This window comes from Paraflavitalea sp. CAU 1676 (assembly GCF_029223285.1).
Taxonomy (GTDB): domain Bacteria; phylum Bacteroidota; class Bacteroidia; order Chitinophagales; family Chitinophagaceae; genus Paraflavitalea.
Genome location: NZ_JARHUJ010000001.1, coordinates 634388 through 692058, shown reverse-complemented (window position 1 = coordinate 692058; position 57671 = coordinate 634388). Strand labels below are relative to the sequence as shown.

Below are 57671 nucleotides of genomic sequence, written 5' to 3'. Positions count from 1 at the left end.
GCATCGGGCGTATAGCTTTCCAGACGCGTGAAGTTAAAGATCACCCATTAATTATTGCAACTATTTATTAAATATGAGACTGTTGGCCTTGTCGATCTCATCCTGGGTTATGGTGTGGCCCATATTTGCGTAAACGTTTTCGGTAACGTCTGCCTTCATGTCTTTCAGGATATTAGTTGTTGCGTATACCCTTTCTACCGGCACGTGCATATCGGGATCGCTGGTGCCAATGAACACAGGCGTATTCTTAAAATCGCCCTGGTAATGCTGGGGATAGATCTTATCACCGATCAATCCGCCGGTAAAGGCTACTACTCCGCCGTAATGGGTGGCATTGCGGGTAACATATTCGAGGGTAAGACAGGCGCCTTGTGAGAAGCCCAGGAAGTAAAGCTGTTTCTCCGTAAATCCCTGGGCAATCAAGTCGTTGACCACTTCTCCAACTACCTGCAGGGCTGATGAGAGCCAGGGTTCATTTTGTTGCAGGGGGGCCATGAAAGAATAGGGATACCATGTATTGCTGGTGGCCTGTGGTGCGATGAGGGCAAATTCATCTACTTCAAGGTGCTGGGCCAGCGAAAGGATGTTTTCGGCTGTTCCTCCGCGACCGTGCATCATGATCAATACCTTTTTTGCTTCGGTCAATTTCCTGCCTGCTGTTACTAAGTCTTTCGTATGCATAACAATATGTTTTGCTGGTCTTTCCTTATTTGTAGTTCTCCCAATTGAGGGATACGGGGGTGAGCGTTTGCTCCAGGTGTGTACGATTCTTTTCGAACTGCGGTGGCAGCTTGAGCGCTTCACCCAGGTGATCGGCACTTTCATCGACCGTAAATCCGGGGCCTGCTGTAGCGACTTCGAACAATACGCCTCCGGGTTCCCTGAAATAGATGGAGGTGAAGTAATTGCGGTCCAGTACGGGCGTAGGATTCAGCGTACGCTGCACTATTTTGGACCTCAGTTCCAACTGCTCTGCCTGTCCTGGTGTACTGAAAGCAATATGGTGCACAGTTCCACTGCCGCCGAGGCCACACAGGCTATCGGGTGAGCAGATGATGTCCACGTAGTTACCAGGGGTATCCTGTGCCGCAAAACGAAATCGGTTACCTTTTTCCGCGATCAATACATGATCGAGTTGCTCGGTCAGGAGTCCTGCTGTTCGTTCGTATCCCTCTTCCCATATCTCCACGTTATAAAATCCCTTAATCGCCTTTTCGGCAGGGATAATGCCGTTGCTGTAGCCAGGCCGCTTGTCTTTATCGTTGAACACAAGTTCGAGGCCCAAGCCATCGGCATCTTCGAAATAGACCACTACTTCGCCCGCAAAACGCTCTTCTGGTTCTTTATAGGCGATCCCGAATTTCCTGAGCCGTGCGAGCCAATAATCGAGTGATTCGAGCGGTACTGAGAAAGTAGTGGTATTCAACATGCCCTTACCTTGTCGGCCTCTCACCAAACCATTGTAAGGAAAGAAGGTCATGATGCTGCCGGGACTTCCCAACTGATCGCCATAGTAAAAATGGTACACTTCGGGCGCATCGAAATTGACAGTCTTCTTAACCATCCTGGTGCCGAGTATCCCGGCATAGAATTCAAGGTTCTTTTGTGCGTCGCCTGCAATGGCAGTGACATGGTGAATACCTGTGATTAACTTTCCCATAAACCTTTGTTCTTTTAATGCAGTACCGGTAATTGTTTTTCGATCTGTTTTCTCATCGACTCGTATTGCGCAGGCAGCCTGAGGTTAGTACCCAACTCGGCCACCGATTCGTCGGTTGCGAATCCGGGATTATCAGTAGCGATCTCGAACAATACGCCGCCGGGTTCCCGGAAATACAAGGAGTAGAAATAGTTGCGGTCAATCTTAGGCGTGATGTTGAAGCCACGCTTTTCGATCTTCTCCCTGAATTCCATCAGTACTTTGTCGTCCTGCACACGGAAGGCGACGTGGTGGTTGGTTCCACCGGCTACCTGTCCGATCTTTCCTTCGGGATCTTCGATGATATCGACGATCGCGGCGTTTTCCACAGCATCGGTTACAAAGCGGTAACGGTTCCCTTCCTGTTCAAGTAATTTATATCCAAAGATATCAGTTAGTACGGCTACTGTGCCTTTGATGCTTTTCAGGGTAAGGGTGATGCTATGAAAACCTTTGGTAGCAGACTCTTCCTTTACATCGTTGGTTGTCCAGGCTTTTCGGGTATCGGGTGTTTTAGATTCGGTGAGGGCCAGCTTGAGGCCATCGGGATCCTGGAAAGGTAAGTACAGTTCACCAAACCTTTCGGCTGTCGGGCCTTGTGTTACCTTGTATTGATCGAACCGGTCTTTCCAAAAGCCAAGGCTACCGCCGGGTACACTATATCCAATCTCCGATGCCGTGCCTGTGCCAGCATACCCGCTCTGGATACCTTCCCAAGGGAAGAAGGTGAGGATGGTACCGGGGGCACCCACCTCATTACCGTAGTAGAAGTGGTAGGTTCCCGGATCATCGAAGTTTACTGTTTTCTTTACCAATCTTACACCAAGCACCCTGGTATAGAAGTCGAAATTACGTTGGGCGTTTCCTGCGATGGCAGTGATGTGGTGCAGACCCAATATTCTGTTGCTCATACAATCTCCTTTTCAGCTCTCTTAAGCTTGTTTGATTAACTGGAACTCGCCGGCAAATTTCACTTCATCACTTACTACTACGTTACCGGCTTCTGTTACGGCACCCCAGCCGAGTCCGAATTCCTTACGATTTAATTTTCCTGTTACGGTAAAACCTGCTTTGGTCTGTCCGTAGGGGTCTACTGTGATACCACCAAACTCTACGTTGGCTACTACATTACCTGTTACACCTCTTAAGGTAAGTGCTCCCTGGAGTTTGCCTTCTTCTTTGGTACCGGTGTATTTAATGCCGCTGAACTTTATTTCTTTGAATTCTGATGCGTTGAAGAAGTCGGCTGAACGCAGGTGATTATCCCTTTGTTCGTTGTTGGTATCGACGGAGTCAACGTCGGCAGTAAATTCTATCTTAGAAGCATTTGTAAAGTCATCACCGGCTGTTTCCACTTCGAGGTTGAACTTTTTGAAATAACCTGTTACGGTGGTGATCATCAGGTGCTTTACTTTAAACTGAATTTCGCTGTGTGCTGGATCGAGAACCCATTTAGTCTTTGACATGTTGTGTTAATTTATTGATTATCAATTTGTTTATTTGTCATATTGACTATACAAAGTTGCAACATTAATCTGGTCTGAAGAATAGCTATACGACGGAAAGAGTTGTACATTTTATGGGTTGTTGCTTTGCTTGTTTTGGACAGGAGAATGCAGGTAATTGTTTGTCGGTTGCAGGGAAAGGGAGCGGGATTATTGGACTACGGGCGATAACTTATGGCTATCGGGTTGGGCGGCGTTTCGATGAACATTGGCCAGGAATGGGGCAAGGGACTTATTGCAAATGACGGTCCAGCGAAATTGGCTTCCAGGCCGGGGCAGATTGCTAAAGAATCAGGGCAGTTTCAGCAATTGTACGTCGCAATGCAGTACTACCTCATCGGACAAGAGCAGACCGTGCTTATCGATCAATTGGTTCCAGGTGATATTGAAATCTTTCCGGTTCAAGGTGGCATCTACGGCAAAACCAGCCTTGGTGTTGCCCATGGGGTCGGGTGTGGAACCCAGGTGTTGCGCCTGCAGGGTAATGGGTTGCTCTATTCCTTTGATGGTGATGCTCCCGGTTACCTCGATCTTGCCATTTTGAACCGTTACCTGATCGGACTTCCAGGTGATAACGGGGAATTTGGCGGTGTCGAAGAAATCGGCTGAGCGAAGGTGTGTATCCCTTTCTTCGTTTCCAGTGTATACGGAATTGGTATAGATAGTAAGTTGCGCGCGGGCTCCGTTGAAGTTGTCTTCGGTATTTATTACCGAACCTTCGAACTGGGTAAACCAGCCGCTGACCGGTGTAAGCAGTAAATACTTTGTATCGAACCGTATCCTGGTATGCACCGGATCGATCACCCAAACCGCTTCTTTCTTTGTTTCTTCCATACCTGGAGCCTTTTGTTGTGCAGGTGGAGGCTGATCCTGCTTATTGATCCGTGAATATAATGTGGTAATCTACTGTCGCCAAAAAAATATAGTATCCCGTCACCGGCTACCGGCCATAGCGAGCAGTCAGTGACGGGTACTTCTTCTTATTGCAACTGTCCGATTGTCCTTATCTTAAATGCGCGCGTAACATCCATGCCATTTTCTCGTGTGTTTCCAACAGACCCGTTATGAAGTCGCTGGTACCCACATCGTGCAGATCGTTCGCAAACCTGTTCACATTTTCGCGGAGGAAAACGATGATGCTTTCGTGATCAGCCAGCAGTTCTTTGGTATATCCGGGGCTGTCGTTCAATTCGCGCGATTGCTCGGTGAGGTGGGTGAGTTGCAGGAATTGTTTGAGGGTTGCCGGGGCGTAGTGTCCCAACACGCGGATGCGTTCTGCTACATCATCCATGATCTCGTCGAGCTGTTCGTACTGAGCTTCAAAGAATTTGTGCTTGGTGTAGAAATCGGGACCTTCTACATTCCAATGTGCATTTCGGGTTTTGGTGTACAGGAGGAATTCGTCGGCCAGGAGTTTCGTGAGTGTGTGGGCCACTTCTGCCAAATTCGATTGTTCAATGCCTATTGCAGGTGTCATAGCTATATAATTATTAGTTGATTGATTACTTTACAAATGTACGTTGTGCCTTGCCGGGAAGTCAATTGACATTTGGAGGATAGAGATGTACATTTTATCGCTGATGCTAATAATCCAGCTCGCCAAAGCGGCCTTGTTTAAAATCTTCCATCGCTTGTTCGATCTCTTCGGGGGTGTTCATGACAAAATTGTCTTTGGCGGCGACAGGTTCGTCGATGGGTTCAGCAGACAGGAATAGCACCTGGGCATCTTCCATGGCTTTCACTGCAAATTCTTCGCCTTCTTTACTAAAAACAATAAGGTTGTGCTGGCCAACCGATTCGCTGTTATTAACAAGAACAGTTCCTTTTATGACGTATAACAAGGTCCAATAGCCGGGTGTGGCAGGAAACAGGACCTGCCGGCCGGCAGTTATTTCACCTACCGCGGAAATAATGGGTGTGAAGTTCTGGATAGGTCCGGTTTGGTTATCGTATTCGCCGCTGGCGAGGCGCAAGTTTACGCCTTCCTGTTGCAATACCGGCGGTAACTGGTCGCGGGTTGCAGCCTGGTAAAAAGGTTTATCCCACTTATTGGCCTGGGGTGCATTGATCCATAATTGTATCAACTCCTGCACGCCGCCGGCTTTCAGCATTTCTGCCGTAGGCCCCTCACTGTGCAGGATTCCTCTCCCGGAAAACATCCATTGTACACCTCCTGCCTTGATGACCTCATCGTTGCCAGCATTGTCGCGGTGGAAGCCTTCGCCTTGTAACATGAATGTATAGGGTGAAAAGCCGCGGTGGGGATGCGGATGTATCCTTACCTGCTGCCCCGGTACGATTTGGGTAGGACCAGCATGGTGTACCACTATAAATGGATTGGCAAACCGGAATTCTTTGGTGGGCAGAGATTGCCTCACGGTTTCTTCTTCGGTGATCTTCTTTTCCCGTCCGTATAATATGTGCTCAATCTTTTTCATAACCTGATTTGCGGTGAAGGCTTGATAGAGCAAAGGTAGGGTTTGCAGTGCTGGACTACGTTGCCAAACAGCGGGAATAGTTGTATTTCTTATCGATTGATTCGGTATTCAATAGCCAACGGTAAACTGTTGTTGCGTATGCCGGCCTGCTTCTATTTCATCGAACACGGCCACGGCGAAATCCTGTACAGAAATGATGCTTCTTCCCTGTTCGTTGTAAACGGGGCTATGGTCGCTTGTACGATAGTGCGCGGTACGATATCCGGGAACCAATTCGAATGGCGGGGTGATATAGGTCCAGTTGAGGGAGGTTTCGTTTTGAAGGGTGTGCAGGTAGTCGCGATGAGCGGCAGGTACCGGGCGCCAATTTGCGGCAGTTTCGGGTGCATCGACCCATTGCATGGCGGGCGCTATGTACAGCGTGCCGGCATTGCCGATCATTATAAACCTGGCTGCGCCGGCAGTAGTGGCAGCCTGTTGGATGGAAGCAGCCCCAGTGAGAAACAGTTGGTATTGGCGGGTGATATCGGCGCCGGGATGCCAGGCATTGATAGTAACGTCGGTATTGTGCAAGGCGCCGGTAAGTGTTGCGGTATCATAAATGTCGGCTGTTAAGGCTTGTACCCATGGATACCGGGACAATTTTTCTGGCGTACGGGTGATGGCTGTAATGGAATGACCCCGCAGGCGTGCTTCCTGCAGGAGTGCCGTTCCGACAAATCCTGATGCCCCAATGAGGGCAATTTTGTATGACATTTAGGTGCTATGCTTGTGCGAACTGGTAAGCGGTCTGCTTTTTAAAATCGGTAAAACTTTGTCCTGACACATTCTTAAAGAATTTGCTGAAATGAGCTATATCGTCAAAGCCGAGGTGGTAAGCTATTTCTTTCATACTCGAGTCGGAATAAGTAGCGTGCCTTTTGGCTTCCAGCACTATACGCTGTTGTATATGATGGCTGGCCGGAAATCCAGACACTTTCTTCACGATCTCATTGAGGTAGTTGGGTGTTACAGAAAGGTGTTCGGCGTATTCTGTTACCTTCTTAAGGGTTATGAATTTGTTCTCCACGACATTAAAGAATTTCTTTACCAGGTCGGTATTCCTGGTGGGGGGCATAACGTGGGCATTGGTATCAGAATGGCGGGCGAGGTAGATGAGCAATATCTTAAAATAGCCCATGAGTATTTCGGAGCGGAGCAGAAAGAAGTTATTAAATTCTTTTTCCATTTTCAGTATGAGCTGATCCACTTCTGCTGCCGTGTCGCTGTCGAGCGAAGCCACGCGAATGTTGGGAAACGGCGAGGAGTTCTGTTCGTTCAGCCAACCAGCAGTTTTGTCCTGTGCCAGAAACAGGAAGTCGTTGTTAAATGATATAACGTAGCCATTTGCCTGGTCGCCCCCTTTGAACTGGTGCACCTGACCTGGCGCCGCGCAACATATTGTTTTTTCTTCGATGGCATGTTTTTCAAGATCCACCAGGTAGGTGGCCTTTCCCTGCCTGACCCAACTTATCTCATAGTAACTGTGCCGGTGAGGCGCCTGATTCTGCTGCCGGTTCCTTTCCATCCACTCCATGGTGCGGATCTCAAACGGCAGGTTGTTTGACTGGAAGGGAATGCTTCCACTAAGATCGGCTGCGACTTTTACCTGTTGTTTTTCTCGTAACATACGGTTGATTTTGGACTGCTGCCTGGCAAGCACGGGCAGCTATTCACTGATTGTTGCTAATGCCAGTAGTAGGTCAATTTGCAAGCCATTCTCTGCCAATAAGCGCCATTTCCCATTCAATTTCCCGGAAACGAGGTGTGGGCTTGACTTTTCGGAGATGTATACTTTTTGCGCAGCTAAGGGGGACAAGAGTTCGACTCCAACATTTTCGGAGGTTGATTAACAAGCTCCGAAAGTTTTGGAGGGTAATTGGTTACTCAGTAATAGCGACTCAGAGGTTCTCTTTCCTGATGCCCAGTTTAAGCATCCTCGACTCGAGGGTGGTCGGTTTTAGGTTGAGCAGTTGGGCTGCGCCGCCTTCACCCCTGATACGGCCGTTGGCTTTGCGCAACATACTGATAATATATTCCCGCTCGGTCTCGTCCTGGATCTTTTTGATATCCGTAAGAGACTGGGCTTGCGTGAATGGAGCTGCATTGAGGCCCTGACCAGCCCCTGGCAGTATGCCTGTATTCAGTGGGCGCTTCAATGCCAATGGCCTCCCTTCTGCATTGAGGATCACAGTTTGCTCCATGACATTTTCAAGCTCGCGAATATTACCGGGCCAATGCCAGGCCTCCAGTTCGGTCATCATAGCTGGCGTTATTCCCTGAAAATGGCGGTTGTTGCGGCGGCTGGCCAGCAATGCAAAATGGTGGGCCAGGTACTTAATGTCTTCGCGCCGTTCGCGCAGGGCCGGCAGTATCACCGGGAATACATTGAGGCGATAATAGAGATCGAGACGAAAGCGGCCTTCTGCTACTTCCTGTTCGAGGTTGCGGTTGGTTGCCGCGACGATGCGTACGTTGATCTTAAAAGGCGCTTGTCCGCCGATGCGTTCTATTTCTTTCTCCTGTAGTACCCGCAGCAATTTGACCTGAAGCTCCAGGGGCATTTCGCCGATCTCATCGAGGAAGATGGTGCCTCCATTGGCTTGTTCAAATTTTCCGATGCGCCTGTCAAGGGCTCCGGTGAATGCCCCTTTTTCATGTCCAAACAATTCTGATTCGATCAATGTGGGCGGCAGTGCGGCGCAGTTGATCTTAACGAAAGGCATGGCACTCCTTGAAGACTGAAGGTGAATGCAATGCGCTATGCGCTCCTTGCCGGTACCGCTTTCGCCAAGGATGAGTACGGAGGTATCGAGCGGTGCTACCTGCGATACCTGGTCAAGTACGCGCAACAACTGATGGCTGTTGCCAACGATGCCCTCGAACCCGGCTTTGTTTTTGGCAACTGCTGGTGTTACCGGATTTGTTTTGGGTATGCCATTAGCGGCATATCTATTGGGGGAGGCCTTGCCATCGTCAATGATAGTCGCCAGTTCGGCCTTCATTCTCTGCAACAAAGCCAGGTGACCGGCATGCCAGGCATCGGGCTTGCGGCTATACATTGTAATTATGCTGCTGTGTATTTCATCTACCTCCAACGGGAATTGCAACAACGAGTGTTGACCGAAGGTTTCGGCCAGCAGGTTGGTGACGGGGTCCTCACAGCAGACTGTATTAAATGCTTCCTCATTGCGCCAGGCGGGAACAAAATGCTTATTGGCGTTGGGCTGTATACCTGCCCATTCGCTTTGTGACAGCCCGGTGATGGTGATCAACTCGTCGGAACCTAACCACTGGTATTCATCAAATCCAATGCGGAGATAACCCGACAGCTGTACTCTATCATCCTGTACATCCGTTTTACTTACAAGCATAAGATCGGCGGGCAGGTAGGGCTGCAGTATCCTGATGGCTTGTAACAGCTTTTCCATAACACCACCCGACTGTGTCGCGATGGTCTGCAGCTTTTCGTGCAGTATCGCTTCCTGCCTTAAGCCTGCTTCGAGACTATGCTTATGGCGGTAGCGTGCAATATCGAGCGATATCAGTACGTCGCGGGCACGGAATGGCTTTACCAGGAAGCCGTATGGTTCCGTTGCCCTTGCAGCTTCGAGTACCTGCTGATTGGAATTGGCTGAGATGTAGATGAAGGCTATGTGTTGCTCCCGCAACTCATACGCCAGCTGGATTCCCGTTGTTTTGCCTTTTAAATGGATATCGAGTAATACGAACCCTGGTTTGTGCTGCTGTATCAGCTCGCGGGCTTCCACTACTGAAGCGGCAATTCCACAAACCTTATATCCTGCTTTTTCCAGGATCAACTTCAGATCGTTGGCCACTATAAACTCATCCTCTACTATCAGAATTTGCTCTGTCATACAATTCTCTATTCTTGTGTGGGCCTCCATTAATCAAACGGCCACTGCTGCTATTTTTTCTTCGTATAGTGCAGCGACGTCCTCCAATGGGAAACTCACCGCTACAAGTGTTCCCTGCTGCCCCTTCATGGTAAAAGTGCCGTTCAGCTGACGGGCCAACCCCTGCATGAGATTGATACCAAGTGTTCGGCTTGCACTCATGTCGAACCCAACAGGAAGCCCTGCGCCGTTGTCGGAGATCAGCAGCAGGACATGATCGTTTTCGATTTCACGGACGGTGACGGTGATGGATCCCGACTGGTTGCCCGGGAATGCATATTTGATCGCATTGGTGATCGCTTCATTAAGTATAAGGCCCACCGGAACAGCCTGCGACACGTTCAACTCGAGAACAGGCAACTCCAGCAGGAAACGAATACGGTGGTTCACATTGAAATTATCATCGAGGTAGCTGATCAATTCCCTGATGTAATTCTGTATGTCGACAGTAGCCAGTTTATCGCTGTGATAAAGCCGCTGGTGAATGAGGGACATCGCTCTCATACGTTGTTGACTATCGCGAATGGCTATCGCTGCAGACTCATCATCAAGATAGGCAAGTTGGGTATTGAGGAGGCTGATGACGATCTGCAAATTATTGTTGACCCGGTGGTGTATTTCCTTCAGCAGCCATTCCTTTTCCTGCAAGAGTCCGTCTTTTTCCTTTACCAGTTTCTCGAGTGAGCCATTTTTTCGCTGAATCTCGTGCTGCTGGGTTTCGAGACGGCGGCTATTCCGCTGCCGGCTACGGTACCGGCCGTACAGCAAGGCAATGATCACCAATAACAGCGCGATGATCGAAATGGTCACGTTTCTACCGGTTGCCGCTTGCTGTAACTGCGTCTGCTGGTATCTTGTTTCATGCAGCAGAAATTGTATATCGCGTTCCTTTTTATCCGTCTCGTATTTGGCCTGCATCTCTTCGATCTGGCGGCTCCTGGCAGCATTGAACATGGTATCGCTGATGTCCTTATATGCCTGAAAATGTTGTAAGGCCGATCGATAATTACCGGCAGCCGAATCGGCCCGGAACAACAACCACTGTACGTTGCGTTGTGTGGCATGACTACCGAATCCCGGTGTAGCGGAAGCCTGCAGCAAGTAAGGCCTTGCTTTTTCGTACTGGCCGCGATCGCAATAGAAGGCGCCTATATTGTAGTAAGTATTGAAACGCAATACAAATCCATGCGGACTGTACTCTTCCCAATGAACTGCTTCGAGAAAATACTGTTCCGCCTGTTTGTAATCCTTCTGCGACTGGAAGGTTTCGCCCCGCATGGTCGCTGCCAGTTGTTTTACATCTGGTTGAACGGGGGGATAACCGGCGACGGTTTCTTCGATGAGCCGGGATGCTTCTGCTGCGCGATCTACCCTGATCAATGCACTTACGACGCTTGAGGTTACCGTGTACAATTGAAAGGTATCTTTTTGAGGATGCTGTTGCACGCGGGCCAGGGATCGCTGGTGATACTGTAGTGACTTATCAAATTGACCGAGGTCTTTATACACTCCTCCAAGGCGGCCATAATAGCGATTGAGTCTTGCCGAATCGTCAAGGGTCTCTGCGAGGCGCACCGATTCAAGTGCATAGTATAGCGCCTGGCTCAGATCGCCTTTTGCGCGGTAAACGGTGACCAGGTTATCGTATGTTTTCTGCTGCTCTTTTATTCCCTGCTTTACCTGGATGTCGAGAATCTGCTTAAGGAGCGGTTCGCTCTTTTCCACCTGGCCGGGCCGGATGTAATAAATGGCGAGTTTATCGAGTGCAGCTATCTGACCGGCGCTGTCTTTAGCCACTTCCACTTTATGCAATGCCTTCATGAGTGTATCCAGCTGCTGCGCGAAAGCCCCGTTGACTAGTGATCTGGCTGCTGCGGTATTATTATTACGGGACGGCGGGATGGGGCGCTGACGTGCCGTCGCCGAGTTGTGCAACAGTACTGCTATGCAAAATATGATCTGCCATGTGCGCATATAGGGAGCTATCAATCGGGCCGTTGCCGGTGTACTTTCATCAGGAAATGGATTGAGCAGTAACTATCACGGATCAAGGTGGCTGCAAAAATACCACTAATTGATGAGCAACCGGGACAGCTTACTGCTCAAATGAATAATATATGCAGGGCCAGCTTCTATCTATTATCAGAACCGCATGCCCACTACTATGAATGGCAGCCAGCCTTCATTGGACCAACCTGCCAATGCGCGCACTACGATCATTTGGGCTGGCGCAAAGAACAATCCACCCCCTGCTCCGCTATGCCATTTGCGGGATTGCTCATCCTTCTGCCATACACGGCCTACATCGTAGAAGCCAATAAGCCCCATGATGCCCGGCAATACATATCCACCTACTTCTGCGAGTTTTACACGCAACTCAAAGTTATTATAGAGACTATGGTCTCCGGCGAAACGGTATTGCCTGTAACCGAGCAGGTTTTCGTGGCCACCCAGGAAGACGGATTGATAGAAGGTGGTTTTCCCCAGGGTTAACGCACCGCCAATGCGGTTGGCCAGCACGACCGACCCTTTTGCATTAAGCGGTGTATAGAAAGAGAATTCCGGTATCAGCTGGGCAAATGATTTGGAATAGGTATTCAGTCCGGCAAATCCTTGCAGGCGTACGTTGAGGTAGGTACCCCACATGGTGAGTATGGGATTGTTCCTTTTGTCGACTATATAATTAACGATGACACCTGCGTGGGCTTTATCGTCGGCAATGGTGGCGCTGTCGTAGGAACCGATCTCAGATGTATTCTCAATGAAGCGTCCTTTGTTGCCTTCATCGTCGAAACGATACACCTGCGCAGCCGGGCCTACACTGATACTGCTTCCTTTGGTGGTGCCCCAACGCAGCGCAGCCCATGCCTGGTATGTATTGAACCGGGTGCGGTAATATGTTTTAAAGTTGTTGAACTTGATGAACTCCGACTCATTGCCACGGCCAAAGAAGTTGATCGTATTGTTGGGCGCCTTGATGATCGCCTGGGTAATGATATCGGCTTTACCCAGGGCTTGTATAAACTCACCCTTATAATCAATCTTATAGGCTTTGGTAGAAAAGGAATGCGATACCAGCAACTGCTGGAGTCCTGAATATTGCGAGACCTTCGTATAGGGCTTTTTGCGGAATCCCTGCCTGCGCACATGCCTGAAGCCTACGCCAAGGAGGAATCCATCGTCAACGTTGAGGCCAATAGAGGCAAGCGGCTGGGTTACATTGTACAGATCGACGGGATTGAAGGATGTATGGGCACTGTCGTTGGACATGCGTTTGCGCAACCTGCCTTCGCTTCCGGCGAACACGGCGTTGTCTTTTCTTTCGTACAACTTAATGCCACCCCGGCCCTCGGCCACTTCGTATGTTTTACTGCCTTCTCCACCAATGATACGCAGCTTTACTCCGTTATTGGCATTGTTAATCAGGACACTATCATTGCCTTTTGACAGGTAGAGCCTCACTTCCCTGGTAGCGGATGGATCGAAGGTTTTTGTAAATAACTGGTCTTCGGCCTTTCTGCTTTTTGACAGCTTGTTGATCTGTATAGTAATCCCGTTATTGGGCGCATCAGTGATCTTCACCAACTCATGCTTATCGGACACTTTTATATCGACGATCTTATTGAGGAAAGTGTAATAGCGCTTCATGGCTTTGGGCAGATTGTCTCTCCTGTCTTTCAATATCTTCAGGAACTCGTCGTGCCGCATCCGGTAAGCTGCTGCCGGCAACCGCTTCAGGCCCTCTTCCAATACGGAGTCGGTCACCGCGGCTACAAATTCGTTGGTGATGCGCATCCAGTCGTCGTAACCAAACTGCACCAGGAAGCGACCATTGAGGGCGCGGCTTTCCCACAGGATGCCTTCGATGTTGTGGTAATCGCTTTTGAAGCCCTGGAGGAATGGCAACAACCATCTCCATTTGGCCATGCCCGGCACCACGCCATCATTGATGTAAAACACCTGATCACGATCTCTCGGTACGGCCAGGTATTTCTTCCCTTTACCATCTTTTTCGGGATACCAGCGCCATTGGTCTTCGTGCCGGTCCCAATCGCCTACCAGCAGATCAAGCATGCGTGCGCGTAGGTAGAGCGTGCTATCGAAGCTATTGTCGTTGTCTTCATCAACCTTGCGCCGCATTTTGGGCGTGTTGTCGGACTCACCGAGCGGTTCACGTTCTTCGAGCAGGCAAAGCGTGTTGGCGAATGTATTGGTATATATGCCGAGGGCAGTATCAGGTGCTACATAACCGATAATGGGATTGGAATGTGGTATACCCAGCAGGTTGGCGATGGGGGGCACTACCAGCGCTCCGTAGGGATAGTTGGATGACATGTTATCGGAGAGCAGGTCTTTCACAAAGGTTTCGCGCAGCTCTTCGGGCAACAGTACATCGGGATATTTCTCTACGCTGCGCAGCGCCCATTCTTTTCCATCTTTATCCAGCAGGCGCAGTGATTTGGATTGGTGGCCGCCGCCGAGGCGGCTAGGTGTTAATCCGCCTTTTATCTGCGAGATGCGGATAACGGGGAAGGTCGTTTCCGTTGCATAATCCTTGCGGTAGTTTTCGCCAAAGAGCCAGCGATGGGTTTTACCAACACTATCGAACCGGGCGAGGGGCACCATGCTGACGCTATCTTCGGGGATGGCTTTGATGGCCAGTCTTTCAATTTCCTTTACCGGCACATATTCCTGGGTATAGGTGAATGCCGGCTTTATGCCTTCTTCTGTTGAGGTATAATACGTAAACCGCAGATCGTTGTTTGTGAGCAGATCTGCCGTTACAAAGCCAGCCTGGCTGGAGGCAAACAAGGCATTCTTTCCTTTTTTTGCGTAGTTCTTTTTAGCACCAGCCCCACTGACGACCTGTTTTTGTGAGCTTTTAATGAACTGTAATCCGTGCTCATGCCCGGCTACATAAACGAGGTTGGCTACCCGGTCGGAGATCGCGCTGATGTTCTTGATCATCCCCTTGTACAATGGATGTCCCATATCTTCCGGGTTGACGATCGCTTTGCGCAGGATGGGGTACAGCGATCCAATGATGGGTAATGGTATGTAAAGATTCTTATTAACGGCCGTAAAAGGAAAGAGGTGATCGATGATCGAGTAATATCCTCCATGATGTCCATATGACTGAAAGGGGTGGTGTGATGCCAGCAATATTTGCTTGTGCCTGTTCCTGTAGAGGAGCTCTATGATTTTGGCGACCACTTCTTCCTTGCTATTGCAACTGCAGTTTGCTTTGTTGTCTTTGTTATAAGGGAATAGCCACCATTCGCTGTCGAACGCAATGATAGTGAGGTTTTCGCTTACGTTGATCTCCTGCGGATCGGGGCATCCATCGGCCGGCGCCATTTTAAGCAGTGTGTCATTCTGCTGCGCGAGGAATGTTGACTGAGCCTGGATCTTTGCCAATCCATTTTTTCCCATTCTATCCCAATCGTGATTGCCGGGTACAAAATAGACCGATGCCCCGTTGCTTCGCATGGGTGTGAACTGTGAGCGCAGGATATCCTGTGTGCTCTTTTCGTTCTTTGATCCGGGAAGGCCCATGCCTTTAGGATATATATTATCACCAAGGTAAACGACGGATGTTTTTCCATTCTTCACCATTCCGGCTGCCTGTGGTATAAGATGCTTCTGTTCTTTGCTGATCTCCCCTGCATCGCCAATGAGGATGACGCGGTACACGATGCTGTCCTGCGCCTTTGCGAGGAATGCACAGCCAAGAAGAAGGAGGAGGAGGGTATATAATTGTTTTTTCATGTCGGTTGGTTTTTGCCTGGCTATTCCGGAACTCCGGCTACTTTATTATTCAAATACTGATATATGGCTTCCTGCGAACGCAGTGCCGGCGCGGTGACGGCCAATGGACTATTCTGCAAATGGGCGTCGAGCTGCACTGCCTGTACTGTATCTTTTAGCTGTAGTGCGATGATATCTTTTATCTCCTGTTGTATATCCTTATCATATATGGGAAAGCAAACCTCTATACGACGGTAGATATTCCGGTCCATCCAATCGGCAGACCCAAGGTATATTTCCTCACGACCGCCGTTCTGGAATATGAATACCCGCCCATGCTCGAGGTAACGATCGACAATCCTTTTTATCGTGATGTTTTCGCTGAAACCCGGCACTCCTGGCACCAGGCAACATATGCTGCGTACGAGCAGTTGAATGGTTACGCCTGCCTGTGAGGCCTCGTACAGTTTGGTGATCAGCTTTTTTTCTTCGAGGTTATTGAGTTTGATGGTGATGCTGGCGGGCTTTCCCTGTTTTGCCCAGGCAATCTCGCGGTCGATCTTATCGAAGAAGGACCGTTGCAGGTTGAACTGTGCTACCAGCAGGTGCCTGAACTTAATGTTAGCGTTGCCCGATTTCTTCCGTTGGCTGAGGTGTATGAATAGTTGCTCCATTTCGCTGAGCATGGCATAATCGGCCGTCAGCAATATATGGTCGGTATAAAAGCGGGCAGTACTCTCGTTGAGGTTGCCGGTTGCGAGGAGTCCGGCATAATAGGTGCCGAGCTTATCCTTGCGTTTTACCAGGGCGATCTTGGCGTGGACTTTCAGGATGGTTTCGGAATAGATGATCTTCACTCCGGCCGCTTTCATCTTCCGGGCCCAACGTATGTTGTTTGCTTCATCGAACCGGGCCTTGAGCTCTACCAATACGGTTACCTGTTTACCGTTGCGGGCGGCGCTCATGAGGGCCTGTACGATCTTTGAATCGTCGGCCACGCGGTAGAGGGTTACATATATCTCCGATACAGCCGGATCGATGGCTGCTTCATTGAAGTAGCGCAATACGGTGTGGTACGACTGATAAGGCGTGTGAATGATGATATCACGTGCGGTGATGGCATCAAAGATCGAGGTACGCTTGCCATTGAGGGCCGGCATGATAGCTGGCCAGGGCTGGTACTGCGGTACATGACTATTGAGGGGCAGCGATGCCAGGTCTTTCAGGTTGTGGTAGGTACCGCCTGTCACGATGCTGGCATTGGCCAGACCGAACTGCGTGTTGAGCGCCTCGAGGCAATCGGAGGGTATGCCGGGCTGATACAAAAACCGGGTAGCGAATCCAAAGTCGCGCTTCATGATCTGCTTCTCGATCTTTTCGGCCATATCTTCTTCGAAGTCGTCTTCGAGGTTCAGTTCGGCATCGCGGGTGATCTTGAAGTTCCAGGCACCGGTAAGGGTAGCCTGCCTGAATATGTCGGGCAGGTGTTGCTTTATGATGTCTTCGAGGAACACGATATAAGTTGTACCATTTACGGTACATGCCTTGAACCGGGGGAGGTTGTCGGAAGGGGTATTGATGATCGCATACCCAGGTTCCCTGCCCGGGTATTGCAATGCTGCAACGATGTACAGTTTATTGTTGGCCGGGAAAAAGTCGGGACCAATATCGGCCAGCCGTACCGGTTGCAGGAACCCCAGCACCTGCGTATAGAAGTACTCGGTAAGTTGAGGCAATATCGCTTCGGGGATAGGCTGGTTGTAAACGAGTTTGATGCCGTGATGCTCCAGCAGGGGAAGCACGGTGCTGATGGTTTGGCCAAATAACTCCAACTGCCGGTCTATGAGCGACCTGGCTTCTTCCAACGCGGTTGTGTAAGTAAGTTCTTTTCCCGGCTTGGTCTTGTTTATCTTTTGGAGGGCCATGAGCGCCGGCATGCGCACCCGGTAAAACTCATCGAGATTGGAAGAGTAAATAGAAAGGAATTTTATTCGCTCGCCCAATGGTACAGTAGACTTTCCGGCCTCCATCAATACGCGGTGATTGAAGGATAGCCAGCTAAGGTCCCTGCTGAAAAAATCGGTTGTCTGCATAGAAATTAGTACCTGACGGTTTTCAATCAGGCCGGTGGTGCGGGGAACAGCCCTGCTTTATTTGAAGGTACGCTGACGAAACTGCTTTCAAAATTATCTCACGGGTCCTGCAGCAGCAATAGATAAACAAGGGCTACAATTGTATAAATCACCGTTTGCGAGGAAGATATTATACCATGGTTGCCCGATTCTCAAAAGTATAAAGAATCATTAATATGATAAACAAGAAAAGGGCCACTTCCAATGAAGTCAGCCCTTTTTACCCTAACCTAAACAACCAACTACTGTGCTCTGTGACCAGAAATTCTTCTTAACTCATGTGCCCGTCTGTTAAAACAAAGATAACCTGAGCAGGGGCCTCAAGTCAATTCAAAAATTATGGTAATTGTTGTCAATTTTATTGATTGGAGCAATTGCAGCCTGAAAGATGGTGGGAAACGACCACTAACGGACAGCTATTTCCTTCCGGAAATCGGAGAAGCTGGTGCCTGATACGTTCTTGAAGAATTTACTGAAGTGGGCTACATCGTCGAATCCCAGGTGCCAGGCAATCTCTTTCATGCTGACTTCGGAGTAAGCGGCCTGCCGCTTTGCTTCGAGGATGATGCGCTGTTGTATGTGGTGGCTGGCAGGGAATCCCGATACTTTTTTAACCACCTCGTTGAGGTAATTGGGGGTTACGGCCAGTTGATCGGCATAGTCGGCCACCATCTTTTTGGTGGTGTATTGTTGCTCGAGCAGTGAGAGGAATTTCTTGGCCAGCTCTACGTTGCGGGGTTGCTGTGCCTGTGTATCCACGCCTTCGAACTGGCGGGTAAGATAGATGAGGAAAATCTTCAAATACCCCCTCAATATTTCGGAACGCAACAGGAAGAAGTTACTGTATTCCTTCAGCATTTTATCGACCGCTCCTTTCATATCTTCTTCCATTTCGGGTGAGACATGAATGACGGGGGAGTGGGAAAATGTATAAAATAGGCCTGTATTGAAGAGGAGATTGATATTGTCCTCATTGACCGTAATGAAGTCGGCCGTGAACGAAATGACATAGCCATCTACGGGTCCGTTCACTTTCAACTGGTGGATCTGGCCGGGTGTGAGGCAGTAGACGGTATTATTTTCCAGCTCATACTTGTCTACATCGATAAAATGTACTCCGGAGCCACTTTTGACCCAGATGATCACAAAATAACTGTGGCGGTGGGGCAGCTCGTTCTGGTGAAACCTGTTTTGCGCGATCCAATCCATGGTATGGATCTCGAAAGGTGTGTTAGCCGCTGTTTTCCCTATATCCAGTACTGGTGTTACCGCCATTGCTGCCGCTGATTTGGGGATGAAATTAGGAAAATTAAGCGTGATGGTGTTCGTTTGTACAAGTTGAAAATTGGGTTTAATTTGGCAGCAGTTTATGCCGGTGCATTCGGATGTGGTGTATTGGCTTAATCATGTAGTTATGGACAACAGACCTCAATTAAGAACGGTAAATGTGATCCGGTACGTGACGCCCCTGCGCGAAGGGGGGTCTCTGCCTGCTATCGCGGAAGCGGATGATGGCTTTTTATACGTGCTGAAGTTCAGGGGCGCAGGCCAGGGGCCAAAGGCTTTGATCTCTGAACTGATCGGGGGTGAAGTAGCGCGGCTGCTGGGATTTAAGATCCCTGAGATCGTTTTTGCCAACCTCGACACTGCTTTTGGACGCACGGAACCGGATGAAGAGATTCAGGACCTTTTAAAAGCCAGTGTAGGCTTGAACCTGGGCCTGCATTATTTATCGGGATCTATCACCTATGACCCGGCAGTTTTGAAACTGCCTTCACTGCTGGCTTCACACATCGTGTGGCTCGATTGCCTGCTAATGAATGTAGACCGCACGGCCCGCAATACCAATATGCTGGTATGGAATAAAGAGTTGTGGTTGATAGACCATGGCGCCGCGCTGTACTTTCATCACTCCTGGACCAATTGGGAGGAGCATTCCAAAAAGCCTTTTACACAGGTAAAAGACCATGTATTGTTGCCACAGGCAGGAGAGCTGGAAACAGTAGATGCTGCTTTTGCGCCTTTGTTGACGGAAGAGCGGATCAGAAATATTGTAGACCTTGTGCCCGGGGAATGGCTGACGGGCGGCGATGCCGACATCGATGCTGCCGGGCGCCGGGAAGTTTATGTTCAGTTTTTATTGTCGCGGGTAGCCTCCTCCCCGATCTTTGTAAAAGAAGCAATGTATGCAAGAACAACACTTATTTGAGTATGCGGTGATCCGGGTGGTGCCACGCGTTGAGCGGGAGGAATTCCTCAATGTGGGTGTCGTGTTGTATTGCAAGAAACCGTCTTTCCTGCAAGCCAAATATACACTGGACATCGAGCGGCTTCGTGTTTTTTGTCCAAAGCTGGACGTAGAAGAGGTAAAGGCCTATTTATGCGCATTTGAACATATATGCCTGGGATTGCCTGCGGGTGGCCCCATTGCCCGCCTCGATATGGCCTCGCGTTTCCGGTGGCTTACCGCTACCCGCAGTACCGTGGTGCAGTGTTCGAAAGTACATCCTGGCTTTTGTATTGACCCGATGGCTACTTTGGAGAAGTTACATGCCGACCTGGTATTGTGAGTTTTGGGCTAGCTGCCGCCTTTAAAGCGCAGCACTGCCTCTCCGCCTAACTCTATCTGATCACCATCCTGCAGGTGATGGCCTATTCCGTACATATTAAGCTGCTTGATCTTGTCGTCGGTGGTGTGGACCTTGAGTTTATTGCCACTATCGGGCAGGCCACCTTTATCAGGATACAATAAGTATTTATTGTTTTTAGGATCGTAGATGATATACGCGTGGTTGCGGCTTACATGCAGGTTGGCTTTACCCAAGCCTTCATCAAAACCAGCTTCGCCCGACGCCAGGAACACAATGTCATTCAGTTGTATCTTACCTGTAGCCAATTGGGGAGATTTGCTCCGGCCAATATTAAAGCGCAGCTGCTGGTGCGGATCGAGCAGGTATTCGAACTGATCGGTTTGCCCTACCAATACCTGCAGGATGGCCGTTGTATACTTCTCTACCACATGATCGCCTGCGCGGGTTACTTTAATTCCATAGTTGCCCTGTTGTATACAGTTTTCGGGCAGTTGGTCTTTCACGATCTGGAACTCAAAGTACCAGGATGGTTCGAGTTGTATAAAGTGATTCAACAGCTTCCGTTCGAGGTGTTCCGTACGGAACATGCCCGGCTTATCGGCATACAGGGCGATCTTTGCCGCTTCTTCCTGCTCCTGGCTATTGCACAATACATATAGGCGGATGCCCGCTACCGACATACTCTTTTCATCTACATAAGGCTTCAGCGACTGTATGATGAACCTGATGATGGCATCGCGCTTCACAGGCGTTACGGGCACAAAGGTCGATACCGGTTCTTCGGGTGTAGTGGCGACGGTTTCTTCAACAGCTGGCAATTCGGCGATGCCGAAGCTCTTTTTAAGTTTGTTGAACAGGTTCTTCATTGTAATAAGCTTTGTTACCAGCGATGCGGACCTACCACTACGCCGGCTGATTTAGAATGAACTGATATAGGCTCTTTTCGCCAGGATCTTTGCCACGGTGTTTCCCAACAGCACTGCATTGGCCGAACTTTGACCTTCTTCTATACGGATACAGGTAACTGTATAAGATGTTTGATCGGGTGTGGGCGCAAAGAATACGTACCAGCCGTCGGACTCCTTCTCACCTTTGATAATGCGTTCGGGCGTTCCTGTTTTACCGGCCACCTTCATCTCTTTGATCTTATACCTGCCGGTTGTACTGGACTGATCGATCATGAAGCGGCGCAACACACCTGCATAGGCCGTATCCTTCGCCAGTTTAACGGGTTCCTGCAATGGCAGTTGTTTCCCCTCCTGTTGTGTAACGTAGCGCGATGGCTGCAACACACCTCCATTGGCGATGCCACCTGCCATGCGGGCCATCGATGCAGGGGTTGCCGTCAATACACTTTGTCCCCAGGCAAGTCCGGAGAATACACTGCGGTATCTTTTGGTGGTGCCTTTGTAATTGGGATTGTTATATTGTTTGTGGTCTCCGTTCAATACCTCTTCTCTCCAGGCAGCGAGGTCGCCCGACAGTTTGAGTTGGTCACCGGGCAGGGAATAATTATAACCGCCTCTTTGTTCGATGTTCATTCCAGTTGCTTCGTATAAGGCGGCCATTTCCTCTTCGAGGTATTGCTCATTGGCCAACCTGATGAAGAAGATGTTGCTGGAGTTGATGATCGCCTCGCGCATATCCACGAAGGGCACTTTGGGTATAAATGGCTCCTGTTCCTTTTTATTATCCCGGAAGATCTCCTGCCGGAAGATGTCATTATACTTCACTTCGGTTGCCGGCATACCCATTTTATTGAGGCCTGCCATGGCGGTGAGTATCTTGGCAGTTGAACCGGGTGCGGTAGCATACGTCATTCCCAGATCGCGTTCGGTGACGGGCGCCTCCAGGCGTATGCGTTCCCTATCGGGTAATTCCATGAGCTCGGGCGACTGCAGATTGGGCAATGGATTGAGGGCCGAGGCCAGCACGTCGCCTGTTGTGGCATTGAGCACTACTACCGATATGCGTTTGTGGTTAAACAGGCTATTGCGGAGCGAGTCCTGTATCTCCACCTGCAGGGCTGCATCCACCGACAGATAGAGGCTGCGATCCTTATCCCTGATCTTTTTTATTGGCGCCTGGTTGCTATCGACCCCGCTTTTCAATCCTTCTACCAGGGCTGTGTAGTCGTACCGAACCATGGGCACGGTTTTATGGAATGGCCTGGTAAACCTATCGGGCTGGTACAGGGTGTACACAGAGTCCTGTATTTCGCGGTTGATGCCAAATCCCCGCAGGGCGGTTAGGTGGCGTGCTTCGGCAAAATACCCGTTGGCCTGGCCCCAGAACAACCGGGTATTGTAATCGCCCGTCCAGAAATACAAGTGCTCACCAAAAGGATAAAAGCGCCGCACCCTTTTCTGCATCAGCTCCGTGAGTTTTTCTTTGGGGATGCCTGCCTTTTGCAGTGAATCGATATTGTGTTGTATGGCTCCTGCTTCACTGGTGGCGAGGACCAATCCGTTTCGGTCATATACATTACCAGCTGCCAGCAATTTCATCAGCTTATCGATGCGGGGATTGTAGCTATATACTGGTATTCCATTGCGCATGACCACCCGCGCCTGCTTAACGATGTATTTATCCCGATCGACGACCTGCACCATGAGCAGCTTTGCGGCCAGTATGCCTATACCCAGCAGGAAGAAGATGATGCCGGTTGCCAGTACGGGGTCGTAACTTTTCTGGATGCGCTCGCGCTGCACCTCCTGCCCTTCCCGGGCCGAAATACCCGCCACAATGCCCAGGGCGGCCAGGTTGATGATCAGTGATATTTTGCCATAACTGAGAAAAGGAACCGCTACGCCCGTAAGCGGCAGCAAGCCAATAGACCCGCCCGCTATGATGAGTAATTGTATGCCAATGGTGATCGCTATTCCAGCACTGAGGTAAAAGGTGAACGGTTGTCCGGAACGACGTGCTATGAGAAAGGTGCGGTGAATGAGGATGCCGAATAACAACAACACGGCCACGAGGCCCAGCCAGCCAAGTTCTTCCCCAATGCTCGGCAATATCATATCGGTATGCGATGCGGGCATGGTATTGGGGAAACCCTTACCGATGCCCTGGCCGGTAAAACCTCCCGAGGAAAGCGTCCAATAACTGTGAGCAAGGTGATCGCCCCCAAACACATCATTGTTCCATTGACTTAGCCACATTGATTTACGATCGGCAAGGCGCTGGCCGATGCCGGGCACCCGGTCGCCGAAGGCAAATGCGGCTATGACCATGATGATGATGACCGGTGCATCGGCAATTGCCGCGAAGGCTCCAAACCATTTGGTGCTGCGCAGGTGGCCTTTGATCAATGAGGCGATCAACACCAGCACCAGGGCAGCTGCGGTTGCTATCCACCCCGGCAAAAGAGCGAGCAGGATCGCATAACCCGCGCCGGCGGATACCGTCAGCAGCAGGTTGCCGCGCGCGATACTATAAAAGAACAGGAAGGTGAAACATACCACCAATGCCGGTCCCATATCACCCATGAGCAGGTAAAGCATAAGAATGGTGGCTATGCCTGCAAATACACTCCAATTGATATACAAGCGCCACCGTATATCCGAGAAGTTCCGGATATGCTCTTCATTAGCGGCAAAGAAGGCTGCCAGGAAGAACAACAGCAGGTACTTGGTGATCTCACTTGGTTGAAAAGTAAAGCCTCCCAGTTGCAGGTTCACTTTTACGCCACTCCCTTCGGGGCCGGTGCCGATGAATACGGTAAGCAATGCCAGGAGGATGGCCAGCGCGAGCCAGGTCCAGCCTTTCTGCTGATAAATATTCTTTTGCCGGAAATTGAACAATCCATCAAACCACCAGCGGGTATACCACTTGCCGATGTTGACTGTGGCCAGCACGGTATAGCCTGTCAGCCCTGCTGCTATGCCCTGCAGGGTTTGAAAGGCGTGCAGTGAATCGGTAAGCGGGTTTTGTATACTAAATAACGTCAGGAGCGAAATGCCGCAAAGCAATAGGAGGATGGGTAACAGAAAGGCATCGGGCTGGCGTTTCCTGACCGACAATATGAGCTGAACAAGGAAGAAGGCAAGGAGGAGGCCTCCAGCTATCACCTGGTAAAGCATTTTGAACTCTTCGGGCGTACGCACGATCAGCACTCCATCTTCCTTCAATTGCCCATAGATGATCGAACCGATGAGTCGTACTTTATGAGGTTTTGCAGTAAACGTGTAGTAGGCCTTTCCATTGAGTGATGCGATCCCTTTACGGCTGCCAAACTCAAAGCCTGGTTTTAGTGGTAATACGCTGTATCCTGAATCGCGGTTCAGCCCCGCAAAGTTGAATGCCCCTTTCGCATCGGTACGGGCATAACCAATGATACCCGTAAGGGAGTCTTCGTCGAGGGAGGGTATGTGTTCCCTTAACTGCACGAGCACACCCGGCATCGGTTGCCCCTTGTACAGGACCTGCCCCGTCATTTCCTGGTCGCCGTTTGCAATGGTGACCCGCCCTGTTCCCGATGAGGACGCTCCACTCAACAATTCCCTGCTGACGGGGCCGGTTAACTCCTGTACGTATAAAGCAGAATCGAACCCAAGCCTTTGTCGTGATGCCAGTAAGCGCCCGGCAAAATCTGGCCCGCCAATAGTGGGCTGCCAGTCCAATGGGGCGGTGATGGCAAATCCGCTTTTATTCAGTGCGCCAAGGTTATCAGGCTCGCCGGTGGTGAGCAGGCGTGCCGCGAGCGAATCGACCAGTAAACTAATGTCGCGCGGATCGGTGAAGTAACTGCCATCGGCTATCACTTTTCGCAGGCGATCTTTGCTGATGACGCGTTCCAGCTTTACGGCAGCTCCTTCTTTCAATAGTTTGTCGGTACGATCGAGCTGTGGCAGCAATGCCTGGTAGAGCTGATAGAAAAGTATCAGTAGTACGATCGCTGCTCCGGTGAGCAGCAACCATCCTTCTCTGCGGACTGCTTTATTGGTATTGGCTACCTTTTCGGCCATGGATGTTACCTGGTGTTTTATTGTGATCCTTTTACGATCAATTGATCAAATGATACGGTTTGTGCTCCATCAACGCGGAGGCCAAAGTAATTGCCGAAGCCTCCATTATAGGTCAAAGTTTTTTCGAGCCGGTCATTGATGAGAAAACGCAAGCTGCTACCTTGTTTTTCTACAGTCAGCATGTTCATTCCAGCATCGGGCCTGATGATCGACGATGCTGTCCAGTCTACGATCACATTCCATTCGTCTTTCACGAGTGTACCAATTGAATAATAACCATTGGAGGTGATGTAAAAGACGAACCACGCGTCCTGCTGCTGATCGCCGCAGAAATTGAGGCCAAAGGGATCGCCAGCGCTATCGCCCCAATGGGTGGCATTGACCGACATGGTAAAATCCTTATGGGTATCGAGGTTAAACTTTACTGCCGTAGAATAGCTCAGACTATCGGCATACCCTTTCATTACATACTTGCCATCGGCCAGGTTGAATTCGCTGGTCTCATCGCGGCCAATATCCCACACACTGTCTACCGGCTCGCTGAAGTCATTGTAGTAGATACCGTGGTTCAATGCTATACCCGGCTGGTGGTTGTTGGTGGTTGGCTGTTCCTCCACAGTACCCGATGGCGGCTCTACTGTAGGCGACTGAATGACATTTCCGGGTATTTTCTTTTTTCCGCCCACCGAGGCATACTGTATTTCCTGTACCCTCGTTGGCTTAAGATCGGGCCCTTCTGTTTCTGCCGCATTTGCCTGGGACCGTACAAGGGTTGTCCAGGAAAAGAATACTGCGGCGCTGATGAGCAGGAGCACCACTGCAATAAATGTGATGTCCCTTTTCTTAGATGGTGTTGGTTTCGGTGGCGGCACGAATCTTACCGTACGGGTCTCATCGACAGGCGGCGCCCAGGTTCTGATGCCGCGGAGGTCTTCGATAGCTGCCAACTTTAATAGCTGACGTACCTGGACAGGATCGGCGAGGCGGTAAGATCCCTGTTTGGTCATCAGACCTTCCAGCAACATTTGCAAACTGGGCGGCATGGACGTATCGGGCGGCAGTTGTGGTTTGGGGATCGGCGATGCGATCACGCGGTTGATGTGCATGAGCAGGTCGTCCTGCTCATATTCGAATGGCACCACGCCGGTGAGGCATTCATACAATACTACGCCCAGTGAATAATAATCGGTGGGTGTAGACACATTCTTCGACTGATTGAACTGTTCGGGCGATGCGTAGTCGTAAGTAAGCATGGAGGCGCCAGTAACCGTTAATCCATCCGACTGCTCGCGTAACTTGGCGATCCCAAAATCGGTGAGCAGGAAATGGATCTCACCCGTGGGCAGGCGCCGGTACATGATGTTCTCCGGCTTTACATCGCGGTGTACCACTGCATTGGCATGGATGGCATCCAGCGCTTCGGTAAGGTGATGGGCCAACCTGATGACGGTAGGTATATCGAGTGTATTGTGCTTCCTGAGCAGACTGCGCAGGTCGCCTCCTTCGATGAGTTGCATGACAATGTAGGGCAACTCGGCATCGAGGTGTACTTCCAGTATTTTGACGATGTGTTCGTGCTGTATGGATTTCATGATCTCCGACTCGCGTTGAAAGCGGCGCAGCGTATCGGGATCAGTATTGAATGCAAAGTGCTTGATGGCCACCAGTTCGCCGTTGTGGACACTGCGCGCTTTTAACACACGCGCGTTACCCCTGCCCAGCTCGCCGAGGATCTCGTAGCCTTTAAAATATTCTTTAAAGATCGAAGTAGCCATGATTTATCGCTTGACGTTGTTCATGATCAATTGGGAGGAATGGCTGCTGTCGGCTTTCACAAGATGCAGGAATGGATATTTGATATTTTCAAATGAGAGGTTATCGGTTTTGATGACCACCGGGACCAGAACACGAATAGCCGTTTCAAAACTTTGGAAACGGATGTTCTTTACTACCAGGGTATCGCCCGGCTTTGCGCTGCGGTCGCTGATCTCGATAGCGGCGAAGCGGGTGTTCGTTTTTTTTGCCGGCATCAACACCAGGGCTTTGCCCGTGCTGTCGAGGTGATGTTGAATACTGCTCCAGCTCCGGGTGCCGTTGATCCGGAGCGTATCAATACTTTCTATCACTACAGGACCGGGCACTGCGGTGTGGTTGACCCGTACGGATGTGCCGGTGCGGATACTGTCGATGGGCAGCGTGGCAGGCGGCATTACTTCGATATTGCGCGGTGGCGTGAAGTACCACCCAATGATGGCTATCAATAAAAGACTCAACGCTGTGATATACACTTTGACCCAGGTGCCGGGTCTTTTTTTGTTGAGGATCTCCTGACGTGGCTGCTCCGTAGCCGCGGAAGTCGGCGTATCATTGACCGTTGCAGATGCTTCGACGAGCTCCGCTATCCCCGGTGTTTCCCGCAAGGTTGCCGTGGCTGGTTTGGGAACGGGCGCCGACACCGTCAGTTGCTTTTTGGCGGGAGCCGGCTTCAATTTGAACAATACTACTGTTATGTTATCATTGCCACCCATTTCATTGGCCAGTGCGATGAGACTATTCACTTTATGTCCCAGCGGCTGCCTGGTCGACAAAATGGTGGTTACCTGCCGGCTGGTGATCATATCGGTAAGGCCATCGCTGCAAAGCAACAGGTGATCGCCGGGCAACAGTTCTTCGCGGCCGTAGTCTATGAAGTCTTCATCATCGAGCCGGTGCGTTGCCGAGCCTACTTCGCGGAGTATCTGGTTGCGGTGGGGATGGTTCATAGCTTCCATTTCGGTCATTTCGCCGGCATCTTCCCGGATGCCTACAAATGAATGGTCGCGCGTGAGCTTTTGCAAGTTGCCGGCGCGAAACCGGTACAACCGGGTATCGCCTACGTGCACATAGTATACCGACTGACTGGCTTCGTCCGCTACTACTGCCGTCAGCACGCAGCACATTTCGCTGAGCAGCTGATCATTTTTTCGTTCCTCTACGATCCGGTTGTTGGCGTAGATGACTGCTTCGCGCAACATGGTGAGCGTATCCCCTTTGGGGTGCTGCATGTATTGCTCGATGCTTTCTTTCGCTATCGCTGCTGCCTTTTCGCCCCCCATGTATCCACCCACCCCATCGATCACCACGAGCAGGGCGTTATCGGCCGACCAAAGCTGGCGGGCGATCCAGGCGTCCTGGTTCTCCTTGCGTCGTTTACCCGGATCGGTATTGCCGTTTATGAGGATGTTCTTCATTTTATCGGGGCAGTTTTTTGAAATGCCTGATCAATACAAACACAACGAATGCCAGCAACAGGGATGTAGTGACCAACGCTCCCATATTATTGTTGTTTGAATTCAAGGGTTATGATGCCATTCAACAGTATCTGGCTTTGGGGTTCGAGGTCGAACCAACGGGGCATGCTTACCTCGCTTCTTGCGATCACCACTTCGTTGACCCGGGTTTCGTTGGCACTGAAGGCCGCTATCTGGAACTTGCCGGTTGCCTCGTTGAGCCTGATGCGGGCATGGGGGTTGGACACGTAGGTCGAATCTATCAGGAGATAATTGTTGTAGCCCTGGTTTTCCGGTTCACGGCGGGCGATAACGATCTCTGTATCTTTCATGATATAGACATCCGACTTGTTCTTATCTCCCAGAAAGTATTCGATCCTGGCGAAGCCGTTATCGCTGTTGCGTGCCTGCCGTAACAGGGAGCCACCGCCCAGGGTAAGGTCATTGCTGAACTTGACGGTGAAGTTGCCGCTCTCCGCAAAGTGAATATGCCTCAATACATCGAGGTTGATATCCATCTTATCAAATACATTGGTGGCTTTCGACTTCATAGTTACTTTAGCCGTATGCCTTCGTTCGGCTCCCATGGAACCTGTCCTTATACCAGTTAACATACCCACTACCCTGATATCGTAGGGACTAATGGTTTCGCCGTTGAAATCAGTAGCCGGCCCAAACCTGAATTGCCAGTGAGAGGAGACGGGTGACAGCTCTTCGAAGTTCTTTTTATATGCCTGGAGTTTTTTGTAGAACAGCTTGACTGCTTCTTTTACCACCACCGGAAATGAGGGAAGACGTTGCTCGTAGACATCGGGATGCAGGATGACCAGGAAGTGCATATTGAATACCAGACTGGCGCCCACCGATTCTGTTTTGCATGATCCGTCGAAACAATCCACCAACTCATTCAGCATATCATTGTTGGTGAGCGGCATGGGTATCTCCCGGGTACTTTCCGGGATGAGCCAGTTTTTCATAGCTCCCCAAAAATCGCCTGGACGTTTCTTCATAATTAGTCGGGTTGTAAATGCTTAAAAATGCAGGGTGGTTCATTTCGGAATAAATGTAAATGGATTTGAACCTGAGGAGTGATAAAGAAACCTTAAAACGCCCCACCGGCGCAGCCTTTATGAATTCCTTAAGATAAACAGGAGTTGGTGCAGCGTAATGAAATGACGGGCGCAAAAACGGTGTGCGCCGTAAATTATTGTATTTACGAAAAGTTAAAATGAAGATGATTTCGTTAGTTTAGCGGCGTGACGTCTTCTTCCCTTTCTTTAATTGGCTTTTTCATCATCGGCCTTGTCATTCTGTTCGGCGCCGTGTTGAGTTATCAACGCGGTAAGCTGACGTTGCCTGCGTCGGTCGTGGCGGGGCTGGTTGGTGTGGCCGTTTTTGCCGGAGGTGGCTATGCGGGTTTTGTTATGCTGACAGCTTTCTTTGTGCTGGGTGTGCTGGCGACGAAACATCAAAAAGACCTGAAGGCCTTACTGCCGGGCTCCGCTACGCATACAGAAAGGCGCCAGGCAGGACAGGTATTGGCCAATGGTGGTGTGGCTGCACTACTCGGCATTTTGGCAATCGTCGACCATGAACGAAAGGACCTTTACACGCTGATGATGGCTGCCAGCCTTTCGTCGGCAGCTGCCGACACCAGTTCTTCGGAACTGGGCATGGTGTATGGACGCCGCTTCTTCAACATCCTTACCTTTCGCAGCGATCGCCGTGGCCTTGATGGCGTGATCAGTATCGAGGGCACTTTACTCGGTGTTGCCGGCAGTGCGTTGATCGCCTTTCTCTATTGTTTATTTGAGGGTTGGGGCGCTTCCTTCCTGCTAATAGTCGCGGCTGGTACTTTTGGCAACCTGCTCGACTCCTTATTGGGCGCTACGCTTGAGCGCAGGCATATTCTCCATAACGATGCGGTGAACTTTATCAACACGCTGGCAGCAGCTTTGTTGGTTCTTTTATTTTAAATGGCACTTCCTGTTGCGTTATCCCTTTTCGAGCAGGCTCCTGAAGGTGGTCATGGTGGTGAACAAGTTATTGCGCACGATGGGGTCAGTTACCCAGCGGGGCAGCTTTTTGCTCCGGTTGGTGGATACGATATAGGCAACACTGATAGTACCAGGGCGGATCTCCTCAAACACCCACCGGCCTTTGGTGCCCTGTATGCGGGTTACCGAGGTCTTTACGGGAAACTGTATATGATCGATGCTTTCAAAATAGATAGTTCCCGCTCTCGGGTTGTTGGGATCTTTACTAACGTGATGCGAGAGGCAACAATCCTGATCGCCGAATGGCCAGGGCACGCTGTAGCGGGTATAGGTTATCCACTGGTTCCGGTTGCCCGATGAAAGTACCTTGTATTGCTCTGCCTGGGCATTCCACTCTTTGCCTTTGGCCTGATCGGTTAGTAAGGTGATGGCTGCTTCTATTCCGGTCTTTACTTCAAACAGGGCTTTGACCTCCCTCACCTGTTCTCCTCCCGAGCCGGGTATCCACCGTTCGTACAGGGATACCACCTTATCGGACTTCACCAGTTTGAATTCGCCCTCACTGGTATTGGTTGCGACCGTCGTATACCCTGTTCCTATCAACAGGGTGGCCAACATGGTTAGTGTTCTCATGGTCAACTTTTTTGTTTTTATGGTCTACACTCAGGTTTTCGGTTTCCTGGTACAAATGTGGCTCATGGGCTGGTGAGGGCCTACCAATTTCCTTTGAACTGTTGTATCGCTCCCTTGAATTGTGAATAAGGCGAGGGTTCCTTATATTTAAGATCATTTCAGGGATATGACCAAACGACTGCTTTCCATCATCATATTGCTCACTGCCGGCGTGGCTTTCTTTTCGCAATGCGTAGACAGCGGAGGCAGCACCAAGGATCTGCGGGGAGCCCAGTATGCCGGCTCATCGACCTGCGCCAATTGCCACAGGTCCGTGTATGACTCCTATGTCAGCACGGCTCATTTTCATACTTCGAGCCCGGCTACCAATAAGACAGTCAAGGGCTCTTTTTCCCCTACGGATAATGTATTTAATTATACTGCCCAGGCAAAAGTGGTGATGGAAGACCGGGCGGATGGTTTGTTCCAGACCGGTTACCTAAACGGTGCTATTCAAGGCAGTTATCCTTTTGATATTGCGATCGGGTCGGGCAGGAAGGCGCAAACCTACCTGTATTGGAAGGGCGGCCAGTACTTTCAACTGCCTGTGTCTTATTTCATTCCGGCGCACAGCTGGGCGAACAGTCCGGGGTTTCCGGCTACCCATCCAAAATTTGACCGGGTGATCCCGAGCACCTGTTTCGGTTGTCACAGTTCGATGGTGGGCATTAAAGAAGTTAAGCAACAGGGAGTAACGGCTGTTGAGTCTTTTGAAGACAACCAGGTTATTTATGGCATCGACTGCGAGCGTTGCCACGGCCCGGCGGCTACGCATGTGAACTTTCACCAGGAGCATCCTGCGGAGAAGCAGGCGATGCACATTATGAAGATGGCGACCCTGAATAACCAGGCTAAGCTCGATCAATGTGCGCTATGCCATTCGGGTTTAAAGACGCCGCAAAAGTCGCCCTTTGAATTTAAGCCTGGCGATGTGCTAACCGACTATTATTATCCTGATTTTACGCGAAGCACCAAAGCGGAAGAGATGGATGTGCACGGCAATCAATACCAGCTGTTCACAGCCAGTGCCTGCTTTCGCAAAAGCAAGGACATGAATTGTTCTTCTTGCCATAATCCGCATACGACCGAACGCAATAACCTTGCAGCGCTTTCGGCCAAGTGTATGACCTGTCATGCACCTGCCGGTCAGCAGTTTTGCACTTTGCAGTCTTTACCTGTCAGTACCTTGACTCAGCGTTGCATCGATTGCCATATGCCCGAACAGGCTTCGAACAAGATCACGTTACTGACGAACGGGCAAAGCAGTCCGACCCCGGACCTGATCCGCACCCATCTTATCAGGGTCTATCCGGACGAGACCAGCCGGATCATGGCGACGCTTAAGAAGGATAGTGTGGGGAAGTGAGGCGGGGACATTGCGGGCGGGCGGCGGAGTTCGGTTTGTGGGCTGTGCGGGTCGCAACATGAATTAAGTGGCTGTGGTGGATGGGGCAGGGCATGCTAATCCAGTTGAATAAAAAGCTGTTTCTCCGGGAGCCCCGAAGAATTATTATGCTTTAGTTGCGGGCAACACCTACATTCAATACAACCAGATCCGATATGACTGCTTTGCTACGCTCCTGCGCCATTGGCATTTTTGCTTTCGTTTTATCTACCCAACCACTGTTTGCTCAAAAAGAACAGAATGACAACCGGTTCGGCGGCAACAAGAACACTCCCGCACGGCAGGAATGGCTGCGCGACCTTGGCTTTGGCATGTTCATTCACTTCAATGTGGATGCACAACTGGGTATTACGATCAGTCACTCGCTGGTGGGCGCCTCGGAAGATTATGTTCAGCGATATTATAACGAGTTACCCCAGACCTTCGACCCTGCTAAGTTTGATGCTTTTGCCATTGCCAAACTGGCCAGGCTGGCGGGCATGAAATATGTTGTATTCACAGCCAAACACCATTCGGGCTTTTGCTTCTGGGATACAAAGACGACCAGCTTCAAGATCACCAATACGCCCTACAAAGCCGACCTGCTCAAAAAATATGTGGACGGCGTGAGGAAGGCAGGGTTGGCTGTGGGACTATATTATTCTCCGGAAGATTTCAAATTCCTGCATGACCGTAAGATCGTAGTACAGCGGGGAGATATCAAATTCGACAAAGCTACTCAGGATGCTTACGATGATCTTGTAAAAAAGCAAACTGCGGAACTGTTCTCTCAATTCGGCAAGATCGATGTTTTGTTTATCGACGGAGAACCCAAGGAACCCTGCAAGGAGGTGGCCTGGAAGCTGCAGCCATCTGTGGTGATCACCCGTGGGGCTGTCAATACACCCGAGCAAACGCTACCCGGCGTAGCCCTGGATGAGTTTTGGGAGTCTTGCGTTACGATGGGTACGCAATGGAATTACAAGCCTACCCACGATGATATTAAACCCGGTGGCCGATTGATAGAACTACTGGTAGAAGCAAGAGCCAAGGGCGGCAACTTCTTATTGAACGTTGGCCCTCACCCGGACGGCTATATCCCTTACGAACAGGAAACACAATTAAGAGAAGTAGCGGCCTGGCATTTCATCAATCATGAAGCGATTGAAAGCGTTCGTCCCTGGATCGTTACCAATGAACAGAATATCTGGTTCACGGCCTCTAAAGACAAGCGTACTGTATATGCAGTGTTGACCGGTATTCCTGAATGGCCCAAGGGCGCTCGCAAGGAGTTTGTGATCGGTTCCATTAAAATTACTCCGCAGACAAAGATCAGTGTGCTGGGACAAAATGACCTGGTTACTGAATACAACAATGGCCTCGACGTACGCTCTCGCTTTCAACAACAGGCTGATGGGCTGCACATTTCGGTTGCACGGGCGCAGCGGGTGTATGACAACTATAAATGGCCCAACCCGATCACGGTAAAGCTGGAGAACGTTTTGCCAGCGCTTGATCCGCCGGTGATCGAAACACTTCGCAGTTCGGCTACTGCCGAGGGCTTGAAACTCGACAGCCGCCTGGTCAAGAAGGGTGATGCGGCCCAAATAAAAGTATATTTTGAATACCGGCCCTATGCTGGTTTTGCAGAGAACCTATACAGTACTACCTGGCTGAAATCGGAGGTATTGCCGGTGGATAAAGAAGGGGCTTACTCTATCAATTTGGCAGGACTTGAAAAAGGTCGTGAATATGAATTCCGCGCCGTGGTGGAACATCCTGTGCTGACCGTGCGGGGCGATACCAAGCGGATCAAGACCAAGTAAGGGTGGGTTTGCGGCTAGGCAAATGCGATAAAAAGTACCCAAATAAGCAGCTGCACTGTTATACCCATCAGCAAGGTAGCGATGCTGTAGGTTTTAAGGGTTGCGGCTGTTTCGAGATTGGAGAAACGGCTGATGACCCAGAAGTAGGCATCGTTGGCGTGGCTAACGACCATGCTGCCCGCGCCCATGCTAAGGATGGCCAGGGTGAGGCCGGTGGGTGTATGTATGCCGAGTGTTGCAAAGAGTGGTGTTACGATCGATGCTGCTGTAATGACGGCCACCGTTGATGAGCCTTGTGCCGTTTTCAGGATGGCGGTGATGAGGAATGGGAAAAAGATGCCGAGTGACAGACCGCCTAATAATTGCCCCAGGTTTTTACCCATCCCGGTTGCCTGCAGCATTTCTCCAAACATACCACCGGCTGCGATGATGGCGAGGATCATGCCTGCCTTTTCAACCCCATTGGTGAGCCAGTGACTCCATTCCTTTTTGTCTTCCTTTTTGATGAGTGCAAATGATACCAGTATCCCAATGGCCAGCGCGATCACCGGATCGCCGATGAATACGACGAAATTGGCCAGGAAGCCGCCTGCTGCGTGCTCCTGTACACCTACGACTGCCATGATCGATCTAAATGCGATCAACCCTATTGGTATGACTACAGGTAGAAAGGCCAAGTGTGCTGGCGGCAGTTGCCCTTTGGGCTGCTCCAATACTTCTGGCTCTATGTACTCATGTGCGACCTTTGCGCCGCGCGTTACGCTCCAAACATAACCTACCAGCGCAGCCGGTATCGCCAGCACGATACCCCACAACATGACCATGCCGAGGTTGCCTCCTGCGGTGCCTACTGCTGCGGTAATGCCGGGATGCGGCGGCACCAGACAATGCACAGCATAAAGCGAAGTTGCCAGCACGGCCGCCATTACGGGCATGCGGAAATGTGTTTTCTTAACCAGCGAATGGTTGAGACCACTGAGGATGATAAAGCCGCTATCGCAAAAGATGGGTAAGCCCACGATGAACCCGGTGATGGCGATGGCTGCTGGCGCATTGGTTTCTTTTACCCGTCGCAGTATGGCATTGGCCATGCTGATGGTGGCGCCGGTTTTCTCCAATATCACACCGAGCGTTGTGCCGAAGAGGATGAGTAGTCCGATCTTCTCCATCGTATGTCCAAAGCCTGCTTTGAGGGTTGTCAATATTTTATCGAGGGGCAATCCGCTAAGTATACCCACTGCCAAGGCTGCCAGCAGCAATGCGAAGAAGGCATTTACTTTTTTGTAAGCCGTGATCCAGATGATGAATCCGATGCTAAGGATCAACAAAAAGAGCAGATAGTAGGTATTGGTCATCCTTTCTTATTTTTCAATGATGGCCATCATGATGTCCATCACGTTGGTTTGTGTAGGTCCGGTAATTACCAGGCTGTTCGTTCGTTGAAAAAAATGATAGGCATCGTTGTCAGCAAGGTAAGTCCCGAGGTTAAGCGTTGCTTCAGCGGCGCGATCGAGGGTATGCCGATCGCCGATGGCGCCGGTGGCATCGGTAGGGCCGTCGGTTCCGTCGGTGCCACCACTCAGGATGGTGAGCTTCGAGGTGCGCGACTGATCGACGCTGCCTTGTATTGCTTGAAGTGCAGCCAATACAAAATGCTGATTCCTTCCTCCCAGTCCTTTTCCCTTTACCTGTACGGTGGTTTCGCCACCCTGGAGTAAGCAGACAGGCAAGGGACCTTTGTACGCCAGGGCTTTTTGCACCAGTTGACGGGCAGCTTCTTCGGCGTTGCCGGTCACGAAATGTGGATCAATCTCTGTGTGGTACCCAATCGCCGTTGCGTGGGCCGCGGCTGCTTCGAGGGCCATGCTATTGCTGCCGATGATCGTGTTGGAGGTTTGCTTAAATAAGGGATCACCTGGCTTGGGCGTTTCAGCACGCTGGCCGTTGCGGCCTTCCTCCAGATATTGTTTTATTGCAACGGACAGGTGCGCCCATAGCTGATAACGATGCAGCACTTCACATGCATCAGTAAAGGTTGTGTGATCAGCTACGGTTGGTCCGCTGGCAATCACAGACAAGTCATCGCCCGGCACGTCACTGATGATCAGGGCATGTACCCTGGCTCCATTGCAGCGACGTATCAACTGGCCGCCTTTGATGGCTGAGAGATGCTTGCGCACGGTATTGATCTCTGCGATCGATGCGCCAGAACGAATCAACTGATCAAATAGTCTTTGCACTTCCGGTAGGGTTATGCCCTCAGGCACATCGCACCAAAGCGCAGAAGCTCCACCGCTGATGAGACAGATTACGGTGTCGTTGGTGGTAACTTTTTTTAACAACTGTATTGTTTCCGTTACAGCGCTTACTCCCTGTTGATCGGGCACGGGGTGAGCGGCTTCGATGATGCGGATCTTTTTAGTAGCGAGGGAATGATCATATTTAGTCGTTACCAATCCTTCTTTGATATGATCGCCGAGCAATTGCTCGGTAACCAGCGCCATGGCTGCAGCCGCTTTGCCTGCACCGATCACATAGGTATTTCCGGATGTATTGTACAGGGATTCCTTATCGATGAACTTTTCGCGTATCCCCACTTTCAGGTATTGCGGCAATAGGTTCGCCGGTTGTACGGCGTGTATGGCGGCGGCTAATATGCTGACAGCGTGCTCTCTGGCTGCAAATTCGTTCATTGATCTAATTTAGTGGTTTTTGGTCAGGCGGAAAGCATGGACTTTTCAGCACAGTTTGCGGACTCTACAGACAAACGAAACCTCACAATTAGTCCCAATTTGCATGCATGATACATCCTGTGAATGACCTGTTCTGCAAGAACAGTTTCGATCTCTTAACTATCAAATACCATAAGGATTATGTATTCAACAATCAACAAGAAGAACGGGCGTTCATTTGCCCGCGTGTTGCCGGCTTTAATGGCCATTACTATTTTTAGCGGATGTAACAAGCTGGATGATGTGTGGCAACATCACCCCGGCAAACCAGGTTCGCCTTCCTCTTTTGGATCGGAGGTCATTGAAAAGTGGATGAACCTGCAATTGCGATTAATGAAAAATACAACGGGTGTTCCCAACCAGGCTTTCTCCAGGCATTATGCGTACAGTGGCATTGCGGCATGGGAAAGTGTTGCTCCGGGTGTAGCTGGCAGTCAGCAGTATACTAAAAAATGGAATGGCCTGACTGGTCTTCCGCAGGCTTCAAGCAACATCAAATATTACTGGCCCGCCAGTGTGAATGCGTCGCTGGCTGCGATCAATCGTTCTTTATTCCCCAATGCGAGTGCGGGCGACAAAGCCTCTATCGACTCGCTGGAGCAAACGCTGAACGAAAATTTTCTTAAGACCTCGCCTGCAGACCGGATCAAGGCTGCTGCCGATTTTGGCAAAAGCGTGGCTACTGCTGTGTACAGCTGGAGTGAGACTGATGGCTACAAGAATGCCAGCAGGGCTTATACGCCACCGGTGGGTGATGGGAAATGGAAACCAACGCCACCTACCAATGCTGCGGCTTCCACTCCTTACTGGGGCGAAAACCGCACGGTGGTCATCGGTAGTTTGACGAATGCCGCTGCTCCGGCACCGCTGGCTTATTCTACAGATCCCGGCTCTCCTTTCTACCTGATGGTAAAGAAAGTGCACGATGCTTCTCAAACGCTTACCCAACAGCAAAAGGACATGGCGATCTTCTGGCGCGACGTACCGGGTGTTACATCTCCGGGCCACTGGGTGAGTGTTCTTTTACAAACTTTGCAAAGCAAGAAAACGTCTTTGGCAAAGGCTGCATTGGCCTATGCGCTTTCTGGTGCGGCTGTCAACGATGCTTTGATCGGTTGTTTCCAGGCCAAGTACACTTATAACCTGGTGCGCCCCATTACCTATATCAGGGATGTGATCGGTGATGCCGGCTGGAACTCCTACCTGAACACGCCGCCACATCCTGAGTATCCTTCGGCCCACTCCTCTTTATCGGCGGGCGCTGCGGTGGTGCTTCAGTCCCTATTCCCGGAGGTGCATAGCATTGTGGATCATACGTATGATTATATGGGCTTTGCACCACGGTCGTACAATGATTTTCATAGCATTGCGATTGAGGCGGGCATTTCAAGGTTGTATGCAGGCATCCATTATCAACCTTCGATCGATGCAGGTTTGGTGCAGGGTAAGAAAGCTGCCGAGAACATCCTCAAAGCCAGTCTCCCATCCAATTTCACTATCGAATAGTTAGTAGTAGAGGTCCTAACACAAGGGTCTGCCTTCTTTCGTGAAGGTGACCCTTTTTTTGTATCGACTCACCGCTTTGAGGGATTGGGAACGGTTTTTCGGAGGTGTACATTTATGGTCTAATCATTCGATCGTGTACAACCTCTACTCAAAAATTGCGGAGAATCCCGCCTACTACCGGCAATTCAATTGCAGGGAGGCATTGATCACACAGATCAATTGCCATTATCAAACGAAGTTTGATAATTTCTGGAGCCACAACAACTACCTGGTGTATATCATCGAGGGCAGGCGGGTGTGGCATACTGCTGAGGGTTCGTTTGAATTGAATAAAGGGAATTGTGTGTTTGTGCGTAAGGGCGCCTGCATTGTGGAGCACTTTACAGATTCAACGTTCTGCGTACTGGTTTTTTTTATGCCGGATGATTTTATCCGGGAAGTGATCCGGTCGAGAAGCAGGCCGATCGCCGCTTCCGGTTCGACTTTCGACCGGGTGATGCAAGTAGAGCGCAATGAGGCGGTGCAGGCATTTTTTCAATCCATGTTATTGCACTTCGATGCTGCGCAGGAACCGGATGCTTCCTTATTGGAACTGAAATTTAAGGAGGTGATCTTAACGATGGCCGATAATCCGCAGAATAGAGCGCTTAATGCTTTTTTTGCGTCGCTGCTGCAGGAGCCGCAGGGGGTTTCTATGCGCAGGGTGATGGAAGATAACTTTTGCTATAACCTGCGGCTGGAGGAATTTGCCCGTTTGAGTGCGCGTAGTCTTTCGGCCTTTAAGCGGGATTTTCAGCGTTTATTCCAAACTTCGCCTGGCAAGTGGCTCCTGGAGAAAAGGCTGGATCATGCCATGTATTTGCTGTCGCGCCTCGATAAAACGGTAACGGAAGCTGCTTTCGACAGCGGGTTTGAAAACATTTCTCATTTCAGCCGGGCTTTTCGTCAGCGTTATGGGTGTTCGCCGATGTCGGTGAAGCAGCAGGTGCTGGCGTGATTGTCGTGGAGCCGGTAATTGCGCAGGGACACTCCATGCCTGTTCATTTTTAGTGAAAATGAGGCTGTTTCAAAAGTTGTGCTATTTATACGGGACTGGTACGGGAGCGGTACGGAACGGGTACGGGAGCGCCACGGGCCGGGTGCCTGCGGGCGGCTTGCTCAACACAAATTTACGGAGCCGTACAATCGAATGCTTCGGGGTGTCAGGTAATGTCAGGTTATGTCATGACACAAAAAAGATCCCACAAATGAACACGAAGCATTCCAACACCCCAATGGGTATACCAATGATTTTTCCGAAGTATATATATTAATTATTACCGGATTGCTGCAACTTCTCCAGCGCATCGTCAATGCTGAAACTGCCGGGTTTCTGACTGGGCGGAAATTCTTTAAAGGAGGCAAGAAACCTACCGACGTATTCCTGGGCAGGGACCAGGAGGAATATACGATCTGCTCGCCAATGTCCGTAGTCCATTGCTTCTTTATCCCCTTCCTCAAATGGATCGGATCGGAGATTAAATACTTTTGGCAAACGTAACGGCACGAAAGGTTCCTGCCAAACGTCAAATCCTTCGGCTCTTTGTTCAGCGAAGACAATTTTCCATTGATTGTAACGCAGGCCTACCAGCGAACCATCATCGTTGAAATAGAAAAATTCCTTGCGTGGACTTGGCGTTTTACCGGCCAGGGCATCTGTAATATTGTATCCATCAAGATGCACTTTAAAGGTTTTGGAACCCACCTTCATGCCTTTAAGCAATTGATTTTTCACATCGGATACGCCCACCGCGGCGAGCAATGTAGGCAGCATGTCTTCATGTGCAAATATATCATTGTTGATGGTGCCCGGCTTTATGACGCCCGGCCAGCGAATGGCGCAAGGCACCCGATAGCCGCCTTCCCAGTTTGTATTTTTCTCTCCCCGAAAGGGGGATGTTCCGCCATCAGGCCAGGTAAATTTTTCAGCGCCATTGTCGGTGGAATACATTACGATCGTGTTTTCATCCAGGCCGAGTTCTTTCAGCTTATCGAGCAACTGACCCACCATGGCATCATGTTCTACCATTCCATCCGGGTAGGTACCTAGCCCGGTCTTTCCTTCACTTTCCTTTTTCAGATGCGTAAAGATGTGCATCCGGGTAGAATTCCACCACAAGAAGAAGGGCTTGCCCGACTTGCTGGCGTCGGTCATGAACCTCAGCGCTTCTCTGGTGAACTCCTCATCAACGGTTTCCATGCGTTTGGTACTCAGCGCTCCCGTTAGTTCTATTTTTTGTGTTCCATCGGGATTGGCCCAGGTGTGGAGCACACCACGCGTTCCATACTTCTTACGGAGTTCCGGATCTTTAAAATAGTCGGGGTTTTCCGGCTCCTGTTCGGCATTGAGGTGATAGAGCGATCCATAAAATTCGTCAAACCCATGCGCTGTAGGCAGGGTTGCATCGGCATCGCCCAAGTGATTTTTACCGAACTGACCTGTAACATAGCCTTGTCCCTTCAACAACTCCGCGATGGTTACATCCCGGGCCTGCAGGCCTTCTTTTGCTCCGGGTAGCCCAACTTTCAGCATGCCCGTACGGAATCCTACCTGTCCCGTGATAAAGCAGGCACGACCTGCCGTACAACTTTGTTGTCCATACCAGTCGGTAAATAGTGCGCCTTCTTTAGCTATTCGGTCAATGTTGGGTGTTTTATAGCCCATCATACCCAGGTTATAGGCACTGATGTTCCAATAACCGACATCATCTCCCCATATCACCAGGATATTGGGCTTTTTATTTTGCGCATGCAACATGATCGTTGAGCAAGCTACGATGGCTACGATGAGACCGGCTTTTAGTTTGACCTGCTTCATATGATTTGATAGTTAAAAGTGCGAAACTGCTACCTGGAAGCGCAACAACAATTTGCTGTATCGGAGAGGGCCGGGCACTCCATCATGTTATATTCCTGGGGGGAGAACTACAATACTCAAGACACCTGCGATCTGACGTTTCCGCCAGCTTTGGCGGATGTTGCCGTCGTCGGGTGCATTTTATCTTCCAAGTATTACCTCCGATCGCAGCTCTTCTTTTGGAGAAAGTTCGCGTGAGAAGGACGGATTTGTCCGCTTGAAATGCAGGTTGGCTTAAAAAGCAAAAAACCTGCAAAACAGTGATTTTGCAGGTTTTATTACCTTAAGTTGGTTTTACTTAATTCTTGTGAGCGGAGACGGCGAGATTCGAACTCGCGATACCCTTTCGAGTATACACACTTTCCAGGCGTGCTCCTTCAACCACTCGGACACGTCTCCGGCTATTGAAACTTCCATTCGGGGATTGCTCCTTTAAAAATGGGTTGCAAAAATACAGTTTCGCACCCTATCAACCGAATATTTTTTGGGCATTGGCCGTAGTTATTTTTGCGACCTCCTCTTTTGACACTCCTTTTACCTCCGCCAGCTTCTCAATAATGTATTTCAGGTAGCTGCTTTCGTTCCTTTTTCCGCGAAAGGGCACCGGCGGCAAATAGGGCGCATCCGTTTCCAGCACCATCGCTTCCAGGGGTATCCCAGCCAACGCCTCGGGCAGGGGCGATTTTTTATAGGTAAGCACGCCCCCAATGCCCAGGTACAGCCCCGCATCGATAATGCGCTGTGCCTGGTCGGCCGTGCCCGTAAAACAATGGAATATGCCCCCCAGGGCACCTTTCTGGTGCTCCCGCACAATCGCGATACATTCTTCCATCGACTCGCGCGAATGGATCACAATGGGCAATTTATAGTGTAATGCCAGCTCGATCTGCCGGTGGAAGGCTTCGGCCTGCTGAGCATCCCAGGAACGGTCCCAGTAGTAATCCAGCCCAATCTCCCCTACCGCCGTAAACGGCCTTTTCGCCAGCCATTCTTCCACGATCGCCAGCTCTTTTTGGTAGTCTTCCTGCACCGAACAGGGGTGCAAACCCATCATGGCGATGCACTTGCCGGGGAACCGGGTTTCCAGATCGATCATGGCCTGGTGGGTTTCGCTATCGATGGCCGGCAGGTAAAACTTCTCTACCCCCTCTGTTTCGGCCCGGGCTATTACGGCGTCGATATCGCTCAAAAATGAATTGCCGTACAAATGGCAATGAGTATCAATAATTTGCATTTATTCCACTATTTCTCGCCGCAAAAATAATTGAAGATTTTTTAAACTATCACCTCATTGTTCCGTCTCAGGACGTTAAATACTAATTATCAATCTCGATTTTATGAAAACCAACAACCTCTTGAAAGCCTCCGTGGCGGCTGCCCTCCTGCTGGCCGTTGTATTTACAGGCTGTAAAAAAGACGACAATTCATCTACGAATCAGGCCGAACAGCAGGAAATCGCTACCAACAGCTCTCAGGCCGATGCAGAATCGGAAGCCGTTTTTGACGATGTTCTAAATAACGTGTTGGGTGTCAACAGCGATGTTGCCATTGGCGGCACCGGTGTTTTTGCCAGAACTGCCTCCGCACCCAGCAACGGAAAGGAAAACGGCACCGAGGACACTCCTTGTTTTACAGTTAGCACCGTTAAGCTGAACGGATCCAACGCATTTCCCCTCCAGGTTACCGTTGATTTTGGGGCAGGCTGCACCGGTATTGACGGCCGCGTTCGCAAAGGAAAGATGATCATCGTGTATTCGGGACGCCTCATTTTACCCGGGAACACCGCCACAACCACTTTCGATGGCTTTTACCTGGATAGTTTCAAGGTTGAAGGCACCCATAAAGTGACCAATGCCAGCACCCAGGAAAAACTCAGTTTAACCATTGACATTACTAACGCCAAGCTAGCCAAGCCTAACGGTAACTACAGTACCTGGAGCAGCACGAAGACCATTACCCAAACAGGAGGTCAATTGACCCCACTCGTTCTGGCCGATGATGTGTTCTCGGTAACGGGTCAGGCTACCGGCACCCTGGTAAAGGCGAACAAGACCTTCAACTGGCAAACCGCCATCACCAGCCCCCTGATCAAGAAATTTGCCTGTCCGCGCATCAGTCAGGGAACCATCACCATCAGCCACAATAATTCCCAAATTGGGGTACTGGATTATGGAACCGGACAATGTGACCGGAAAGCCACCCTCACGGTGAATGGGGTGATATTCGAAATATCTTTGGTTTAATCAAAAAATATTATACCTTTAATTCAGTTTTCATAGGGTACGGATTAAAAACGGGCCAGGGTGTCTACCCAGGCCCAAATTATTTTAGGCCGTTTCTCCAAATTTGGGAACTCCCCGACCGACAAATTTTCAGTCTTCCAGTATTGTTTTTATTATTGAATCGACTCGAACCGATACCCTTTTCCAGCAAAATATTTTAATGTATCTGGCAATGCTTTTTGCATTCTCGGAAATGCTTTTTCACTATCGTGAAATACGATTATGCTACCCGGTTTTGTTTTGTTGATGACATTGAGCGAACAATTCTCTGCGCTAAGTTTTGTGTCAAAATCTCCACTAAGCACATCCCACATAATAATCTTAAAGCTTCGGTCGGAACCTTTATACGCTTCAATGCCAGTGAGGAGTTTTACCTGAAAGCGGGTAATGCGACCGTAAGGAGGACGGTATAGGTTGGAATCTATATGCTTTGCAGCTTCCAGGATGTTGTGTATATACTGATCGTTCTTTACTTTCCAGCCGTTGAGGTGATTGTGGGTATGGTTGGCCGTTCGATGCCCTTCGTCGAGTATGCGGCGATAAATAGCGGGGTGCTCCACCACGTTTTTCCCTATACAAAAGAAGGTGGCTTTAGCCCGGTATTCCTTCAGGGTATCCAGTACAAATGGGGTAGCTACAGGATGAGGGCCATCGTCGAAAGTGAGGTATAGGATCTTTTCACGTGTGGATACGTGCCAGGTGCAGTGCGGATATAGCTTCTTGAGCAGCCAGGGTGTTTTTACAAAGTAGAACATCGTTTCCTAAAGGTAGCAGAATTTATTCTCCGTAGCCCGTCAGGTGGTATACCTTCTGCTCGAACCGAAAAATCTTACCATTCTTCTTCAGGTATTGCTCCTGTTCAAATTCGCTGGTAAGTATTTTATCCATGTACTGTTTTATGGCAGCATCGGTGGCAATAGCCGGGCTTCCCTTTTCAATGGCCTGTTCTATGTAACCGCGTAACAGCGGTTCCAACTCTTCCCGGAAAAGATTGTTACCGGCAAAAATATCAGTACCGATCACTTTATCGCCACTTACGCATACGATACCCGTTATGCTGCTGTCGGCCATTATTTTGTCGAAGAAATACCGGAAATATTCCGCTTCCTGTAGCACATATTTTTTGTCCTGCTTACGCGCAGTATAGGCCAGCGTTGGCGATTTAATGGCATTGCCCTCCAATTGTCCGAATATCTCTTTCCACACCAATACCTGGTTCTTCGAGGCATCCACTACTTTGCGCAGGGACGGATTGGCGTATCCATAATAGCCAAACGCTTTTTCCTTGTTGCTCCAGCGGCCCTCTTCCACACACATCACATCGAAATACTGATCGCGGCCATTGGGCACCATGATGGTATCGTGGGTCACCATACGATCCTGCCTCCCGCCGGTAATGACCTCACCAGAGGCGATGAATATAGCGGTATCGGTAAAATTGTTGATCCGCAGGTAATGTACATTTTCGGTAGAAGCCGTACCCCGCTCAGTAATTTTTGCATGCCCTCTTTTGAGTGCCTGGCTAAGTGATAGGAGAGGCCGGCCCGGCTGTTGAAGTGCGCCCCGGGGGCTGCCGGTGCCTCCACCTTTGGGCCTGATGGGGATGATCTTAATGTTTTTGTATGTCCAGGTGCTATCATAATCAACCGTCAGGTTGTTATAGGTGAGCTGCCCGCTTACGGTACCCGCTGCTGCCATCAACACTATGAAGAAAATGATCCTGAACATATGCAATATTAACGCCCGGTCATCTAAAATAGTACTTTCCCGGTTTACCCCAACCCTATCCCTTCTTCGCGCGACTCCTTATCTTTGCTCCCTATGGCGAAAAAAGTACGTGTTCGATTTGCACCCAGTCCAACAGGTGGCCTGCACCTGGGTGGTGTGCGCACTGTTTTATACAATTACCTGTTTGCCCGCCGCAATGGAGGAGATTTCGTGTTGCGTATTGAAGACACGGATCAAACCCGTTTTGTGCCCGGCGCCGAAGAGTATATCATCAACTGCCTTAAATGGTGTGGCCTGGAGCCAGACGAAGGTCCACATGTGGGCGGCGACTATGGCCCTTATCGTCAAAGCGAGCGAAAATCCCTGTATCGCCAATATGCAGACCGCCTGGTAAAGAGCGGCCATGCCTATTATGCCTTTGACCGTCCCGAAGAACTGGAGACCATGCGGGAAAGGTTCAAGACGCCTGAAAATCCTACTCCCCAATACGATCGTAACGTGCGCCTGGAGATGCGCAACTCGTGTTCGTTGACGCTCGAGGAGACGGAAACCCTGCTCGAAGACGGTGTGCCGTACGTTATCCGGATCCGCATGCCCGAAAACGAGACGGTTACCTTCACCGATATGATCCGTGGCGAGGTGAGTTTCAATACTGGTCTCGTGGATGATAAAGTATTACTGAAAGCTGACGGTATGCCGACTTATCACCTGGCCGTGGTGGTAGACGATTACCTGATGAAAATAACGCATGCTTTTCGCGGTGAGGAATGGTTGCCGAGCGCACCCGTGCACGTGCTGCTGTGGAAATACCTGGGATGGGAAAGTGAAATGCCCCAATGGGCGCACCTGCCGCTGATCCTGAAGCCCGATGGCAATGGAAAATTAAGCAAACGCGATGGCGACCGCCTCGGATTCCCCGTATTTGCCATGAATTGGACCGACCCCAAGACCAATGACCTCACCACAGGCTTCCGAGAGCTGGGCTTTTTGCCTGAGGCTTTTGTGAACCTGTTGGCGATGCTGGGCTGGAACGATGGCACTCCACAGGAACTCTTCACGCTCACCGAACTGACTGAGAAGTTCTCTATGGACCGGGTTCACAAAGGTGGCGCCAAGTTCGACTTTGAAAAAGCAAAATGGTTCAACCACGAGTGGATCAAAAAGCTGCCGGTTGAGCATTATCGCCCGATGGTGAGCGCATTTCTGGAAGCCAAGGGTATTGCTGTTGGCGACGAAGCTTACCTCGATAAGGTCATGACCCTGGTAAAGGATCGCTGTACATTGCTGACAGACTTCTATGAGCAGTCGAAGTTCCTGTTTGAAACACCGGCGCAGCTTGATCTCGATGCAGTGAAGCCAAAGTGGAATGCCGACAAGAAAGATTTCTTCGAGGCTGCCGCCAACGAAATACAGGAAGCCACAAGCTGGAAAGCCATTGACCTGGAGACTTCTTTCAAGGCTCTCGCTGCTGCCAAGAATATCAAACCCGGTGAAGTATTGCTGCCCCTGCGTATTATGCTGGTGGGCGGAAAATTTGGACCTGGGGTTTTCGACATCGCCGAACTGATCGGCAAAGCGGAGACCGTAAAAAGGATCAACAACGCTTTGCAACAACTTTAATATGGTGCGCCTGCCCCATGGGCAGGCGTCTTATTTTTCCGATAACGATTTGCTGAATTTATTGCCTGGCAGCGTACGCCAATGCGACTGCCTTCTAAACTAGCTATATGACCGAACAATTGAACAGACCGGTAAGGGTATTGGTTGCTAAAGTAGGACTGGATGGCCACGACCGTGGCGCCAAAGTAATCGCCACTGCTTTGCGTGATGCGGGCATGGAAGTGATCTATACCGGGCTGCGTCAAACCCCCGACATGGTCGTAAATGCCGCCTTACAGGAAGACGTGGATGCCATCGGCATCAGCATTCTCTCCGGGGCCCATATGACCATTTTCCCCAAGGTTATTCAACTGATGAAAGAGAAGGGCCTGGATGATGTACTGCTCACCGGCGGCGGCATCATTCCGGAAGACGACATGCAACAACTTAACGCTTTGGGTGTAGGCAAACTCTTTGCACCCGGCGCCACTACGCAGGAAATTGCCGGCTACATCACGGACTGGGTAAAAACACACCGGAGCTTTTAATGAGATAGATAGGTTTGGTTTGCGGACATGGAGCCCTGCTTTGTTGCCACCTCTATCGATCAAACCACTTCTTAAAGGCGGGTGCTTTTTCGCGACTGATATCGAGATCGATCTTCAACGGCGCTTTCAGCGTGATGGTGAGCTTTTGATTTTCATGGGGCCGCACACTCTGGATGGAATCGATGTGTATAATGCCCTGCCGGTTGGCCCGGTAGAAGACCTGCGGATCGAGCAACTCTTCCACTTCTTCGAGGGTGGTAAAGTCCAGGATATGTTTTTCGCCGCCGAAGGTGTAGATGTAGTTGAGGTTGTCGCGCAGAAAGCAGGCGATGTCTTTAGTATTGACAGGTATCCACTGGTGGCGCACATGTACAATGAATTTTTCTTTATAAGCAGGCGCGGTGCTTTGGTTGGTCATCAGCGATTGCAGTATCTTCTGCATGGGTGCAGGATACCGGGCCTGACTTTCTACAATAGCCCTGCTTTTGGCAATGGCCCTTTGCAGCTCCTCTTCATCGACCGGCTTCAGCAGGTAGTCGACCCCATTTACTTTAAATGCCCTGATGGCGTATTCATCATAAGCCGTGGTAAATATGATCGGGCACTTGATATCATAACGATCGAGCAGTTCGAAACTGACACCATCGGATAATTGAATGTCCATAAAAAGGACATCCGGCTCGGCATTCTCCATAAACCATTTGAAGGCCGTCTTCATGCTTGGCAGCGTTTCGACGATGGTGATATCCGGCGCTACGTTTTTGATCTTCGCGGCCAGCTCTTTGGCAATGAGGTGTTCGTCTTCAATAATTACTGCTTTCATATGCTATATTTTATCGCTTACAATAAGGGGATCCTTACTGTGAAATAGTTGGCATCTTCTTCTATCAGCATGGGTTGTTTGCACAGGAACCTGTACAGCGACATCATATTGGCCAGCCCCTGCCGATTCGATGTTTCCACGAAATTCTTTTTCTGCAGGTTGTTACGTACAACGAGATAATCGTTCTCGACAAACATGTCGATGACCAGCGGTGACCCGATATCCACCAGGTTATGCTTAATGGCGTTCTCCACCAGGTTTTGCAGGCTAACAGGAGCTATCTTTTTCTGCAGGTACTCTTCATTGATCTGGTTATTGATGCGCAGGCCCTGTTCAAAACGCGTCAACTGCAGGTCGATGTATAGCTGAACGAATTTCAGCTCATCGGCAAGTGGTACGATCTCACTATCCCTGTTCTTCAAAATATACCGGTATATCTTCGACATCTTGTCGAGGAAATTGATGGCCATCTTCTGATCGATGCGGATAAGGCTGCTCAATGAGGTGAGGGAATTGAACAGGAAATGCGGGTTAAGGTGTTGCTTAAGGTTTTCATACAGCACCAGGGTTTTCTCTTTTTCGAGTTGCTGTGTTTTGGTTTCCAGCTTTAATATCTGCTGTTGCTGACCCAGCTTGGTACGATAGTACAAATAAAGAGACGCCAATAGTGCGGCAACGGTACACAATAAAAACCACCAGGTGCGGTAGAATGGTTCCTCCACATGGATCACCAGCGATGCAATAGTTGTATTCCAGTTACCCGGCGTGTTGGTTGCTTTTACTTTAAAAACATAATCACCGCCGGGAATATTTGCATAACCTGCGTAACGCCTTTGACCGGCCATCACCCAATCTTTATCGAACCCCTCAAGCATATAAGCATACTCCTGCTTATCGGGGCGGTTGAAATCGAGCGCTGCATATTCGAAGGAGATCACATTTACCCCCGAGGGTACACTGATGGGTTCCCGGCCCCTCAGTTTGTCTTCGCAATACACGTCTTTATCGTCGATCTTAAAAGTGGTAATGAGCAAGGGTACGGTACTGTTCTTTTTGGGGAACGATTGCGGATTGAATGTGTAATATCCTGCGGCAGTGAGTACGGCCATATTGCTGTCGCGCAACAGGGCTAACCCGCTGGCCAGGCCAATCTTTTCCAGACCGTCCTGCTTACCGTAGCTCACGATACTACCATTGTCTTTCCTCACCATGCAGATATTGGGCGGCGTAATGCTCCAGATATTCCCATCGGCGTCGCCCTGGATGGCGATGGTCACTTCTTCCTGCAATCCGTTATCGACATTGTAGAGCTTCGCCAGGACTGGTTGTGGGGCGGCGGTTTGGTAGTGAAAAAGGCCGCCATCGGTGCCGGCCCAGATATCGCCATCGCGGTCGGCATACAGCGCATACACATGATTCTTTTTAACTTCCTGCAGGCCCGCCTTTCCGGCGTCGGGGTTTATGAATGCCTTTGTTGCCGGATCGATGTATCCAAACATGCCCCGGCGGTTACCGATCCATACGCGCCCTTTGCCATCTATGGCCATGGCCCTTACTACATTGGTGGGAATTGATTGTTTATTGGAGGGTTCGTTGTGGTAATGGCTATACTGTTGGGTAAGCGGGTTGTAGCAAAACAGGCCATTCCTTTCGGTAGCCATCCAGATCTGTCCCTGCCGGTCTTCGCGCAGCAGGATGAAGTTATTGGATGGCTTTGCCGGGGAGTATGAGGGAGGCTGCACGGGTTGCGCCAACTTTCGGGTTAACGGATCGTACTGGTAAACGTAATCGCGCGTAAGCACCCAAATAATCCCCTTGCTGCATTGGAAAATATCGTTGACGATGAGGATCGTTTCCTCGCCCTCCATACTGGTAAAAGGTATGGCCAAAGTGCTGCCGGTTGTACGGTCGTACACGTGTAGCCCATCGGCAAAGGCCGTGCCGGTAAACTGCCATCTGCCGGTGCGATCGTCCAGCAATTTAGAGATGGCATAAAAGTTACCGTTGTCGGTATGGCTTACCCGCACCGGATTGAACACAAATTTCTTTTCGCGCTCGCGGATGCGCGAAAGACCGCCAACATGGCCGGCCCAGAGGTTCTGCTGGTTATCCTGCAACAACCTGTCCACGAGTTTACCGGGTATGCCGGATGGCATTTCATCCTGACCGAAGAAGGCGAACCGCCTGGTTTGTTTGTTGAAGACCCCCAAGCCGGCATCGTTACTGGCTATCCAAAGTTCGTTGTCGTTACGGGCTTTGATGTCCATGACGATATTGGTAGTGCCGATATTCTTATTGCCTTTGCTGAACTTATAATTGCTCCATTGTCCGGTGCGAATGTCGTAGTAACTGAGGCCACCAGCCCAGGAGCCCAGCCAGACACCGTCTTTATCGGCCAGGAGGGTAGCAAACAGATCATCGCGCAGGATGCGATTTTGCGGCCAGGCGGTTCGCACTGGCAACATGAGACCTTTTGCCGGCTCAAACCTGTAAAGCCCGTCGTGCGTGGCTAGCCAGTAAAGCCCTTTCCGCTCTTCGTGCATGTCATAGGCGGAGTTGTAGATCGGACGAAACTCCTTTGAGTACAGGGTACTGGTGTCGGGTATGATATCGTATTGTTTGTACCTACCCGTTGCTTTGTCGAGCTGGAATATCCCTTTTTGCACCAAGCCTGCCCAAATGGTATTATCCTGTGCGATGTACAACATGCATACTGCAGGCGTAGCGGCCTGCTGTCCTTCGCCTACGTTTATGGGATAATTCTTAAAAATGCCGGTTGAGGGATCGTAGCAGCTAATGCCGGCACGCACCAATCCTATCCAGATATTCCCCAGACTGTCTTCGGCCAGTTTCGTGACTGCATTGCTGGCCAGGCTATTGCCATCGCCTTTGATGCGGCGGTAAACTTTGAAATTGTATCCATCGTAGCGGTAAAGTCCGTTGGCCGTTCCAAACCAGAGATAGCCGCGCGAATCCTGCAACATGGCGGTGATCTTATTGTTGCGCAGTCCGTTGGTTTCGTCGTAATGGGTAATATTGAAATCAGCAGCATCCTGGGTGTATGCAGCGTTGCTGAAGTGTAGCAGCAGGAATATGAACAGGAAAAAGGTTTGGGAGCGACTGAACATAATTACTGTCAATTTAGTCAATTCCCTGCCCCCGCAGCATTTCTTTGAATAGCCAGTTGAGCATTTCCTGCCAGGCCTCACTGAGTGCTGGCGTCCAGGCCTCGCCCATGCCATCGGCAATGGTCACCAGCAGGCTTTCGCCCACTACGGCATAATGCTCGGGTTGAGCACCATAGCCGCTGTGCCGCTGGCCGAGTTTGTAAATGTCTTTAGCGATGAGTTCGTGCCGCTCCAGGTTGTTGACGATGTGGTTCAACATGGCCGTTAGCTTACAGGCCTGCTCGCGGAGGTCGGTCTTGAATAGGTGTCGGATCAAGGGCTCACTGGCAAATAACTTCTTGTAGAATAACTCGCCCGCCTGCTGTGCCAGCGGTTGAATTTTTCCCCAGGATGTTTGTATGAGCCGAATTTGCTGTGCCGTCATTACTTGGGTTTCAACTGTAAATATGCAGGTAAGCCCTGTAATGGCCCCGTTTTTTCGCCTGAAGCGTGGCAAATTTCAAATGAACCGTAGCAGGACGGGTGGCCTTAGACCATGATCAATATATCGTCTGGTTCTTCGGGCAGGATGCGAATGGGCACCACCTCTCCCACCACCGGTATCTTTCCATCTGTGACCATCGTGCGTGACAACTGGTACAGCAGTCTTTCCTGGATCCTGATCATGACCCATACCTTCAACACCACATACCCTTTCAGCAATTCATTGCTTTCTTCGATCTCTATGATCCGGGCATGGGCTTTCAACCCCTGCTGCAGCAACATTCGTTGTTGCTGCAGCTGATCATATACCTGTTTGCGGTTTCTTCTGCGCGTTGCTATTTTCCACCAGCCCATCACGGTTGTTCGATTTTAGTTCATAGTTGGTAACGGTCAGGTGCCGGCTGCATAGAAGTAGGTGGTGACCGTACTTACTTTTTTGCCTTTTTTGGCTATCAGCTTTACCGGCAATCCTTCTTCGTCGGTTTCGTACTCATAATTGAAGGAGTAGTTCAAGTTGCCATTGCGGGCGATCGAACTGATCTTCTTTACCAGGTGCAGGCTGTTGTGCCCCGCCAGGTTGTTGACATTGCGCCTGAACTTGAAGTCTTCGATACCTGTTTGGTTGTGTTTATCCGTATAGTACTCCAGTTCTTTCGTATTGTACAATTCATTGTTGTACCAGGTTGATATGCGGACGGCATCGCCACCTTCGTATTCATAAGCGATCACATAAATACCATCCTCTCCATAATCGCGAAACTCTTTGCTGAGGTAGCCGCGATCATTGTATTCGAACCGGTGCCCCACCGTATCGGGATGAAAGCTGCCATAAGCTGCTATGGCCCTGCCGCCAATCAGTTTGCCGGCACTATCCACCCGGCCATTGAACCGGTACACGATCCTTGATTCTGTTTTGGAGTACTCGCTGATAAAAAGGCTGTCGCCTTTGTATTGAAATGTGTTGACCTCAGACTCGTTCTCTACCCGTACAACACGCCCCAGGCTATCTTTTGCCAGCCGCGTGGTTGCAGCGCTGTCGCCGGTACTTTCCCAACTAACCAGCTTCTTACTGATCACTGGAATTTCCTGTTTTGCTGTTGCTTTTACGCATGCCATATACCCCGCCAGTGATGCTATCGTTACACCGGCCACAATCCACCGTTTCATAAATTAGGTTTAATGATTAATGATCTTTGATGTGCTATTGCCTGGCAAAGGTGCTATGATCGGCAGGCTCCACAGAAATTTTACCATCCCACCCGTTGTATTCACAGAACGAAATGTATGTAACACGATCCGGAATGTTTGCAAAGGCACTTTCCGGCACAAAGCTATCGTGCACCACGGCCATTTATAAGCACAAATGGGTACCCGGTCGTTTTGGATCAATAACCCGCAGGAATTGTGATTGGCCTGCATTTCACTGGGTTTTCACCACGGCTTACCCGCCCAAACCAACGCCTTACTGCTATTTGCTTTTCCGGGCCGGGTAATGAGCTGATCTTTGTATTGTCAAAATCAACCTTTCTATGTTCAGAACAAACAAAATACTGGCAGTCATCATCATTATGCTGATGCTGGCCTCGTGCGACGCTCAATTGAATGTGGGCATGAAAAAAGATCTCAGCAATGGTATTACCACCAGCTGGAAAAATATGGAGCCTAAAGATGTAGTGCGCATTATGAATGGCGAGAAAGTTTCTCATAACCAGGTAGTATTGGGCGAAAGCTTTGCCGTGGTGAACCAGGGCGTAAAGGGCCTGGTGGTTAAAGAAGGTAAAGTATCGGTAGGCTGCTCACTCAAGATCATCGACAGCACCGGCAAAACATTGCTCACCGAACCCGACCTTTTTAAAGGCAACGATGTATGGGACAAGGAAAAAGCCACCGACCTTAAATGCACCGTCAACACCGGAAAGCCGATGGACTGGCAGCAGGAGTACCAGATCGTGGTTACTTTCTGGGACAAATACGGCAAGGGCAAACTGGAAAACCGATTGACTGCCTATATAGAAGACATTCCTTAGATTTGAGAAAATCTTTGTCATGTATCAAACCTTGCTTGTAACCACTGAAGAACAAATTTGTACGATCACCATCAACCGGCCCGACAAACTCAATGCGATCAATAAGACCGTCATGGAGGAACTGGGGCGGGCGGTAGATGAAGTGTATAGCAACCCCGACATCAAGGCGGCCATCATTACCGGATCGGGCATCAAGGCCTTTGTAGCCGGAGCAGACATCAGTGAGTTTCAGGGTTTGACGAAAGAGCAGGGCCAGGCCCTCTCCAAAAAAGGACATGATGTTTTCTTCAAAATAGAGCGTTCGCCCAAACCCATTGTGGCTGCTGTGAATGGCTTTGCACTGGGTGGCGGATGCGAACTCGCCCTTGCCTGTCATTTCATGATCGCCGCCGACAATGCCAAATTCGGCCAGCCCGAAGTAAACCTTGGTCTTATTCCCGGTTATGGCGGCACGCAAAGACTGGTACAGGTGGCGGGCAAAGGCAGGGCCATGGAACTTCTAATGAGTGGCAGAATGATCGATGCGCAGGAAGCCAAAAGCATTGGTATGATCAATGCGATCGTGCCGCCGAGGGAACTGTTGACGACCGTTAAAGAGCTATTACAAACGATCATCTCCAAAGCGCCTATCGCCGTGGCCAGTATCATCGCCTGCGTCAACAACTTCGATCATACCCAGCAGGGCTATGACTATGAAGTGCAGAAATTCGGTGAATGCTTTGCTACGGAAGACATGGTGGAGGGCGCCTCGGCATTTCTTGAAAAACGTAAGCCGGTATTCAAGGGAAAATAGTCCTTACTGACTTTATATGACAACGGCGCGACTTTCTACTGTCGCGCCGTTGCAATTTATAGGCGGATGTCAAAGGCTTACTTCGTGGTCGCCGGCTTTACTTCGGTTGTATCGGTGGGCAACAGCGGCACCTGGTATCCACCGGTATCTATCAATACGCCTGGGAACGCCTGCTGCAGGCTGGCGTAGTCTTCTCTGCGAACCCCGGTTTGGTAACAATAAATTGATTGCAATCCCTTCATGCCCTTCAACTGTAACAGTCCGTTGGCAGTGATCTTTGTGCCTACGAGGTTGAGGTATTGAAGTTTGGTGAGTTTTTTTAGTTGCTGTAATCCTGCATCGGATATACCGCTATGATCCAGTTGCAGGCGTGTGATGTTGTTGCATTGTATGATATAATCCATTGCCGAATCGTTGATGGCAGGCAGGCCTAGCTTTACCCAGGCCAACTGTTGTTTCATGGGCAACAGCAGTTGCAGGTCTTTGTTGGTAACGCCCCGGGCAGTGATGAAACTGGCCGACAGGTAATGACTGTTTTGCGACACGGGCAGTATGACCGTACCCAGCGATCGTATTCTCTTCAATGCGCTGTCGTCGGCTTTTGCCACCGGCTCGGCGGGTATTGCTGCTGCCAGCTTCTTTTCGGGAGTGCCCGATTTATTTTGCAGGGCCAGCAAGGCGGGTTTGATGGCTTCCGGTTGTTCAAGCTCTTTTACCTTTTTATCAAAAGAAGCACCTGAAGCTACCCACCAGTGCAACAGGGCGAGCTCCTGCTCGGAAAGTTGCGGTTTCTCTTTAGGCGGCATATGATCTTCATGTTCCTTGGGGAGCAGCAGTCTCTTCATCAGGTCGCCTTCTCCGGCTTTACCGGGTATGATGGCAACACCTGTTTTACCTCCTTTGATCAACAGCGCCTGTTCATCCATGCGGTAGCTGCCTTTTTGCTTGTTCTTGTTGTGACAACTGTAGCATTTCTCCTGCAGCAGGGGTTGAATAACGTCTGCATAGGCTGCCGCTTCCTGCACATTGGCAATGGCTGCGCGGCGGGCTGTATCTTCCTTACCGAACGAGCCGAAGGCTTTTGTGAGGTAGTCGGATCCATGGGTGAGCGAGCCACCTACATGGCCTGTGAGCGTGATCAAGACCATCAACCCGATCATCATGGGCCAATGCCAGCGTTTACCCTGTTGCCTTCTGCGCAGGAAATACAATACGATGGCCAGCGCGGCTACTGCGATGCCCAGCCACTGATGCTGATTGACGAGTTGTTCATCATAATCATCACTACGCGACAGGAAATAGCCGGTTATACAAGATATGACCGCACTGATCATACCGAAGAGGAGCGATATATTGATCGCTTGTTCCAGTCCGGCGGCGGGCTTCCGGCGCTCGAGGAACTGGAGTATACCTGCAAGCACCAGTATACCGATCGGCAGGTGTACGAATACGGGATGGAAATGACCAACTAATGAAAACATATGGAATAGATAGAACCTCGTGTTACGTTATGAACTGTTGCGGGAGCTGCTTGATACAGGAGTACTGGCCACCCTACATCCGGCGGCTACCGGCTTATGAATATCGCTTTCTGAGCATTTGCATCATATGCACATTGATGGCCCACTGGTCGGCCAGGGGCTGACGGGTATAGGGCAAGGTGGGCATATAATCGGGAGGACCAAACTCGGTCAATATCGTTAATGGCTGTCCTGCTTTTTTCTTCTTCTCTACAATGGCATCCCACCAGCCGATATGCGTTTTCACGGCGCCTTCCCATTCGGGAGCCCGCGGATCGCTTACCTGTGGACCTTCGGGATGACCTACGCGGGCGTGGATATGATCGGTGCGGTCGAGCGCCAGTGCCACTGTTTCGGGCTGATCGCCCAACAGGCTTTCATGCACGGTGCACCAATGCGATATATCGAGCGTCAGCCGCAGATCGGGCAATTTCTCCATATACTGCCTGGCCACAGACGCAGCAAAGAGGATACGCGAACGATGTGTTTCATGACATATGCGGATACCTGTTTTCTTCGCCAGCTGGGTGGTATGATCGATGAATGCCTGGTTTTGCTCGAAGGTGAAATAGTCGCGACCTGAATGGCAATTAAGGTACAAAGGCTTTTGAGCTGTATTGTTTGCCGCTGCATCTACAGCGGTCTTGAACTCCGTAAGGTGCTGCTGTGGGTTGCTGGAAGATCCTCCGCAAAGGAATCCCACTTCCAGTCCATGCTTTTTCAAGGCGGTGAACAACTCATCGCGCGATGCCTGATCGCCGGGCCACCACAATTCAATGCCATCGTAACCTTCTTTTTTCACTTTGGCACAAAACTCATCGGTGGTGCCCCTGAAGCCCCAGTTGGTGGCCATGATCTTCAGTGAAAATCCTTTGGCTGCCGGGAAGGCATGTTTTTCCTGTGCAAATGTTTCTAATGACGACAGCATCATAGCAGTGGTGGCTGATGCGCCCAATCCAAAAAACTTTCTGCGGCTTAAAGGCATATGTTGTTGGTTGTTTTTATTTTTTTATGCTATGATCTCTTCTATTACCCGGCCATGCACATCGGTGAGGCGGAATGGCCTGCCCTGGAATTGGTAGGTGAATTTTTCGTGATCAAAGCCCAATTGATTGAGTATAGTTGCTTGTATATCGAAAGCAGTTGTTTTACCGCTGACGGCTGCATAACCGATCTCGTCGGTTTCGCCAAAACTGGCTCCCCGCTTAATGCCTCCGCCTGCCATCCAGATGGTGAAGGCTTCTACGTGGTGGTCGCGCCCTTTGAAAGGATTCTGTTTACCATCGCGGTTCTCCATCATAGGCGTTCTGCCAAATTCACCACCCCATACCACCAGCGTATCTTCGAGCAGGCCTCTTTGCTTAAGATCAAGCAATAAGGCGGTAGTGGCTTTATCGATCTGCCGACATTTATTAATGA

At 50.2% G+C, this 57671-nt stretch carries 47 protein-coding genes and 1 tRNA gene (2 of these 48 running past the window's edge); 12 read left to right on the top strand and 36 right to left on the bottom strand.

All coding sequences use genetic code 11. The annotated features are described in order from the left end of the window. From P2H89_RS02855 to P2H89_RS02785, 15 genes are all read right to left on the bottom strand, one after another. Positions 1-4, bottom strand: the 5' portion of a protein-coding gene (locus P2H89_RS02855) for a triple tyrosine motif-containing protein (protein WP_275824981.1). The gene continues 2897 nt to the left of window position 1, outside the view; the window shows 4 of its 2901 coding nt (coding positions 1-4); its start codon is at positions 2-4; its stop codon lies beyond the left edge, outside the window. Between the two features lie 56 nt (positions 5-60). Beyond that, positions 61-681 (bottom strand): dienelactone hydrolase family protein, encoded by a 621-nt coding sequence (locus P2H89_RS02850; RefSeq protein WP_275824980.1) that lies wholly within the window; start codon positions 679-681, stop codon positions 61-63. Between the two features lie 25 nt (positions 682-706). Next, on the bottom strand, positions 707-1660 hold the full coding sequence (locus tag P2H89_RS02845; protein ID WP_275824979.1) for a VOC family protein: 954 nt from the start codon (positions 1658-1660) through the stop codon (positions 707-709). Between the two features lie 14 nt (positions 1661-1674). Further along, a complete protein-coding gene (locus tag P2H89_RS02840; protein WP_275824978.1) occupies positions 1675-2610 on the bottom strand; it encodes a ring-cleaving dioxygenase in 936 nt (311 codons plus the stop codon). Positions 2611-2631: 21 nt separating this feature from the next. Next, positions 2632-3165 carry a YceI family protein gene (locus P2H89_RS02835; protein ID WP_275824977.1) on the bottom strand — a complete coding sequence of 178 codons (534 nt, stop codon included), beginning with the start codon at positions 3163-3165 and terminating at the stop codon, positions 2632-2634. Between the two features lie 330 nt (positions 3166-3495). Continuing rightward, positions 3496-4038 (bottom strand): YceI family protein, encoded by a 543-nt coding sequence (locus P2H89_RS02830; RefSeq protein ID WP_275824976.1) that lies wholly within the window; start codon positions 4036-4038, stop codon positions 3496-3498. A 169-nt stretch (positions 4039-4207) separates the two neighbouring features. After that, a complete protein-coding gene (locus P2H89_RS02825) occupies positions 4208-4681 on the bottom strand; it encodes a DNA starvation/stationary phase protection protein (RefSeq protein ID WP_275824975.1) in 474 nt (157 codons plus the stop codon). 106 nt (positions 4682-4787) lie between these two features. Further along, positions 4788-5642: a pirin family protein gene (locus P2H89_RS02820; RefSeq protein ID WP_275824974.1), complete on the bottom strand. Its 855-nt coding sequence runs from the start codon at positions 5640-5642 to the stop codon at positions 4788-4790. A 108-nt stretch (positions 5643-5750) separates the two neighbouring features. Then, the gene (locus tag P2H89_RS02815; RefSeq protein ID WP_275824973.1) at positions 5751-6398 is read right to left on the bottom strand and encodes an NAD(P)H-binding protein; all 648 of its coding nucleotides are present in this window, start codon (positions 6396-6398) and stop codon (positions 5751-5753) included. 7 nt (positions 6399-6405) lie between these two features. Next, on the bottom strand, positions 6406-7311 hold the full coding sequence (locus P2H89_RS02810; RefSeq protein ID WP_275824972.1) for a helix-turn-helix domain-containing protein: 906 nt from the start codon (positions 7309-7311) through the stop codon (positions 6406-6408). A 271-nt stretch (positions 7312-7582) separates the two neighbouring features. Continuing rightward, positions 7583-9559 (bottom strand): sigma 54-interacting response regulator, encoded by a 1977-nt coding sequence (locus tag P2H89_RS02805; RefSeq protein WP_275824971.1) that lies wholly within the window; start codon positions 9557-9559, stop codon positions 7583-7585. 33 nt (positions 9560-9592) lie between these two features. Then, positions 9593-11572, bottom strand: a complete 1980-nt coding sequence (locus P2H89_RS02800) for a histidine kinase dimerization/phosphoacceptor domain -containing protein (RefSeq protein WP_275824970.1) — start codon at positions 11570-11572, stop codon at positions 9593-9595. A 168-nt stretch (positions 11573-11740) separates the two neighbouring features. Continuing rightward, positions 11741-15367, bottom strand: coding sequence for a BamA/TamA family outer membrane protein (locus P2H89_RS02795; protein ID WP_275824969.1), 3627 nt, complete (start codon positions 15365-15367; stop codon positions 11741-11743). Between the two features lie 20 nt (positions 15368-15387). After that, positions 15388-17439, bottom strand: coding sequence for a polyphosphate kinase 1 (ppk1, locus tag P2H89_RS02790; RefSeq protein ID WP_275824968.1), 2052 nt, complete (start codon positions 17437-17439; stop codon positions 15388-15390). A 444-nt stretch (positions 17440-17883) separates the two neighbouring features. After that, the gene (locus tag P2H89_RS02785; RefSeq protein ID WP_275824967.1) at positions 17884-18753 is read right to left on the bottom strand and encodes a helix-turn-helix transcriptional regulator; all 870 of its coding nucleotides are present in this window, start codon (positions 18751-18753) and stop codon (positions 17884-17886) included. A 139-nt stretch (positions 18754-18892) separates the two neighbouring features. Here P2H89_RS02785 and P2H89_RS02780 point away from each other — a divergent pair, with 139 nt between their 5' ends. Continuing rightward, positions 18893-19687: a HipA family kinase gene (locus P2H89_RS02780; RefSeq protein WP_275824966.1), complete on the top strand. Its 795-nt coding sequence runs from the start codon at positions 18893-18895 to the stop codon at positions 19685-19687. Continuing rightward, complete coding sequence (locus P2H89_RS02775; RefSeq protein ID WP_275824965.1) at positions 19665-20048, top strand: DUF3037 domain-containing protein; 384 nt, start codon at positions 19665-19667, stop codon at positions 20046-20048. The genes P2H89_RS02780 and P2H89_RS02775 overlap by 23 nt, the downstream gene beginning before the upstream one ends. Positions 20049-20056: 8 nt before the next feature. On the opposite strand, the gene P2H89_RS02770 is transcribed toward P2H89_RS02775, so the two are convergent. The 5 genes from P2H89_RS02770 to P2H89_RS02750 all read right to left on the bottom strand — a co-directional run bounded on the left by P2H89_RS02770 (position 20057) and on the right by P2H89_RS02750 (position 29318). Further along, positions 20057-20935: a hypothetical protein gene (locus tag P2H89_RS02770; RefSeq protein WP_275824964.1), complete on the bottom strand. Its 879-nt coding sequence runs from the start codon at positions 20933-20935 to the stop codon at positions 20057-20059. Between the two features lie 51 nt (positions 20936-20986). Further along, positions 20987-25039, bottom strand: coding sequence for an FtsW/RodA/SpoVE family cell cycle protein (locus P2H89_RS02765; RefSeq protein ID WP_275824963.1), 4053 nt, complete (start codon positions 25037-25039; stop codon positions 20987-20989). 17 nt (positions 25040-25056) lie between these two features. Next, a complete protein-coding gene (locus tag P2H89_RS02760; protein WP_275824962.1) occupies positions 25057-26814 on the bottom strand; it encodes a serine/threonine-protein kinase in 1758 nt (585 codons plus the stop codon). Positions 26815-26817: 3 nt separating this feature from the next. Then, entirely contained in the window at positions 26818-28269 is a 1452-nt protein-coding gene (locus tag P2H89_RS02755) for a protein phosphatase 2C domain-containing protein (protein WP_275824961.1), read from the bottom strand. A gap of 86 nt (positions 28270-28355) precedes the next feature. Continuing rightward, complete coding sequence (locus P2H89_RS02750; RefSeq protein WP_275824960.1) at positions 28356-29318, bottom strand: hypothetical protein; 963 nt, start codon at positions 29316-29318, stop codon at positions 28356-28358. Between the two features lie 246 nt (positions 29319-29564). Between P2H89_RS02750 and P2H89_RS02745 the strand changes: the two genes are divergently transcribed. Continuing rightward, the gene (locus P2H89_RS02745) at positions 29565-30284 is read left to right on the top strand and encodes a DUF92 domain-containing protein (protein WP_275824959.1); all 720 of its coding nucleotides are present in this window, start codon (positions 29565-29567) and stop codon (positions 30282-30284) included. An 18-nt stretch (positions 30285-30302) separates the two neighbouring features. Here P2H89_RS02745 and P2H89_RS02740 read toward each other — a convergent pair whose 3' ends face one another. Continuing rightward, complete coding sequence (locus P2H89_RS02740; protein WP_275824958.1) at positions 30303-30938, bottom strand: START domain-containing protein; 636 nt, start codon at positions 30936-30938, stop codon at positions 30303-30305. A 166-nt stretch (positions 30939-31104) separates the two neighbouring features. Between P2H89_RS02740 and P2H89_RS02735 the strand changes: the two genes are divergently transcribed. After that, positions 31105-32343, top strand: coding sequence for a multiheme c-type cytochrome (locus P2H89_RS02735; RefSeq protein ID WP_275824957.1), 1239 nt, complete (start codon positions 31105-31107; stop codon positions 32341-32343). A gap of 194 nt (positions 32344-32537) precedes the next feature. Further along, complete coding sequence (locus P2H89_RS02730; RefSeq protein ID WP_275824956.1) at positions 32538-34187, top strand: alpha-L-fucosidase; 1650 nt, start codon at positions 32538-32540, stop codon at positions 34185-34187. 14 nt (positions 34188-34201) lie between these two features. Here P2H89_RS02730 and P2H89_RS02725 read toward each other — a convergent pair whose 3' ends face one another. Together P2H89_RS02725 and P2H89_RS02720 are read right to left on the bottom strand one after the other, a co-directional pair. Further along, on the bottom strand, positions 34202-35542 hold the full coding sequence (locus P2H89_RS02725; protein WP_275824955.1) for a GntP family permease: 1341 nt from the start codon (positions 35540-35542) through the stop codon (positions 34202-34204). Between the two features lie 6 nt (positions 35543-35548). After that, positions 35549-36880, bottom strand: coding sequence for a DUF4147 domain-containing protein (locus P2H89_RS02720; protein ID WP_275824954.1), 1332 nt, complete (start codon positions 36878-36880; stop codon positions 35549-35551). Positions 36881-37060: 180 nt separating this feature from the next. Here P2H89_RS02720 and P2H89_RS02715 point away from each other — a divergent pair, with 180 nt between their 5' ends. Next, positions 37061-38425 (top strand): vanadium-dependent haloperoxidase, encoded by a 1365-nt coding sequence (locus tag P2H89_RS02715; protein WP_275824953.1) that lies wholly within the window; start codon positions 37061-37063, stop codon positions 38423-38425. Positions 38426-38558: 133 nt separating this feature from the next. After that, the gene (locus P2H89_RS02710; protein WP_275824952.1) at positions 38559-39422 is read left to right on the top strand and encodes an AraC family transcriptional regulator; all 864 of its coding nucleotides are present in this window, start codon (positions 38559-38561) and stop codon (positions 39420-39422) included. A 312-nt stretch (positions 39423-39734) separates the two neighbouring features. On the opposite strand, the gene P2H89_RS02705 is transcribed toward P2H89_RS02710, so the two are convergent. From P2H89_RS02705 to P2H89_RS02695, 3 genes are all read right to left on the bottom strand, one after another. Then, positions 39735-41282: an arylsulfatase gene (locus P2H89_RS02705; RefSeq protein WP_275824951.1), complete on the bottom strand. Its 1548-nt coding sequence runs from the start codon at positions 41280-41282 to the stop codon at positions 39735-39737. Positions 41283-41633: 351 nt separating this feature from the next. Then, positions 41634-41720 (bottom strand) — tRNA-Ser (locus P2H89_RS02700). 70 nt (positions 41721-41790) lie between these two features. Further along, on the bottom strand, positions 41791-42555 hold the full coding sequence (locus P2H89_RS02695) for a TatD family hydrolase (RefSeq protein WP_275824950.1): 765 nt from the start codon (positions 42553-42555) through the stop codon (positions 41791-41793). Between the two features lie 103 nt (positions 42556-42658). Here P2H89_RS02695 and P2H89_RS02690 point away from each other — a divergent pair, with 103 nt between their 5' ends. Further along, complete coding sequence (locus tag P2H89_RS02690) at positions 42659-43564, top strand: hypothetical protein (protein WP_275824949.1); 906 nt, start codon at positions 42659-42661, stop codon at positions 43562-43564. Between the two features lie 152 nt (positions 43565-43716). Here P2H89_RS02690 and P2H89_RS02685 read toward each other — a convergent pair whose 3' ends face one another. Together P2H89_RS02685 and P2H89_RS02680 are read right to left on the bottom strand one after the other, a co-directional pair. Beyond that, the gene (locus P2H89_RS02685; protein WP_275824948.1) at positions 43717-44358 is read right to left on the bottom strand and encodes a polysaccharide deacetylase family protein; all 642 of its coding nucleotides are present in this window, start codon (positions 44356-44358) and stop codon (positions 43717-43719) included. A 22-nt stretch (positions 44359-44380) separates the two neighbouring features. Beyond that, a complete protein-coding gene (locus P2H89_RS02680; protein ID WP_275824947.1) occupies positions 44381-45331 on the bottom strand; it encodes a DUF6569 family protein in 951 nt (316 codons plus the stop codon). 93 nt (positions 45332-45424) lie between these two features. Between P2H89_RS02680 and gltX the strand changes: the two genes are divergently transcribed. Next, complete coding sequence (gene gltX, locus P2H89_RS02675; protein ID WP_275824946.1) at positions 45425-46951, top strand: glutamate--tRNA ligase; 1527 nt, start codon at positions 45425-45427, stop codon at positions 46949-46951. A 107-nt stretch (positions 46952-47058) separates the two neighbouring features. Then, entirely contained in the window at positions 47059-47478 is a 420-nt protein-coding gene (locus P2H89_RS02670; protein ID WP_275824945.1) for a cobalamin B12-binding domain-containing protein, read from the top strand. A 52-nt stretch (positions 47479-47530) separates the two neighbouring features. On the opposite strand, the gene P2H89_RS02665 is transcribed toward P2H89_RS02670, so the two are convergent. The 5 genes from P2H89_RS02665 to P2H89_RS02645 all read right to left on the bottom strand — a co-directional run bounded on the left by P2H89_RS02665 (position 47531) and on the right by P2H89_RS02645 (position 53079). After that, a complete protein-coding gene (locus tag P2H89_RS02665; protein ID WP_275824944.1) occupies positions 47531-48301 on the bottom strand; it encodes a LytTR family DNA-binding domain-containing protein in 771 nt (256 codons plus the stop codon). Between the two features lie 17 nt (positions 48302-48318). Further along, on the bottom strand, positions 48319-51429 hold the full coding sequence (locus P2H89_RS02660; RefSeq protein ID WP_275824943.1) for a sensor histidine kinase: 3111 nt from the start codon (positions 51427-51429) through the stop codon (positions 48319-48321). 13 nt (positions 51430-51442) lie between these two features. After that, positions 51443-51853: a globin domain-containing protein gene (locus P2H89_RS02655; RefSeq protein ID WP_275824942.1), complete on the bottom strand. Its 411-nt coding sequence runs from the start codon at positions 51851-51853 to the stop codon at positions 51443-51445. A gap of 104 nt (positions 51854-51957) precedes the next feature. Then, positions 51958-52269 carry a hypothetical protein gene (locus P2H89_RS02650; protein ID WP_275824941.1) on the bottom strand — a complete coding sequence of 104 codons (312 nt, stop codon included), beginning with the start codon at positions 52267-52269 and terminating at the stop codon, positions 51958-51960. A gap of 33 nt (positions 52270-52302) precedes the next feature. Then, positions 52303-53079, bottom strand: a complete 777-nt coding sequence (locus tag P2H89_RS02645) for a hypothetical protein (RefSeq protein ID WP_275824940.1) — start codon at positions 53077-53079, stop codon at positions 52303-52305. A gap of 362 nt (positions 53080-53441) precedes the next feature. Here P2H89_RS02645 and P2H89_RS02640 point away from each other — a divergent pair, with 362 nt between their 5' ends. Both P2H89_RS02640 and P2H89_RS02635 read left to right on the top strand, forming a co-directional pair. Next, positions 53442-53939, top strand: coding sequence for a hypothetical protein (locus tag P2H89_RS02640; RefSeq protein ID WP_275824939.1), 498 nt, complete (start codon positions 53442-53444; stop codon positions 53937-53939). Positions 53940-53958: 19 nt separating this feature from the next. Further along, positions 53959-54732 (top strand): enoyl-CoA hydratase-related protein, encoded by a 774-nt coding sequence (locus P2H89_RS02635; protein WP_275824938.1) that lies wholly within the window; start codon positions 53959-53961, stop codon positions 54730-54732. A 77-nt stretch (positions 54733-54809) separates the two neighbouring features. On the opposite strand, the gene P2H89_RS02630 is transcribed toward P2H89_RS02635, so the two are convergent. From P2H89_RS02630 to P2H89_RS02620, 3 genes are all read right to left on the bottom strand, one after another. Continuing rightward, the gene (locus tag P2H89_RS02630) at positions 54810-56213 is read right to left on the bottom strand and encodes a c-type cytochrome domain-containing protein (protein ID WP_275824937.1); all 1404 of its coding nucleotides are present in this window, start codon (positions 56211-56213) and stop codon (positions 54810-54812) included. A 94-nt stretch (positions 56214-56307) separates the two neighbouring features. Beyond that, complete coding sequence (locus P2H89_RS02625) at positions 56308-57237, bottom strand: TIM barrel protein (RefSeq protein ID WP_275824936.1); 930 nt, start codon at positions 57235-57237, stop codon at positions 56308-56310. Between the two features lie 24 nt (positions 57238-57261). Beyond that, a protein-coding gene (locus tag P2H89_RS02620) for a DUF1501 domain-containing protein (protein ID WP_275824935.1) crosses the window boundary here: on the bottom strand, positions 57262-57671 show its final stretch. It continues 1102 nt past the right edge of the window; 410 of the gene's 1512 nt are visible here — the last part of the coding sequence; its start codon lies off the right edge, out of view; its stop codon occupies positions 57262-57264.

Excerpts from the sequence above, each read along its gene's own strand:
- P2H89_RS02670 (WP_275824945.1), top strand. The coding sequence starts at position 47,059 with ATGACCGAACAATTGAACAGACCGGTAAGGGTATTGGTTGCTAAAGTA.
- P2H89_RS02830 (WP_275824976.1), bottom strand. The coding sequence starts at position 4,038 with ATGGAAGAAACAAAGAAAGAAGCGGTTTGGGTGATCGATCCGGTGCAT.
- P2H89_RS02800 (WP_275824970.1), bottom strand. The coding sequence starts at position 11,572 with ATGCGCACATGGCAGATCATATTTTGCATAGCAGTACTGTTGCACAAC.
- P2H89_RS02810 (WP_275824972.1), bottom strand. The coding sequence starts at position 7,311 with ATGTTACGAGAAAAACAACAGGTAAAAGTCGCAGCCGATCTTAGTGGA.
- P2H89_RS02635 (WP_275824938.1), top strand. The coding sequence starts at position 53,959 with ATGTATCAAACCTTGCTTGTAACCACTGAAGAACAAATTTGTACGATC.
- P2H89_RS02835 (WP_275824977.1), bottom strand. The coding sequence starts at position 3,165 with ATGTCAAAGACTAAATGGGTTCTCGATCCAGCACACAGCGAAATTCAG.
- P2H89_RS02845 (WP_275824979.1), bottom strand. The coding sequence starts at position 1,660 with ATGGGAAAGTTAATCACAGGTATTCACCATGTCACTGCCATTGCAGGC.
- P2H89_RS02625 (WP_275824936.1), bottom strand. The coding sequence starts at position 57,237 with ATGCCTTTAAGCCGCAGAAAGTTTTTTGGATTGGGCGCATCAGCCACC.
- P2H89_RS02730 (WP_275824956.1), top strand. The coding sequence starts at position 32,538 with ATGACTGCTTTGCTACGCTCCTGCGCCATTGGCATTTTTGCTTTCGTT.
- P2H89_RS02690 (WP_275824949.1), top strand. The coding sequence starts at position 42,659 with ATGAAAACCAACAACCTCTTGAAAGCCTCCGTGGCGGCTGCCCTCCTG.
- P2H89_RS02775 (WP_275824965.1), top strand. The coding sequence starts at position 19,665 with ATGCAAGAACAACACTTATTTGAGTATGCGGTGATCCGGGTGGTGCCA.
- P2H89_RS02665 (WP_275824944.1), bottom strand. The coding sequence starts at position 48,301 with ATGAAAGCAGTAATTATTGAAGACGAACACCTCATTGCCAAAGAGCTG.
- P2H89_RS02720 (WP_275824954.1), bottom strand. The coding sequence starts at position 36,880 with ATGAACGAATTTGCAGCCAGAGAGCACGCTGTCAGCATATTAGCCGCC.
- P2H89_RS02770 (WP_275824964.1), bottom strand. The coding sequence starts at position 20,935 with ATGAAGAACCTGTTCAACAAACTTAAAAAGAGCTTCGGCATCGCCGAA.
- P2H89_RS02805 (WP_275824971.1), bottom strand. The coding sequence starts at position 9,559 with ATGACAGAGCAAATTCTGATAGTAGAGGATGAGTTTATAGTGGCCAAC.
- P2H89_RS02705 (WP_275824951.1), bottom strand. The coding sequence starts at position 41,282 with ATGAAGCAGGTCAAACTAAAAGCCGGTCTCATCGTAGCCATCGTAGCT.
- P2H89_RS02750 (WP_275824960.1), bottom strand. The coding sequence starts at position 29,318 with ATGAAGAAACGTCCAGGCGATTTTTGGGGAGCTATGAAAAACTGGCTC.
- P2H89_RS02645 (WP_275824940.1), bottom strand. The coding sequence starts at position 53,079 with ATGAAACGGTGGATTGTGGCCGGTGTAACGATAGCATCACTGGCGGGG.
- P2H89_RS02660 (WP_275824943.1), bottom strand. The coding sequence starts at position 51,429 with ATGTTCAGTCGCTCCCAAACCTTTTTCCTGTTCATATTCCTGCTGCTA.
- P2H89_RS02735 (WP_275824957.1), top strand. The coding sequence starts at position 31,105 with ATGACCAAACGACTGCTTTCCATCATCATATTGCTCACTGCCGGCGTG.
- P2H89_RS02655 (WP_275824942.1), bottom strand. The coding sequence starts at position 51,853 with ATGACGGCACAGCAAATTCGGCTCATACAAACATCCTGGGGAAAAATT.
- P2H89_RS02685 (WP_275824948.1), bottom strand. The coding sequence starts at position 44,358 with ATGTTCTACTTTGTAAAAACACCCTGGCTGCTCAAGAAGCTATATCCG.
- P2H89_RS02765 (WP_275824963.1), bottom strand. The coding sequence starts at position 25,039 with ATGGCCGAAAAGGTAGCCAATACCAATAAAGCAGTCCGCAGAGAAGGA.
- P2H89_RS02785 (WP_275824967.1), bottom strand. The coding sequence starts at position 18,753 with ATGGCGGTAACACCAGTACTGGATATAGGGAAAACAGCGGCTAACACA.
- P2H89_RS02825 (WP_275824975.1), bottom strand. The coding sequence starts at position 4,681 with ATGACACCTGCAATAGGCATTGAACAATCGAATTTGGCAGAAGTGGCC.
- P2H89_RS02755 (WP_275824961.1), bottom strand. The coding sequence starts at position 28,269 with ATGAAGAACATCCTCATAAACGGCAATACCGATCCGGGTAAACGACGC.
- P2H89_RS02640 (WP_275824939.1), top strand. The coding sequence starts at position 53,442 with ATGTTCAGAACAAACAAAATACTGGCAGTCATCATCATTATGCTGATG.
- P2H89_RS02680 (WP_275824947.1), bottom strand. The coding sequence starts at position 45,331 with ATGTTCAGGATCATTTTCTTCATAGTGTTGATGGCAGCAGCGGGTACC.
- P2H89_RS02780 (WP_275824966.1), top strand. The coding sequence starts at position 18,893 with ATGGACAACAGACCTCAATTAAGAACGGTAAATGTGATCCGGTACGTG.
- P2H89_RS02740 (WP_275824958.1), bottom strand. The coding sequence starts at position 30,938 with ATGAGAACACTAACCATGTTGGCCACCCTGTTGATAGGAACAGGGTAT.
- P2H89_RS02815 (WP_275824973.1), bottom strand. The coding sequence starts at position 6,398 with ATGTCATACAAAATTGCCCTCATTGGGGCATCAGGATTTGTCGGAACG.
- P2H89_RS02630 (WP_275824937.1), bottom strand. The coding sequence starts at position 56,213 with ATGTTTTCATTAGTTGGTCATTTCCATCCCGTATTCGTACACCTGCCG.
- P2H89_RS02725 (WP_275824955.1), bottom strand. The coding sequence starts at position 35,542 with ATGACCAATACCTACTATCTGCTCTTTTTGTTGATCCTTAGCATCGGA.
- P2H89_RS02820 (WP_275824974.1), bottom strand. The coding sequence starts at position 5,642 with ATGAAAAAGATTGAGCACATATTATACGGACGGGAAAAGAAGATCACC.
- gltX (WP_275824946.1), top strand. The coding sequence starts at position 45,425 with ATGGCGAAAAAAGTACGTGTTCGATTTGCACCCAGTCCAACAGGTGGC.
- P2H89_RS02760 (WP_275824962.1), bottom strand. The coding sequence starts at position 26,814 with ATGGCTACTTCGATCTTTAAAGAATATTTTAAAGGCTACGAGATCCTC.
- P2H89_RS02715 (WP_275824953.1), top strand. The coding sequence starts at position 37,061 with ATGTATTCAACAATCAACAAGAAGAACGGGCGTTCATTTGCCCGCGTG.
- P2H89_RS02695 (WP_275824950.1), bottom strand. The coding sequence starts at position 42,555 with ATGCAAATTATTGATACTCATTGCCATTTGTACGGCAATTCATTTTTG.
- ppk1 (WP_275824968.1), bottom strand. The coding sequence starts at position 17,439 with ATGCAGACAACCGATTTTTTCAGCAGGGACCTTAGCTGGCTATCCTTC.
- P2H89_RS02840 (WP_275824978.1), bottom strand. The coding sequence starts at position 2,610 with ATGAGCAACAGAATATTGGGTCTGCACCACATCACTGCCATCGCAGGA.
- P2H89_RS02795 (WP_275824969.1), bottom strand. The coding sequence starts at position 15,367 with ATGAAAAAACAATTATATACCCTCCTCCTCCTTCTTCTTGGCTGTGCA.
- P2H89_RS02850 (WP_275824980.1), bottom strand. The coding sequence starts at position 681 with ATGCATACGAAAGACTTAGTAACAGCAGGCAGGAAATTGACCGAAGCA.